Consider the following 55,909-nt stretch of genomic DNA (forward strand, 5'->3'; position numbering starts at 1 on the left):
CGGTGATCGCCGAACCGACGCTGGAATCGCTGGTGGAGCGGTCGGCCCACCATCCGGACTGGCGGCAAAAGCTGGCCCGCCGTCCCGCCCTGCCCCGCCGGCTGGCGCTGCGGCTGGCCGATTTCGTCGATCTGGCGGTGGTGGAGACTCTGAGGCGGCGTCCCGATTTCGACGACGCCACGGTGGCGGAGATCGCCGCCACCACCCGCCGCCGCATCGACTGGGCCGAAGCCCCCGACTCGGCCGAGTCGCCGGAACGCCGCGCCGTCCGTCTGCACCGGCTGGGCAAGCTGGACGAGACGGCGCTGGGCGACGCGATGTCGTGGAACGAGGCCGGATTCGTGCGGGCTGCGCTGACCTTGCGCGCCCGCGTGGCGCCGGAGGTGGTGGACCTGATCCTGGACGCCCACGACCCGCAGGCGGTCACCGCGCTGGTCTGGCGCGCCGGCCTGTCGATGCGCTGCGCCATGCAGATCCAGGCCCGCGCGGCCGGCATCCACCCGCGCGCCATGCTGAACGCCCGGCAGGGCAGCGGCTTCCCGCTGTCCTCCGCCGAGATGGCCCGACACCTGGAACGCTACGGCATCGGGCCGTAAGGGAACCGATCAGTAAGGCTGCTGCTGCATGCCCCCGCGCGGCATCGGCTGGCGCGGCGTGGCGCGGCCGGTGTGCGGCACCGGGGTGTCGGGCGAGACCTCCTTGTAATAGGGGCCGCGGTCGGTCGGGCTTTCCATCGCCTCGGCCGGGGTGACGATCTGCTCGCCGGTGCCGGCGTCGAAGGCGATCAGCGGCAGCTGGCGCACCTTCAGGCAGGCTTCGCGCTTGGCGGCCAGTTCCGCCGACTGCGAGCCGTCCAGCGTCACCAGCGGCAGCACCCAGTTCGCCCGCTGGTCGGCGGGGATCGAGGTGTAGACGTAGTTGGTCAGCGGCCGGCAATAGGCGATGCTGCCCTCGGCCACCGCGTCGGTGATCGGGGCGGCGGTGATGGCGGCGGTATAGTCGCCGACCGTCTGGGCCTGGGCCGTTGAGGCACCGGCGATGCCGGCGGCAAGCGCCAGCGACATGGTCAGACCGGGAATGATACGGGCCACGAGCTTGGCCATCTGCGCTCTCCTTCGACCATCTTCGAACAAGGTAAGGACCGGACGCGAACCATACGTATAAAGCCGAACGGTCCAGGCGTTGGAAAGGATCATCGGGGGTGCGACGCAAAGCTGCAATGCCTCGCTAGCGGTCAGGCTTGCCCTCCGCGACAAAACGCGCTACCTACGCTTCCGAAATCTCGGGGCGCTGGATCCCTAAGACGTTAGAATGACCAACGGTTCTAGTCTCCCGCTGAATGGGGGACGCTCAAACGTTTTAGGGAACGCTCCATGGCTCGCAAGAAGATTGCGCTCGTCGGTGCCGGCCAGATCGGCGGCACGCTGGCTCTGCTCGCTGCTCAGAAGGAACTGGGCGACGTCGTCCTGTTCGACATCGCCGAAGGCATGCCGGCCGGCAAGGCGCTGGATCTCGCCGAAACCTCCCCGGTCGAGGGCTTCAACGCCAGCCTGACCGGCGGCAACGACTATTCGGTCATCGAGGGTGCCGACGTCGTGATCGTCACCGCCGGCATCCCGCGCAAGCCGGGCATGAGCCGCGACGACCTGATCGGCATCAACAGCGGCGTCTGCAAGACCGTCGGCGAGGCCATCGGCAAGTATGCCCCGAACGCCTTCGTCATCGTCATCACCAACCCGCTCGACGTGATGGTGTGGGTGCTGCAGCAGGCGTCCGGCCTGCCGCCGGAGCGCGTGGTCGGCATGGCCGGCGTGCTCGACTCGGCCCGCTTCCGCTACTTCCTGGCCGAAGAGTTCAACGTCTCGGTCGAGGACGTCACCGCCTTCGTGCTGGGCGGCCACGGCGACACGATGGTCCCGCTGGTGCGCTACTCCACCGTCGCCGGCATCCCGCTGCCCGATCTGGTCAAGATGGGCTGGACCACGCAGGAGAAGCTGGACGCCATCGTTCAGCGCACCCGTGACGGCGGCGCCGAGATCGTCAAGCTGCTGAAGACCGGTTCGGCCTTCTACGCTCCGGCCGCTTCCGCCATCCAGATGGCCGAGTCCTACCTGAAGGACCAGAAGCGCGTCCTGCCGGTCGCCGCCCACCTGAGCGGCCAGTATGGCCAGGACGACCTCTACGTCGGCGTCCCGACGATCATCGGCGCCGGCGGCGTCGAGAAGATCATCGAGATCGAGCTGAACGACGAAGAGAAGGCGATGTTCCAGAACTCCGTCGACGCGGTGAAGACCCTGGTCGACGTCGTCAAGAAGCTGGACGCCGAGAAGGCCGCTTCCTAAAGAACGGAGTGCGCGGTCTCCGGCGCCGTCCCGGCCCAATTTCCGGGTCCGGGACGGCGCCGGTGGTGCGCCCGTCTTGTCCTTCAGTCGACCCGTTCTCGTCAGCCGAACCAAAAAACAGATGGACGCCCGATGAACATCCATGAGTACCAGGCGAAAAGCCTGCTGAAGAAGTACGGCGTCGCGGTTCCCCGCGGCGGCGTTGCCTACACCCCGCAGGAGGCCGAGACGGTCGCCCGTGAACTCGGCGGTCCGGTCTGGGTGGTGAAGTCCCAGATCCACGCCGGTGGCCGCGGCGCCGGCCGCTTCAAGGACAACCCCGAGGGCAAGGGCGGCGTCCGCGTCGTCAAGTCGATCGAGGAAGTCGGCAAGAACGCCGCCGAGATGCTGAACCACGTTCTCGTGACCAAGCAGACCGGCGCGGAAGGCCGCGAGGTCAAGCGCCTCTACATCGAGGAAGGCGCCGACATCAAGCGCGAGTTGTACCTCGGCATGCTGATCGACCGCGCCACCGGCCGCGTGACGATCATGGCCTCGACCGAAGGCGGTATGGAGATCGAAGAGGTCGCCCATAACACGCCGGAGAAGATCATCAAGGTCGCCATCGACCCGGCCACCGGCATCCAGGGCTACCACACCCGCAAGGTCGCCTTCGCGCTGGGCCTTGAGGGCAAGCAGGTCGGCGCCGCCGCCAAGTTCATCCAGGCCGCCTACAAGGCCTTTGTGGACCTGGACTGCGCCATCGTCGAGATCAACCCGCTGATCGTCACCGGTTCGGGCGACATCCTGGCGCTCGACGCCAAGATGAACTTCGACGACAACGCGCTGTTCCGTCACAAGGACGTGGAAGAGCTGCGCGACGAGGCCGAAGAGGATCCGGCGGAGATCGAGGCGGCCAAGCACAGCCTCAACTACGTCAAGCTCGACGGCAACATCGGCTGCATGGTGAACGGCGCCGGTCTGGCGATGGCCACCATGGACATCATCAAGCTGTATGGCGGCGAGCCGGCCAACTTCCTCGACGTCGGCGGCGGCGCCACGAAGGAGCGCGTCACCGCGGCCTTCAAGCTGATCCTGTCCGACAGCAACGTCGAAGGCATCCTGGTCAACATCTTCGGCGGCATCATGCGCTGCGACGTGATCGCCGAGGGCGTCGTCGCCGCGGCGCGCGAAGTGCACCTGCACGTTCCGCTGGTGGTGCGCCTGGAAGGCACCAACGTCGATCTGGGCAAGAAGATCCTGGCCGAATCCGGCCTGCCGATCCTCTCGGCCGACAACCTCGCCGATGCCGCCGAGAAGGTGGTCAAGGCCGTGAAGGAGGCCGCGTAACATGGCTGTTCTCGTCGATAAGAACACGAAGGTGATCTGCCAGGGCTTCACCGGAGCCCAGGGCACCTTCCACTCCGAGCAGGCCATCGCCTACGGCACCAAGATGGTCGGCGGCGTGACCCCGGGTAAGGGCGGCGCCAAGCACCTCGACCTGCCGATCTTCGACACCGTGTCGGAAGCGGTGGAGAAGACCGGTGCGAACGCCTCCGTGATCTACGTGCCGCCGCCCTTCGCGGCCGACGCGATCCTGGAAGCCATCGACGCCGAGATCCCGCTGGTGGTCTGCATCACCGAAGGCATCCCGGTGCTGGACATGGTCCGCGTCAAGCGCGCCCTGGACGGCTCCAAGACCCGCCTGATCGGCCCGAACTGCCCCGGCATCATCACGCCGGACGAGTGCAAGATCGGCATCATGCCGGGCCACATCCACAAGCGCGGCAAGATCGGCATCGTCTCGCGCTCCGGCACGCTGACCTATGAGGCGGTGGCGCAGACCACGGCGGCCGGTCTCGGCCAGACCACCTGCATCGGCATCGGCGGCGACCCGGTCAACGGCACCAACTTCGTCGACAGCCTGGAGCTGTTCGTGAAGGACCCGGAGACCGAGGGCATCATCATGATCGGCGAGATCGGCGGCGACGCCGAAGTCCGCGGCGCCGAGTTCATCAAGGCCTCGGGCACCAAGAAGCCGGTCGTCGGCTTCATCGCCGGCCGCACGGCTCCTCCGGGCCGCCGCATGGGCCATGCCGGCGCGGTGATCTCCGGCGGCAACGACACCGCCGACTTCAAGATCGACTTCATGAAGTCGGTCGGCATCGCCGTCGCCGACAGCCCCGCCAGCCTGGGCTCCACCATGCTGAAGGTGTTCAAGGGCTGATGGTCCGCGGGCGTCGCCTCAAGGGTGACGCCCATGGCCTCCCGCCTTTGAAAAGGGACGGACTCGGAAGAGGATGGCGGGCGGGACGCTGTGGTGCCCCGCCCGCCGCCCCTCCGGGGTCTCCTCTTGGACGGATGGTCCTGGGAACCCATATGCAAGCGTCGGCGGTGCTTCTCGCATTCCAGCCCGCACCCCACCGGCTGTTTTCGCCGGTTCTCGCATATGGGTATCCAACGATCCCCCGCCTCCTTCATCACTCGCGATCATCTCCCACAGGGAATCGGGCTTACGGCCCGAGGTGAAACCATGTCGGCAAATCTGGAACAGACCTCGTTCCTCTTCGGCTCGAACGCCGGTTACGTCGCCGAACTCTACGCCAGCTACCTGTCCAACCCGGCCGCCGTCGACCCCAGCTGGAACAGCTTCTTCCAGGATCTGGACGAGGATTCGCGCGCCGTCCTGGACGAGCTGCGCGGCGCGTCCTGGACCGTGTCCGATCTGGAGGACCCCAAGGCCAAGCGCGACCCGGTCGCCGAGAGCTTCATCGTCGGTCTCCCCAACGGCGCCGCTCCCAATGGCGCCGCCGCCGCGATGAACGGCCCGGCCAACGGCGCCATGCTGGCCCACACCCAGCAGGTCTACGGCGGCATCAGCCCGCAGCAGCTGCGCGCCGCCACGCTGGACAGCATCCGCGCCCTGATGCTGATCCGCGTCTTCCGCGTCCGCGGCCACATGAACGCGCATTTCGACCCGCTGGGCCTGGAAAAGCGCGAGCCGCACCCGGAACTGGATCCGGCGACCTACGGCTTCGGCCCGGACGACCTCGACCGTCCGATCTTCCTGAACTACTCGCTCGGCCTGGAAACGGCGTCGCTGCGCCAGATCCTCGAGATCCTGCACAAGACCTATTGCGGGACGATCGGCGTCGAGTTCATGCACATCCAGGACCCGGAAGAGAAGGCCTGGATCCAGGAGCGCATCGAGGGCGGCCGCAACCACACCGACTTCACGGTGAACGGCAAGCGCGCCATCCTGGAGCGCCTGACCGCGGCCGAGGGCTTCGAGAAGTTCCTGCAGCTGAAATACACCGGCACCAAGCGCTTCGGCCTTGAGGGCGGCGAGTCGATGATCCCCGCGCTGGAGCAGATCCTGAAGCGCGGCGGCCAGCTCGGCCTGAAAGAGGTCGTCGTCGGCATGGCCCACCGTGGCCGCCTGAACGTGCTGACCAACTTCATGGGCAAGCCCTTCTCCGCCGTCTTCTCGGAGTTCCAGGGCAACCCGTCGAGCCCGCAGGACGTCCAGGGTTCGGGCGACGTGAAGTACCATCTCGGCACCTCGTCGGACCGTGACTTCAACGGCAACATCGTCCACCTCTCGCTGACCGCCAACCCGTCCCACCTGGAATGGGTCAACCCGGTCGTGTTGGGCAAGGTGCGCGCCAAGCAGCAGCAGCGCCGCGATCTCGAGCGCGAGCAGGTGATGGGCGTGCTGATCCACGGCGACGCCGCCTTCGCCGGCCAGGGCATCGTGGCCGAGACGCTGGGCCTGTCGGAGCTGCGCGGCTACCGCACCGGCGGCACCATGCACTTCATCATCAACAACCAGATCGGCTTCACCACCAACCCGACCTATTCGCGGTCGGGCGTGTACTGCTCCGACATGGCCAAGATGGTGCAGGCACCGATCTTCCACGTGAACGGCGACGATCCCGAAGCCGTCGTCCATGTCAGCCGCATCGCCATAGAGTTCCGCCAGAAGTTCAAGCGGGACGTCGTGATCGACATGGTCTGCTACCGCCGCCACGGCCACAACGAGGGCGACGAGCCGGGCTTCACCCAGCCGCTGATGTACAAGAAGATCCGCGCCCACGCGACCACGCGCGAGCTGTACGCCAAGCAGCTGGTCGACGAGAACGTGATCACCCAGGCCGAAGGCGACCAGATCACCCAGGACTTCATGAAGAAGCTGGAGGGTGAGTTCGAGGCGTCCAGCACCTACAAGCCGAACAAGGCCGACTGGCTGGAAGGCAAGTGGGCCGGCCTGCAGGCGCAGGGCGCCAACTCCGCCCACCGCGGCGAGACCGGTGTGGACATCGACAAGCTGAAGCAGATCGGCTTCAAGCTCTGCGAGTACCCGAAGAACTTCGCGATCAACTCCAAGATCGCGCGCCAGCTGGAAGCCAAGAAGAAGACGCTCGAGTCTGGCGAAGGCATCGACTGGGCGACCGCCGAGGCGCTGGCCTACGCCACGCTGGTGGCTGAGGGCACCGGCGTCCGCCTGTCGGGCCAGGATTCCGGCCGCGGCACCTTCTCGCACCGCCATGCGGTGATGTACGACCAGAACACCGAAGAGAAGTACGTCCCGCTCTGCCACGTCAGCCCGGATCAGGCGACCTTCGAGGTCCATGACAGCCCGCTGTCGGAAGCCGCCGTCGTCGGTTACGAATACGGCTATTCGCTGGCCGAGCCGCACAATCTGGTTCTGTGGGAGGCGCAGTTCGGCGACTTCGCCAACACCGCGCAGACCATCATCGACCAGTTCATCTCGTCGGGCGAGTCCAAGTGGCTGCGCATGTCCGGCCTGGTGATGCTGCTGCCGCACGGCTACGAGGGCCAGGGTCCGGAACACTCGTCCGCCCGTCCGGAACGCTTCCTGCAGATGTGCGCCGAGGACAACTGGCAGATCTGCAACGTGACGACGCCGGCCAACCTGTTCCACGTCTTCCGCCGCCAGATCCGCCGCAGCTTCCGCAAGCCGCTGGTCCTGTTCACGCCGAAGTCGCTGCTGCGCCACAAGCTGTGCATCTCCGACCTGTCGGAGATGGGTCCGGGCAGCACGTTCCACCGCGTGCTGGGCGAGACCGCCAACGATCTGGCCGCCAACGACAAGATCCGCCGCATCGTGGTGTGCTCCGGCAAGGTCTATTACGACCTGCTGCAGGAGCGCATGAGCCGCGGCATCAAGGACGTGGTCATCCTGCGCCTGGAACAGCTCTACCCGTTCCCGAAGGACGCTCTGGCGGCCGAGTTCGCCAAGTATCCGAACGCCGAGCTGGTCTGGTGCCAGGAAGAGCCGGAGAACCAGGGCGCCTGGTTCTTCGCCGACCGCCGCCTGGAAGCCGTGCTGAAGGACGTCGGCCACAAGGCCGGCCGCCCGTCCTACGTCGGCCGCCCGGCCACCGCCTCGCCGGCGACCGGCCTGCTGAAGCGTCACAACCAGGAGCAGGCCAAGCTCCTGGACGAAGCCCTGACGGTCCGCTGACCATCACCCAAGCGAACAAGAAGACGAACGAGGATAAAGAATGGCTACCGACATCAAGGTCCCCACGCTGGGTGAGTCCGTCTCCGAGGCGACGGTCGCCCGCTGGCTGAAGAAGGCCGGCGAGGCCGTCGCCATGGACGAGGCGCTGGTCGAGCTGGAGACCGACAAGGTCACGCTTGAGGTGAATGCGTCGGCCGCCGGCGTGCTGGCCGAGATCGTCGCTCCGGAAGGCGCGAACGTCGAGGTCGGCGCCCTGCTGGGCGTCATCAACGAGGGCGCCAGCGCCGGCGCCGCTCCGGCTGCCGCCGCCCCCGCCGCGGCACCGGCTCCGGCCGCTGCCGCGCCGGCCCCCGCTGCTGCCGCGCCGGCCGCCTCCGCTCCGGGCAACCTGGCCGCTTCCGGCCCGGCCGCCCGCAAGCTGGCGGACGAGAAGGGCATCGACGGCTCGTCCATCGCCGGTTCGGGCAAGGATGGCCGTGTGACCAAGGGCGACGTGCTGGCCGCCCCGGCCGCCAAGCCGGCCGCTCCGGCCGCGGCTCCGGCGCCGAAGATGGTGTGGGCCGCCGGCACCCAGGGCGACCGTCCGCGCGCCGCGCAGGAAGAGCGCGTCCGCATGACCCGCCTGCGCCAGCGCATCGCCGAGCGTCTGAAGGAGGCCCAGAACAGCGCCGCCATGCTGACCACCTTCAACGAGGTGGACATGTCGGCGGCGATCGCTCTGCGCGCCGAGTACAAGGACTATTTCGAAAAGCGCCACAAGGTGCGGCTCGGCTTCATGTCCTTCTTCGTCAAGGCCGCCGTCCAGGCCCTGAAGGAGATCCCGGCCGTCAACGCCGAGATCGACGGCACCGACATCGTCTACAAGAACTACTATGACATCGGCGTCGCCGTCGGCACGCCGCAGGGTCTGGTGGTTCCGGTCGTCCGCGATGCCGACAAGCTGGACTTCGCCGGCGTCGAGGGCACCATCGCCGCCCTCGGCAAGAAGGGCCGCGACGGCAAGCTGTCGATGGACGAGCTGACCGGCGGCACCTTCACCATCTCCAACGGTGGCGTCTACGGCTCGCTGATGTCGACCCCGATCATCAACCCGCCGCAGTCGGCCATCCTCGGCATGCACAAGACGATGGACCGCGCGGTCGTCGTCGGCGGCAAGATCGAGGTCCGCCCGATGATGTATCTGGCGCTGTCCTACGATCACCGCATCATCGACGGCAAGGAGGCGGTCACCTTCCTCGTCCGCATCAAGGAGCTGATCGAGGATCCGCGCCGCCTGCTGCTGGACGTCTGATCCGGAAGAACGGGTTCAATGACGCAAGGAAGGGCGCCGCGAGGCGCCCTTTTCTTTTGCCGATGCGACCGGAACTGCACTTACAACCAAAACAAAATCACAAATGCCGATAACAATCGCTCCGGTTCGTTGACAGCCCCTGCGTGCCGGTATTGTCTCGGCTTCCCGTTTACGACGAAGGGCGCCATCATGCCGGTCAATATCCTCGATCTGGCCGTTGCCGCGAACACCGTCTACAATTTTCAGAAGGGCCGCGGCAACGACGCCGCCGCCTTCAACAAGGCGGACGGGGCACGGCGGTCTCCGCCCGGCTTCCAGGTGATCTTTACCCATGAAGATATCGACGTCGGCTTCTTTGGCGCCGTCTATCAGGAAAAGCACTCCGACCAGTACATCATCGCCTATCGCGGCACGGCGGTCGGCAGCAGCACGTCGGGCCAGATGGCCGGCACCAAGAACCTGAAGACGGACATCGCGCTCTACACCATCGAAAGCCTGCCCGCCGGCATCCGTGCCGCCCATCTTCTGCTGGAACAGGCGAAGATGCTGCTGGGCGCCGCCCGTCCGATCCTGTGCGGCCATTCGCTGGGCGGCGCCATCGCCACCATCGTCGCGGTCGAGACCGCGCTGCCCTGCTGCGCCTTCAATGCGCCGACGGTGTCGAAGATGGTGCGCGGCGGCATCATCCACGGCCCCTATGTCCGGGTGCCCACCGAAGACCTGGCGTCCATCGAAAAGCAGATCATCAACTTCAACCTGCAATGGGACCCGATCAGCAAATCGTCGAAGGCGGTCGGCAAGGTGATCAAGCTGCCGGCGACCCTGTCCACCGGCGGCCATTCGCAGGACAAGGTGGTCGCCAACATCAAGTCCAGCAAATACGCGTCGATGCCCTTCTTCAGTCTGGTCGGGTGATCCGGTCAGGCGAAGGAAATGCTCTGCACGACGAATTCCTGAACCCGGTAATCGATGGTCGACCCGTCCCGCTTCACGAAATGGCGGTACCGGTCGACCAGCCCGGTGAACAGGTCGGCGGCGCTGCCGCTCGATGCCCTGAACTCGCCGAAATTGGGATCGAAGAAATACAGGTGCGATCCCAAACCGAAGGCCTTGCCGCCGGACTTGTAACAGCAGGTCGCATGCGCCGCCCCCCGCTGTTCGAAATTCATGCTGACGATGTGATAGGTGTGGGGGCTGGCGGTGGCGATCGAGATCGCCTTCATCACCTCCTTGACGCTGTCTGAGTCGGTCGCGTCCATCCACTCCGTCCTGGTCGATCCGATCTTCAATCCGGCATGGCTCATGGCCTGATTGCGGGCGCCCAACTGGCCCGACGACAGGTCGAGATCGAAAAACAACTCGGCGCCATAGAGGCGCTGCTTGATGCTGGCATGCAGGATCGTGCTGTCCTGGTCGATGAAGGCGATGCGCTTCTGCGGCGTCTCGCCCTTGTTGGCCCGGTGGCGCCGGATCCATTCCAAGGTAAGGCCGAAGCAAATCCCGCCATTCACCTCGTGATCGTCCGGGAACAGCCGCTCGATCGGCAGGCGCTGCTTGAAAGGCGCCACGCAATAGCTGTCGAAAGCGGCCATTTCCAATCCTTCTGTTGGCGGCGGAACGACGATCTTCGCCGCCCGGCGGGCTCCGTCGCCGGGATCCTATGCCGATAACTGTAGGTGCACAATCGATTGCGCCACCGCCGGCGTGCTGTCGATTCCGGATTCCGGGCCCCCCTCTCGGAGTGGCTGTCTGTTCGCCACAAGGACAGTTTGCCTCGCGCTCAAATTCTCTTGCATGGTCGATGGTATCTGGTATACCGTATCGATAATGTCAGTGCGGCACGCTTTACGGGCCACCGCCGCACCGGCTCCCCCGGCGCCCAATCCAAGAGGGGGCGAGCGCCAAGGAGATCGACATGGAACAGACAGCAGCAGCGGGTTCGCCCGCGGTTGTGGATTGCGAACAGTTGGTGGCGGTGATCGGCGACGCCGTCATCGTGTCCGACCCGACCGGCGCCATCATCCTGTGGAATGCGGCGGCGGAACGGATGTTCGGCTTCACCGCCGACGAGGCGATGGGCAAGTCGCTCGACATCATCATTCCCGAACGCCAGCGCCAGCGTCATTGGGACGGCTACGAAAAGACCATGGCCACCGGCGAGACCCGCTACGGCCATGACCTGCTGCGGGTTCCGGCGGTCCACAAGGACGGGCACAGCCTGTCGATCGCCTTCACCGTCGCGCTTTTGCGCGGGACCGACGGAGGGGTGTCCGGGATCGTCGCCGTGGTGCGGGACGAAACCGCCCGCTGGACCGAAGAACGGAAACTGCGCCGCCGCCTCACCGAACTCGAAGCGGCGGCCGGCTGACGGCGCCCTGCGGCGATCATCGAATTCCGGCCGGCGGCGACCTCGACGCCCCCCGATCTCCGGGCGTGGGCCGGCCGGGCAGAAGAGCAAGTCCAAGAGACAATCTGAAACTACGTGAAAAAAGGGAGTGTTGCAGTCATGACCAAGCCGCTTGAAGGCATTAAGATCATCGACTTCACCCATGTGCAGGCCGGCCCCGCCTGCACCCAGCTTCTGGCCTGGTACGGCGCGGACGTGATCAAGGTCGAACGTCCGGGCGCCGGCGACGTCACCCGCAACCAGTTGCGTGACATCCCGGACGCCGACGCGCTCTATTTCACGATGCTCAACAGCAACAAGCGCTCCCTGACGCTGGACACCAAGACCGCCGAAGGCAAGGAAGTCCTGACCCGTCTGATCCGCGAATCCGACGTGCTGGTGGAGAATTTCGGCCCCGGCGCGCTCGACCGCATGGGCTTCAGCTGGGACAAGATCCGCGAACTGAACCCCGGCATGATCGTCGCCTCGGTCAAGGGCTTCAGCGACGGCCACCATTACCAGGACCTGAAGGTCTATGAGAACGTCGCCCAGTGCGCCGGCGGCGCCGCGTCGACCACCGGCTTCTGGGATGGCCCGCCGACCGTGTCCGCCGCCGCTCTCGGCGACAGCAACACCGGCATGCACCTCGCCATCGGCATCCTGACCGCCCTGATGGCCCGCACCAAGACCGGCAAGGGCCAGAAGGTCGCCGTGTCGATGCAGGACAGCGTGCTGAACCTCTGCCGCGTCAAGCTGCGCGACCAGCAGCGCCTCGACCGCGTCGGCTATCTGGAGGAATACCCGCAGTACCCGCACGGCAAGTTCACCGACGTGGTTCCGCGCGGCGGCAATGCCGGCGGCGGCGGCCAGCCGGGCTGGGTGCTGAAGTGCAAGGGCTGGGAGACCGATCCCAACGCCTACATCTACTTCACCATCCAGGGCCATGCCTGGGCGCCGATCTGCAAGGCTCTCGGCCGCGAGGAGTGGATCGACGACCCGGCCTACAACACCGCCGAGGCGCGCCAGGACAAGATCTTCGACATCTTCGCGGTGATCGAGGATTGGCTGAAGGACAAGACCAAGTTCGAGGCCGTCGACATCCTGCGCAAGTTCGACATCCCGTGCTCGCCGGTGCTGTCGATGAAGGAGATCGCCAACGACCCGTCGCTGCGCGCCAGCGGCACGGTCGTCGAGGTCGACCACAAGGTGCGCGGCAAGTACCTGACCGTCGGCAGCCCGATCAAGTTCTCCGACATGAAGGTCGAGGTCACCGGCTCCCCGCTGCTCGGCGAGCACACCGACGAGGTCCTGGCCCAGCTCGGCTACAACAAGGACCAGATCGCCGCCATGCACGAAGCCAAGGTGGTCTGAGGCAGGTCGCACTTGCCCCCACCCTAACCCTCCCCCGCTCCGCAGGGGAGGGAACTCCGCCGCCTCCCCAATCAGCACTTAACCCCCTCCCCCGCCCAGCGGGGGAGGGTCGGGGTGGGGGCAACTCAGCAACCACCTCGCACAAACAACAACGGCGCCCCACCCGGGCGCCGTTTTCTTTCGCATCCCCCCAGCCCTCTACGCCTTCCCGCCGCGCTCCAGATCGTCCAGGATTTCCCCGGCGCGGCTGGTCAGGGTGTGGGCCAGCCGGTCGTAATGGCCGTTGCCGGTCATGCGGGCGCGCCGGGCGGCCTCCGCGCCCAACTGGGCCAGCTCAAGGGCCATCTTCCGATAGTCCGGAACTGCGCTCCACTCCGCGTCGGCCGCGATGCGAGCCTTCGGATGATCTTTCGAAGCCACAAACCACCCCATCCGTCGATGCCGGTGAAGGGCGCAATCCTGGCACGGCAGCGCTCCGGAACCAACTGACGCTTATGGCAGCAGCGTCACAGCCTTTGGATGTGCAAGGGACCAGCCGAACCGTATAGGACCCGCCCGGACGCCGCCGCACCCCGCTCAGTCGATCAGCAGGTCCAGCGTCGAGCGGACCACCTGCACGATCTCCCCGCCATAGGGCGAGCTGGCCTGACCGCGGGCGTTGACGATGATCGACAGCTCATGCTCCGTCGTCGGGGCGAAGCGGGCGATCTCCTGCACCAGATCGTCGGCCAGGATGGCGTCGCGCGTCACCCCGGCCTGGGTGGCGGCCTTGTCGCGCCAGCCGTTCAGCGCGGCGGCGATGGCCGCCTCGATCTGCTGCGACTCCTCCTTGCGGCGGAGGTCGGTGAACAGCACCAGCACCCGCCACGCGCCGTCGGCATAGGCGGTCTCGATGCGCTGGACCTCGACCGTCCGCAGGAAGGCGGACAGCTGCACCTGCGCCTCTTCGGCGGCGGCGTCGGGAATGGTGAAGGTGCGGATCTCGGTGCTCATCGCCCAACCTTGCTGAAAGGCTTCCCTGGATGGAGGAAGCCTACACAGAAACGGCGCGTTCGGCAAACCGGGACCCTGCCACGGGGGTGTTCCGGGGCCTTGGGGATACCCCCAATTTCCACCGGCCGAATCTGCTCCCCCGTGCGTTGTGGGAGGAGACGACGCGCACCGGCGCCCGGCCGATTCCCCTCGCCCGTCCCACGCCTCCACCGCTTGGAGACCCCAGATGACCCATCCCGAACCGCAGGAGCCGCAATCCGCCCATCCCGTCCACGAGGAGTCCGCTCCCGACTCCGCCGCGACACCGCGCCGCGGCGGGCGGCGCTGGTGGATGCTGGGGACCGGGCTGCTGCTGGCGCCGCTGGCGCTGGGCGGGCTGGCGGTTCTGGCGGTCCTGTGGGTCGGCTCGATGCTCTACGACCAGCCCTTCGCCTGGTACAACCTGAACCGCATCGACGCGATGGCCGACCGGGTGGCGCGCAATCCCGATTCGGTGATGGTGGTGGCGCTCGGCGACACCGCGCTGCGCGACGCCACGCTGGACGAGCGCGGCATGGCGAAGGTCGCCGCCGAGCGTGGCGTGCCCGACCTGGAATTCCTGCGCATCGTCCACCGGCAGGCCCAGTTCGCCGATTTCGAGCCGCTGCTCGACCGGCTGATCGCCGTCAAGCCGACGCTGATCCTGCTCGACCGCAACCTGCTGACCGCCAGCCGCGGCCCGTTCGACGAGCTGGAGCGCTACGGCCACGGCCTGATGCGGCTCTATCGCGGGCAGGCCTACGTGCAGGATCAGGTGGCGCTGCAATACCGGCGCGGCTGCGGCCCGACGCCGTCGGCCTGGCTGACCGGCGGGTCGCCCGGCGCCGTCGACGGCTCCACCGCCACCGCGCGGCAGGTGCGCGCCTTCATCGACCGCGCCTGGGCCGCCGGCATCCGCGTCGCCCTGATCGAGGTGCACAGCCGCCCCGCCACCCCGCGCTCCACCGGCCTGATCGCCACCGCGTCCGCCGCCGAGCCGTCCGCCGCTCCCTCTGCCATCAACCTGCCGCTGTGGAACTACGATGACGAGGACGCCGTCCCCGCCACGGCCTGCGGCCAAGCCAGCACCGACGGGCGCAGCGCCTTCTCCGCCTGGCTGACCGGCGGCATCGCCGGAGCGGTGGCCGGTGCCCAGCCCGACCGCATGCCCGGCCGCGCCGTGGTGACCGAAGCCGCGGCGCTGCCCTGATGACCTTGCCGTAATTGCCGCACTGCAACCGTCCCCGTTCTTTCCGCCTTCCGGTTAAACCACTTTTTGTTTATGGTTTTCCCGTCGGGCGAGTCGCAACAGGAGACGGATGCATGGCTTCCATCATGATCAAGAAGGCCGGCGAAGGGCTGGTCTCGCAGGCTCACCGCAACGCCGACGTCGGCCCGACCAGCGGCAGCTCGGTCGTTTATGAAATCCAGAATGTGCCGGGGGATGTCAGCGTCGACGACGTGATCGCCGCCTTCAAGACCTACAAGCCGGCCGACAAGGTGTACGAGATCGACTGGTCCGCCCTGTCAAAGTAACCGGGGGAGGGGGCCGCCAACGCCCCCTTCCTTACGTCCTCATCACGCCTGCAAAGCCGGATAGCGCTTGGCCCAAACCTCCAGCTGGGCGACATGCTCGGCCTCTTCGGCGGCGAACTCCTCGGCCATCATGCGGACTTCCGAATCGGTGGTGGTCTTCGCCACCTCGGCGTAGAAGGCCTGCCCGCGCTTTTCGCTCTCCAGCGCCAGTTCCAGCGCGTATTCCACCGTCATCAGATAGTGCGAGCCTTCCATCGAGGCCGCTTCCGGGCTGTCGCCGTCCGGCCATTGGAAGTCTTCCGGCGCAAGGTCCGGGATCTTGCGGAAGCCAGACCGTTCCCGCGCCTCGGCCAGATGCATGCGCGAGAATTTCGCCATCTGGCCGAAGAAGGCCGCGACCTCCTGGTTGCCATAGGTCTTCATCGCTTCCGACAGGTCGGCGAAGCGGTTGGCGGCGTCCTCCTCCAGCGCGCAGGCGTGGGCGAGGAACAGGGCGGCGTCGTGGATTTCGGTCATGGATCCCTTTGATAAGCGAATAAGCCCGACGACCCCAAAACCATACATTTTTTACGGACATCGGTCGCGGCCCCTGTCCCCGTCCCCCGCCCCTGCGACCTTTTGGCGCGCGCCGTGCCCGCCGTCCCCCGAAAAGCATTGCCTTTCCCGCCGGTTCGCGGCAGCAGACTCCCCCTCATGAGCAAGCCCGCCTTCCCCGCCCTGCCAATCGATCCCGTCCTGCCCGCCCTGCTGGAGGCGCTGGACAGCCGCGGCACCGCCGTGCTGCAGGCCCCGCCCGGCGCCGGCAAGACCACGCGGGTGCCGCTGGCCCTGCTGGAGGCCGGTTGGCTGAAGGGCCGCAAGATCCTGGTGCTGGAGCCGCGGCGCCTCGCCGCCCGTGCCGCCGCCCGCCGGATGGCGTCGATGCTGGGGGAGGCGGTGGGCGAGACCGTCGGCTACCGCGTCCGCCTCGACACCAAGGTCGGCCCGAAGACCCGCATCGAGGTGGTGACCGACGGCCTGTTCCTGCGCCAACTCCAAGAGGACCCGGAGCTTCCCGCCGTCGGCGCCGTCCTGTTCGACGAGTTCCACGAGCGCGGCATCGACAGCGACCTTGCCCTTGCCCTGGTGCAGGAGGCGCGCGGGGCGCTGCGCGACGACCTGCGCCTTGTCGTCATGTCGGCGACGCTCGACGCCGCCCCGGTCGCCACCCTGCTGGCAGACGCCGAAGGCCCCGCCCCAATGGTGACCAGCGAGGGCCGCGCCTACCCCGTCGAGACCCGCCACCTCGACGCCCCAGCGCAAGGCACCCGCATCGAGGACGCGGTCGCCGCCGCCGTCCGCCGCGCCCTGCGCGAGGAGCCCGGCAACGCCCTGGTCTTCCTGCCCGGCGTCGGCGAGATCCGCCGCGTCCAGTCCCTGCTCGACCAGTCCGACCTCGGCCCGAACACCATCATCGCCCCGCTCTATGGCGACCTGTCGGCCGAGGCGCAGGACCGCGCCATCTCCCCCACCCCGCCCGGCCAGCGCAAGATCGTGCTGGCGACCTCCATCGCCGAGACCAGCCTGACCATCGAGGGCATCCGCATCGTGGTCGACAGCGGCCTGATGCGGGTTCCGCGTTTCGACCCGCGCGGCGGCATGACCCGTCTGGCGACGGTGAAGGTCAGCCAGGCCTCTGCCGAGCAGCGCCGCGGCCGCGCCGGCCGTCTGGAGCCCGGCGTCTGTTACCGCCTGTGGCCGGAGGCGACGCACAAGGCGCTGGCCCCCTTCACCACGCCGGAGATCGCCGACGCCGACCTCGCCCCGCTGGCGCTGGAGCTTGCGGTGTGGGGAGTCTCCGACCCCGCCAGCCTGTCCTGGCTCGACCAGCCGCCCGCCGCGGCGATGGCCCAGGCGCGCGAGCTGCTGACCGGCCTCGGCGCGCTCGATAAATCAGGCGCCATCACCCCGCACGGCCGCCGCATGGCCGGTTTCGGCGTGCATCCGCGTCTGGCCCACATGATGCTGGCCGGCAAGGCGATGGGCCAGGGCGCGCTCGCCTGTCTGGTCGCGGCCCTGCTGGGCGAGCGCGACATTGTCCGGTCCCAGCCCGGTTTCCGCGACGCCGATTTGCGCCTGCGCGTCGATCTGCTGCGCGGCGAGGAGCGCGGCGGCCAGGGTGCGGCGCGCGGCCTCAGCGTTGACCGCGGCGGCGCCCAGCAGGCGGTGAAGCAGGCGCGGCAGTGGCGCCGCCAGCTTGGCGTGCGCGACGACGACGCGATGGACTCGCATGCCGTCGGCATTCTGGTGGCACTCGCCTATCCCGACCGCATCGGCCAGCGCCGCCCCGGAGGCCAGCCCGGCGGAGTTGCGGCGCAGTATCGCCTGTCGGGCGGGCGCGGCGCCTATTTCCAGGAGGCAGAGCCGCTGTCGGCCGAGGAGTGGCTCGCCATCGCCGACCTCGACGGCGCCGCCCGCGAATCGCGCATCTTCCTGGCCGCCCCGGTCACGCTGGCCGATCTGGAGGAGAGCTTCGCCGACGACATCCGCAGCGAGACCATCGTCGCCTGGGACGCGCGCGAGCAGATGGTGCTGGCGCGCCGCCGCCGCATGCTGTTCGCCCTGATCCTGAAGGACGAGAAGCTGGCCAAGCCGCCGGCGGACGCGATGACCGCCGCGATGATCGAGGGCATCCGCGCGCTGGGCCCCGCCTGCCTGCCCTGGACCGACGAGCTGCGCAAATGGCGCACCCGCGTGATGTTCCTGCGTGCCCGCGAGGGCGACGTGTGGCCCGACCTGTCCGACGCGGCCCTGATGGACGGTCTGGAGGAGTGGCTGGCCCCCTTCCTCGACGGCGTGTCGCGCCGCGCCCATCTGGAGCGCATCGACCTGTCGAGCGCCTTGCGCGCCCTGATGCCCTGGGAGTTGCGGACCCGCCTGGACGCCGAGGCCCCGACCCATGTCGAGGTGCCGAGCGGCTCCCGCATCCCCATCGATTATGACGGCGAGGAGCCGGTGCTGGCGGTTCGCCTGCAGGAGATGTTCGGCCTTGCCGAGACCCCGCGCATCGCCGGCGGCCGGGTTCCGCTTCTGCTGCACCTTCTGTCCCCCGCCCGCCGCCCGGTCCAGGTCACCCGCGACCTCGCGAGCTTCTGGGCCAACGCCTACAAGGCGGTGAAGGCGGATTTGAAGGGCCAGTACCCGAAACATTACTGGCCCGACAACCCGCTGGAAGCCGAGCCGACCGCCAGGGCGAAGCCGAGGGGTCGGTAACGGCCCGCCCCCGCCCCTCCCCTCCGCAAACTTTCCCTCTCCCCCCTGGGGAGAGGGTCAGGGTGAGGGGGCCGCAAAGGCGCCAGCCTTTGCCAGGGGATTGCGAAGGGGCAGCATGCCCCTTGGCGGCGCGCCAAAGCGCGCCCGACCACCCTCTCCCGCCCCGGGAGAGGGCGGGGACCCGCGCCGAAGGCGTGGGGAGGGTGAGGGGCACCCCAAGGCTTCTGAACCGCATGGCCGCTGTACGCCCAGCCAAAGCCGGGCGCAAATGTGGTAGCCGCATCCCCTCGCCAAGCGCATATTAGATGCGCCTCACCGACCACCACGCCGAAGACACCAGGGAGCCCGACCATGCGGACCTTGCATAATTTGCGCGACGAGATGCTGGCGGTCGCCCAGGGCACCCGCCCGGTTCCCCCGGTGCAGCCCGTGACGGATGGCGAGTCGGTTTCCGGCCTTCTCGGCTTGCTGACGCCGGCCAACCGGGCGTTGATGCACCTGATCGCCACCGAGCGCCCGGAGACGGTTTCCCGCCTCGCCCAACTCGCCAGCGACGTTCAATCTAAGACATAGAAAATCATAAAATAAAAGGCGTCAATATCATCGCGTCGCAGAGTTATTCTTTTAACGCTGAAAATTACTACTATGGAAACAGATAGACTTCAATAATTGACTTAGCAAATAATGCAAAATCCGCCGGATTTTATGGAAGTTTTTACATTACACACGCAGGCTTTCTTAACCTATGCACTCTCCATTGAATCCACTTACTTCCACCTGTTTCTATAGCGTCATATAGGCTCGACAATTTTCCCCTATCTTAGGCATATATTCCGATTTTTTGGTCGTTCTTGATCTGTTCAGCTTTACATCCCCGAGACTGGCAAGTACAAGAACCGCGATAAGATCAAATTCCTCTTACGCGAGGGGCAAAGCACCTAAATCGCATGCGATTTCGTTGTATTTTCTCATTGCTTAGCGTTCTGACTTAACCTACTCTGGTTAAGAAGAGAACCGCAGTACGATAAAAATAAGCCTTGGAAACGCGCCCACCCTCGGGGAGTCTCACATGCAGCTCACACCATTTGGGAAGGCCCTCAGAAAGCTACGGATTGACCGTAGCCTACTGCTCGCCAACATGGCTGAAGAGCTTGAAGTCTCTGCAGCTTTTTTGTCCGGAATTGAAACTGGCAAAAAGTCAATCCCTGGAAATCTAATCACAAAGTTGACAAGCATTTATAATTTGAGCGATGAGGAGGTGGAGGATTTGCAAGCATCTGCTGACGCATCAGCTCGAACAATCACGCTGCGTCCAAATTCTGCTGAGCAGTCACGTTTTATGACTACGCTGGCTCGCCGGTTCGATGAACTTGATGAAAAATCGTTTGCGCAACTCAGAGAGGCGATAGAGAAGGTGAAGAAATGAGCACACTTTCTTACATAGCAGCCCCATTAAGCCGCGCGAGGATCCGGCAGAATGCCTCTGACATAAGAGAGTTGTTTGGATTTTCAAAAACCCCACGCTTTCCACTACTTCATGTCATAGAAAATCTTTTACCCCAAGCATTCCCGGAGTCTACCTTTGAAGTGGTTGATCCAGCGGAAATGAAAGGCATGTACGCCGAGGCATTACCAGCCGCCGCTTCGATAAGGATACGCAATGACGTCTACATGAGGGCAGTTTCAGGGAGCCCAAGAGATAACTTCACTCTAGCTCACGAACTTGGACATCTTGTTTTACATATGGATCATAGGCTTCAGAGGCTTTCTGCACCGTTAAAGCTAAAGCCCTACCTTGATCCAGAATGGCAAGCAAACACTTTTGCAGGAGAGTTGCTTGTTCCTCTTGAACTCTACAAGAAACTAAAACACTCCAAAGATGCTTGCGACATCTTTGGAGTGTCGAAGAAAGCCCTCGATGTCCAGATAAAGGCGTGGAAAGACGAGGGCGTTCTATAAAGAATCCTTGTGTAAGCTTGCGAACTCACACAAGGCACCGGAACCGGCTCGCGACCACCGTTCCGGCTTGCGTCAACGTGTGCTACGGGGCGTAGTTTATATCTTGCCCACGCGGAAGACGCAAGGTTTTTGGCTCGCGCAAACTAAGGAGCTATCCATGAAGCGTAAGCTCGTGGCACCGCCTGGTAAGCGCTACGTTTTCCGCCCGTATAAGGATGATCCCCGCACCGGCCAACGACTGTGGGCTCGCCACTATGGGATCAAGGCGTGGCCGATCTTGGTAGATGAGTGACAGGCCATCTACCAGACACCCCACAATGCGGGAATGGATTTTACTGTTCCCGCATTTCCTCAAGCCGTTTCCCAATGAGGCGCCGCTATGAGATCTAATCGAATGCCAAGCCGATCCATCCACCCATCCGATGTTCCTGTCATCAAAAAGCGCATTTACGCAGGAGAGTTTTTGCATCGGATTGCGGCAGACTATGATGTCAATCCTGGGCGCATATCAGAAATTAAGACCGGAAGGAAATTTTCAGAAATTCCGCCAGAGCCTTGATAGAAGCGCCTAATAATTAGCGGAGATGCTTATTAACGTGTCTCCGCTAATTAAATTCTGGCACTTAGCCGATATCGTTAAAAATCAAGTTGGCTGGACTGACCCACGCTCGCCACATATATTCAGTGGCGGAGGTGCCCCCATGGCCGAACCCTCGACCGCTTTCGAACCGACCGATGACGATGCGCTGACACGCGCCGTTGCCGAGGCGCGGGCACAGGTTGCCGCCGGTCAGACGATTCCTCTACGCGACGTTGCCGACTGGCTCGACAGCTGGGGCACAGCGGACGAGCGTCCTGCGCCGTCGTGGAAATAACCTTCACTCCGGCCGCCATTGCCGATCTGATCGCGATTCGCAACTATATCGGCCATTTCAATCCCGCAGCCGCCCGGCACATGGCGCTCCGTCTCAGAAGTGCTGCGGAAAGCCTCGCCGAACTCCCTGACCGTGGCCGCCTTCGGCGAGACGGTGCGCGGGAACTGGTCGCGGTCCACCCCTAATGTCATCGTCTATGACGTGGCGCCGTCCTGCGTCACCATTTTGCGCGTCTGGCACGGGGCACAGAACAGCCCCTGACACGGCGCAGCGGCGAGCATCCACGCCTTTTCCACGCCCCCCTTACCGCCAACCGCCATCCGTGATAGGACTATAAGCCTCAACCGCCCGAGGAGTGTCTTGCATGCATCGCCACCGGTGCCACGCCCCCTTGCGCCTTTCCTCCCGCGCACCCGCCGGATGGAACAGTGAACAGCCCCGGAAAGCCGTTCCAACCTGTTCCAAACGTTCCATCCGACCGCCGCAGGCCGGGTCGGGCGTCCCGGATGGAACAGTGAACACTCCTCCGAAATCCGTTCCACGCTGTTCCACCCTCCCACCCCCGCCCCCAAACCGAAACGGCCCCCTTCCCTTGCGGGAAGAGGGCCGAAATCGTTTCAGCTACCCGAAGCGGCTCAGTCGCGCTTGACCGTGTCGCTGTTCAGCACGGCCCGAGCGGCGGCGAGGCGGGCGATCGGCACGCGATAGGGCGAGCAAGAGACACAGGTCAGCCCGATCTTCTCGCAGAAGGAGATCGAGGCCGGGTCGCCGACGCCGCTCAACGGCTTGCGGACAATAGGCTCCGCGCTATATCTCCATTGCGAGAAAATAGCCCAAAGCCTATATTTCCTCCGATGCACACCGTTTTCTTTCACACCGCGTTCGCGGCCGAATTCCGGGCTCTGCCGCAAGCTGTGCGGATCGACCTCGCCGCCGCGGCCAAGGTGCTTGGGGAGCGTGGCCCGGCGCTCGGCCGGCCCCATGTCGATACATTGAACGGTTCCCGGCATGCGAACATGAAGGAGTTGCGGTTCAAATCGAATGGCGGGGTGTGGCGCGTCGCCTTTGCCTTCGACCCGACGCGCAACGCCGTCGTGCTGGTTGCCGGCGACAAGAGCGGGGTTTCGGAAAAGCGGTTCTACGCCTCGCTGATCGCCACCGCCGACAGCCGCTATGACGACCATCTCTCCGACCCGAAAGGAGCAAAGCCATGACGGCGACGATCCCGTTCGACCAGATCCTCTCCGAGATGACCGACGACGAGCGCGCCGCGGTGGATGCACGGGCCGCCGGGATGCTGGCCGAGATCGACGGATTGGCGGAGCTGCGCCGGCTGGCGGAACTGACCCAGGGTCAGGTTGCCGAAACCCTGAACGTGAAGCAGCCGACCGTCCACCAGATCGAGAAGCGGACCGACCTGTATCTGTCCACCCTGCGGCGCTTCGTGGAAGCCGCGGGCGGGGAGTTGGAATTGCGGGTTTCCCTTCCGGGAAAAGGGGCGTTCAAGCTGACGGGCATCGGCGAGTTGACCTCCGGTTCCCAGCGCTGAGCCGTCTATGGTGTCCCGCCGGATGGAACAGTGAACAGTCCGCCGAACCCTGTTCCACGATGTTCCACCCGCCCAACCCCGCCCCCAAAACGAAACGGCCCCCTTCCCTTGCGGGAAGAGGGCCGAAGTCGTTTCAGCTATCCGAAGCGGATCAGTCGCGCTTGACGGTGTCGCTGTTCAGCGCGGCCTGGGCGGCGGCGAGGCGGGCGATCGGCACGCGGTAGGGCGAGCAGGAGACATAGGTCAGCCCGATCTTCTCGCAGAAGGAGATCGAGGCCGGGTCGCCGCCATGCTCGCCGCAGATGCCGAGCTTGATGTCCGGACGGACCTTGCGGCCACGCTCGGTGGCGATCTCCACCAGTTCGCCGACGCCGGTGACGTCCAGCGACTGGAACGGGTCCTGCTCCAAGATGCCCTGGCGCTGGTACTCCGGCAGGAAGCTGCCGGCGTCGTCGCGCGACAGGCCCAGGGTGGTCTGGGTCAGGTCGTTGGTGCCGTAGCTGAAGAACTCGGCCGACTCGGCGATCTCGCCGGCCTTCAGGGCCGCGCGCGGGATCTCGATCATCGTGCCGGTCAGGTACTCCACCGTCACGCCGGTCTCGGCCTTCACCTGCTCGGCGGCGCGGTCGATCACCGCCTTGAGGATGTCGAACTCCTTCTTCGTGATGATCAGCGGGATCATCACCTCGGGAATGACGGCCTCGCCGGTGGTCTTGGCGACCTCGGCGGCGGCGGCGAAGATGGCGCGGGCCTGCATCTCGTAGATCTCGGGGTACGAGATGCCCAGACGGCAGCCGCGATGGCCCAGCATCGGGTTCGCTTCATGCAGCTGGATGGTGCGGTGGCGCACCCGCAGCGGATCGGTGCCGGTGGCCTGGGCGACCTCTGCCATGTCCTCTTCGGTGTTCGGCAGGAACTCGTGCAGCGGCGGGTCGAGCAGGCGGATCGTCACCGGCAGGCCGGTCATGATCGTGAACAGCTCGACGAAGTCCTTCTTCTGGAAGGGCTCCAGCTTGGCGAGCGCCTTGCGGCGGCCGGCCTCGTCCTCCGCCAGGATCATCTCGCGGACGGCCAGGATGCGCTCCGGGTCGAAGAACATGTGCTCGGTGCGCGACAGGCCGATGCCCTCGGCGCCGAACTTCCGCGCGGTGCGGGCGTCCAGCGGGGTTTCGGCATTGGCGCGGATCTTCATCCGACGGATGCCGTCGGCCCAGCCCATCAGGGTGGCGAAGTCGCCCGACAGCTCCGGCTGGATCGTCGGCACCTCGCCCAGCATCACCTCGCCGGTGGAGCCGTCGATGGTGACGATGTCGCCTTCCTTCACGGTGACGCCGCGGACGGCCATCTGCTTGGTCTTGTAGTCGATGCGCAGGTCGCCGGCGCCCGACACGCAGGCACGGCCCATGCCGCGGGCAACCACCGCCGCGTGGCTGGTCATGCCGCCGCGGCTGGTCAGGATGCCGCGGGCGGCGTGCATGCCGTGGATGTCCTCGGGCGAGGTCTCGATGCGGCAGAGGATCACCGACTCGCCCTTGCCGGCCATCTGCTCGGCCTCGTCGGCGGTGAAGACCACCTTGCCCGACGCGGCGCCGGGGGAGGCGGGCAGGCCCTTGGCGATGACCTTGCGGTCGGCCTTGGGGTCCAGCGTCGGGTGGAGGAGCTGGTCGAGCGAGGCCGGATCGATGCGGCGGACCGCCTCGTTCTGGTCGATGACGCCCTCGTTCGCCAGATCGACGGCGATCTTCAGCGCCGCCGGGGCGGTGCGCTTGCCGTTGCGGGTCTGCAGCATGAACAGCTTGTTCTGCTGGACCGTGAACTCGATGTCCTGCATGTCGCGGTAGTGCTTTTCCAGCTTGAGGCGGACCTCGTTCAGCTGGTTGAACACCTCCGGCATCACCTCTTCCATGGCGGGGAGGTCGGACTTGTTGGCGATCTTGCCGGCGATGGTCAGGTGCTGCGGCGTGCGGATGCCGGCGACGACGTCCTCACCCTGGGCGTTGACCAGATACTCGCCGTAGAAGGCATTCTCGCCGGTCGACGGGTTGCGGGTGAAGGCCACGCCGGTGGCGCAGTCGTTGCCCATGTTGCCGAAGACCATGCACTGCACGTTGACCGCGGTGCCCCAGTCGGCCGGGATGTCGTGCAGCTTGCGGTAGGTGATGGCGCGGGCGTTCATCCAGGAGCCGAAGACGGCGCCGATGGCGCCCCACAGCTGCTCCTGCACATCCTGCGGGAAGGGCCGGCCCAGCTCTCGCTCGACCGCCTTCTTGTAGTCCTCGATCACCGCCTGCCAATCCTCGGCCGACAGGTCGGTGTCGAGGTTGTAGGACTTGTCGCGCTTGTGGTTGTCGAGGATGTCCTCGAAATGGTGATGCTCAACGTCGAGCACGACGTTGGAATACATCTGGATGAAGCGGCGGTAGCTGTCGTAGGCGAAGCGGCCGTCGCCCGACCGCTTGGCGAGGCCGGCCGCGGTCGCGTCGTTCAGGCCCAGGTTCAGGACGGTGTCCATCATGCCGGGCATCGACGCGCGGGCGCCGGAGCGAACCGACACCAGCAGCGGGTTGACCGGATCGCCGAACTTGGCGTCCATCGCCTGTTCCAGCCGCGCGATGGCGGCGTTCACCTGCGCCGTCAGCTCCGGCGGATAGGAGCGGCCGTTGGCGTAGAAATAGGTGCACAGCTCGGTGGTGATCGTGAAGCCCGGCGGAACGGGCAGGCCAAGATTGGCCATCTCGGCCAGATTGGCGCCCTTGCCGCCCAGCAGGTTCTTCATATCGGCCCGTCCTTCGGTGGCACCGGCCCCGAAGCTGTAGACCCACTTGGATTCACCCTGGCTCGCCATCGCGGAATTCCTCTCGCCCCATGGTCGTCCGGCATGCGGGTGCTCCCCTTGTGCTCCACGGGCGATCCACCGGGCGGTTGTTTTCCGCTCAGCGAAACGCCGTGGTCAGTTTGCTTGACCGCACATGCCGCTGAGTGGACCTTCTATCGCCCCAAACGTTGGGACACAAGACAGTCGCGTGGTCTAGAACGGGATGACCTGCGCTTTGCCGGCAAAGGAGCGTTGCGACTATATCGTATTGCCGGATCCCCATTACTCCGGCGGAACCGCATAAGCACCGATTCGAATGGTGAAATGCGGTCGAAGTACCCCGTAAATCCAAAGAAAAACGGGACCATTTCCACTGCAAATGTTTCAGATGCTGAAGCAGGCGTCGGCTGGACATTCGACCCAGTGCTTGCCCTCCCCCCTCAGCCAGTCAGCCAGCGCCGCCGCCGGCATCGGCCGGGCGAAGCGGTATCCCTGGCCGATGGCGCAGCCTTCCGCCTCCAGCATGAGGTGCTGGGCCTCGCGCTCCACCCCCTCCGCGACGACGGTCAGGCCCAGCGCCTCGCCGATCTGGATGATGGCGCGCACCAGCGGCCGGTTGGCGGCGTCGATGTCCAGTTCCTTGACGAAGCTGCGGTCGATCTTCAGTTCGCCGACGGGGAAGCGCTTCAGGTAGCTCAAGGACGAGTAGCCGGTGCCGAAATCGTCGATCGACAGGGTGACGCCCAGCGCATGCAGGGCATCCAGCGCGTCATGGACGCCGACCTCCTCCGTCATCATCAGCCGCTCGGTGATCTCCAGCGTCAGGTCGTTGGCCGGGATGCCGTTGGCGGCCAGCGCGGCACGGACCTGATCCGGCAGGTCGCCGCGGGCGAAGCGGACGGCGGAGACGTTCACCGCCAGCCCCGGCACCGGCACCCCCGCCGCGCGCCAGCGGCCGAGCTGCGCCACCGAAGTCTGCAACACCCAGCTGTCCAGCCGGTCGATCAGCCCGCATTCCTCGGCCAGCGGCACGAACTCCACCGGCGACACCGCGCCCCAGCGTGGGTGGGTCCAGCGGATCAGCGCCTCCACCCGATGCAGGCAATGCGGCTTCAGCCGGACCTGGGGCTGGTAATGCAGCTCGAACGGTGCCTCGTCATCCGGGCATCCGGCCTCCTGGCGGTCCAGCGCCTCGCGCAGCGCCGCCTCCATCTCCAGCCGGCGCACCGCCTGTTCGTTCATGTCGCGGCGGAAGAAATGACAGCGGTTGCGGCCGGCCTGCTTGGCCCGGTACATCGCCGCGTCGGCTTGGCGCAGCAGCGTGTCGAAATCCATGCCGTCGTCGGGATGCACGGCGATGCCGATGCTGGCGGTCGGGGTCAGCGTCAGATCGGCGACCGTCAGCGGCACCGACAGGGTGGCCAGCACCCGTTCGGCCAGCAGGGACGCATGGGCGGCGTCGCAGCCCGGCAGCAATGCTACGAACTCGTCCCCGCCCAGCCTGGCCAGAGTGTCGCCCTCGATGAACAGTCGCTCCAGCCGGGTCGCCACCTCCACCAGCAGACGGTCGCCGACCGCATGGCCCAGCGAATCGTTGACGGTCTTGAAGCGGTCGATGTCCAGGAACATCAGCGTCACCGGCTGCCGCGTGCGTCCGGCCAGCGCCAGCGCCGCAGTGGCGCGGTCGGCCAGGAGCTGGCGGTTGGGCAGCCCGGTCAGCGTGTCGAAATAGGCCAGCCGGTTGATCTCCGCCCGCGCCCGGTCATGTTCGATGGCGAGCGCACACAGATGCACGCAGGCCTCCACCAACCGGCGGTGAAAGGGGGCTGCAGGGCGGCGCTCGCGGTAATAGAGCGCGAAGCTGCCCAGCATGCGGGCGTCCCGCCCCTTGATCGGGTTGGACCAGCAGGCGGCCAGCCCATGGGCCAGCGGCACCTCGCGATAAGGTGCCCAGCGCGGGTCTTCGGCGATGTCGACGGACATCACCGCCTCGCCCCGGCTCATCGCGCTGCCGCAGCAGCCGACGTCGGGACCGATGGCCAGCCCGTCGATGGCATTGGCATAGACGACGGGCAGCGATGGGGCGGCGGCGACCCGCATGCGGTTCTCGTCGTCACGCAGCATCACCGAACAGGCGACCTCCGGCGCGCAGGCCTCCACCTGCCGGCAGAGGAAATCCAAGACCTGCTTCAGCGACCGGCCGGCAGCCACCAGTTCCAGGACATTCTGTTGCAGGCGTGCCACCGCCTCCGCCCGTTCGCGCTCGTCGAAATCGCGCATCTCGCACAGAAGCAGGACGTCGTCGCCGTCGGTCAGATGCTGCCAGTGCAGATCGACCGGAACCGGATCGCGGCGAGGAACGCGCAAGGCAGCGGTGCCGGGCGGTGGATGGTCGTTTTCCTGCGCCCTATCCCACACCGCCTGCCAGTCACGGCCACCGAAATCGAGCAGGCCGGGCAGCGGACGGCCGATCAGCGCATCCAGAGGGGCGCCGGCCAGCCGGGCGAAACCGGGATTGGCGCCGACGATGGTGCCGTCGGCCGATGTCCAGACCAAGGCCGCGCTCCATTGCGCAGCAGTCACCCGCAACAGGCGATCGGACGGCAGGCGGTCGTCCAGCGCGGTCCCGGCCGAATCCATGACCCCTGATCCCTCCGGACATGCTTCGGGAACGCCGCACCGGCGCCCCGGGGGAGTCAGCTAACATGAACACACGCGGCGCGGTCAAGGCCCCTCATCATCCGGCCATCCTGTTGCATCCACACGAGAATGGTTCCAAACAGCGCGCGGCGATTTTGTTCGTACACAAGCAAAAGGGAGGAAGCGGTTTCCCGCTCCCTCCCCTTCATCGTTCATCGTCCGGCTAGTCTCCCGGAGGAGCGCTCCCTGGAGGATCAGCTGCAGCCGGTGGTCGACCCGCAGCTGTCGCACTTCAGGCAGGTGCCGTTGCGGACCAGGGTCATGTTGCCGCATTCGCCGCAGGGATCGCCCTCGTAACCGCGGGCGCGGGCCTCGCGGATGCGGTCGAAGCGCTGGTCGCTGGTGCTGCCGCCATAGGCCGTGCCGGTGGCAGCGGTGGCAGCGACATGGCCCTGGGCGGTGGCGGCGGCGACCGCCGGGCTGGCCGCCATGGCAGCCTGGGCGGAAGCCTGGGTGCCGGCCGACGCGGTGACGCTCACGGCCGCCGTGTCGGTGCCGGTGGCGGCGAAGGCCGCCGCGGCGCTGGCGCGCTGGGTCTGGCCACCATGCAGGACGCGCAGGTTGTTGCGGACATAGCCGGTCGACGCGATGCGGCGGACGATGTCCGACGGCTGCACCTGGGTATCCGGCAGGTCGCCCTGCTTGTCGCCGCTGCCCACCGTGAAGGGCACCAGATCCTCCGGCGTGGCATGCGCCAGATCGGTGCGGTTCAGGTAGGAGATGGCGATCTCGCGGAAGATGTAGTCGATGACCGAGGTCGCCATCTTGATGGTGTCGTTGCCGGTCACCATGCCCGACGGCTCGAAGCGCGTGAAGGTGAAGGCCTCCACGAACTCCTCCAGCGGCACGCCATATTGCAGGCCGATCGACACCGCGATGGCGAAGTTGTTCATCAGCGACCGGAAGGCGGCGCCTTCCTTGTGCATGTCGATGAAGATCTCGCCCAGGCGGCCGTCCTCATACTCGCCGGTGCGCAGGTACACCTTGTGGCCGCCGACATTGGCCTTCTGGGTGTAGCCCTTGCGGCGGTGCGGCAGACGCTCACGCGAGCTGCTCTTCCGCTCCACCACCCGCTCGATCACCTTCTCGACGATCCGCTCGGTGACCATCTGGGCGCGGACGGCGGCCGGCGCCTCGATCATCGCCTCGACCGCCTCGCCATCCTCCTCGTCGTCGAGCAGGGCGGCCTGCAGCGGCTGGCTCAGCTTGGAGCCGTCGCGGTACAGCGCGTTCGCCTTCAGGCCCAGGCGCCAGGACATCAGGTAAGCGTCCTTGCACTCGTCGACCGTCGCCGTGTTCGGCATGTTGATGGTCTTGGAGATGGCGCCGGAGATGAAGGGCTGCGCCGCCGCCATCATCGTGATGTGCGATTCCCAGGACAGGAAGCGCTTGCCGATGCGGCCGCAGGGGTTGGCGCAGTCGAACACCGACAGATGCTCGTCCTTCAGGAAGGGGGCGCCTTCCAGCGTCATGGCGCCGCAGCAGAAGGTGTTGGCCGCCTCGATCTGCGCCTTGGTGAAGCCGATGTGGCTCAGCAGGTCGAAGCCCGGGGCGTCCAGCGTCTCGGCCGGAATGCCCAGCGTCTGGGTGCAGAAGTCGGCGCCGATGGTCCAGCGGTTGAAGACGAACTTGATGTCGAAGGCGGTGGCGAGGTTGCCTTCCAGACGCTCCAGCAGCTCGTCGGTGAAGCCCTTGGCCTTCAGCGCCTCGTGGTTCACGCCCGGGGCGTTCTTCAGCGTGCCGTGGCCGACGGCGTAGAGCGCGATCTCTTCGATCTGGTCCGGGGTATAGCCGAGCGTCTTCAGCGCCTCCGGCACCAGCCGGTTGACGATCTTGAAGTAGCCGCCGCCGGCCAGCTTCTTGAACTTGACCAGGGCGAAGTCGGGCTCGATGCCGGTGGTGTCGCAGTCCATCACCAGACCGATGGTGCCGGTCGGGGCGACCACGGTGGCCTGGGCGTTGCGGTAGCCGTGGGCCTCGCCCAGTTCCAGCGCCTCGTCCCACACGCGGACGGCGGCAAGAGCCAGCTCCTGGTCCGGGCAGAGGTCGGCGACGAAGGGCACCGGCTCGACCGCCAGCCCCTCATAACCGTTCATCTCGCCGTTGGCGGCGCGGCGATGGTTGCGGATGACCCGCAGCATGTGGTCGCGGTTGGCCTCGAAACCCGGGAAGGTGCCCAGTTCCTGCGCCATCTCGGCCGAGGTGGCATAGGCGACACCGGTCATGACGGCGGAGATGCCAGCGCAGTAGGCGCGGCCCTCGTCCGAGTCGTAGGACAGGCCCGACGCCATCAGCAGGCCGCCGAGGTTGGCGAAGCCCAGACCCAGCGTGCGGAACTCGTAGGAGAGCTGGGCGATTTCCTTCGACGGGAACTGCGCCATCAGCACGGAGATTTCCAGCACGATGGTCCACAGCCGGCAGGCATGCTCGAACGCCTCGACGTCGAAGGAGCCGTCCTTCAGACGGAACGACATCAGGTTCAGCGACGCCAGATTGCAGGCGGTGTCATCGAGGAACATGTACTCCGAGCACGGGTTCGAGGCGTTGATGCGCCCCGAGGCCGGGCAGGTGTGCCACTCGTTGATGGTGCTGTCGAACTGCACGCCCGGATCGGCGCAGGCCCAGGCGGCATAGCCGACCTTGTCCCACAGGTCGCGGGCGCGGACGGTCTTCACCACCTTGCCGTTGGTGCGGCCGATCAGATTCCAGTCGGCATCGTCCAGAACCGCCTGCACGAACTCGTTGGAAACGCGCACCGAGTTGTTGGAGTTCTGGCCCGAAACCGTCAGGTAGGCTTCCGAATCCCAGTCGGTGTTGTAGGTCTTGAACTCGATCGAGGTGAAACCCTGGCCGGCGAACTGGATCACGCGCTGGATGTAGTTCTCAGACACCTGATCCTTGCGGGCGGCGAGGATCGCCTTCTTGAGTTCCTTGTTCTCCTTCGGGTCCAAGCCCGACTGGGCGGCGACCATCACCGCCGTCAGGTGCTTCTGGCAGATCTTGGAGCCGGTCACCAGCGCCGCGACCTTCTGCTCCTCGTTCACCTTCCAGTCGATGTAGCCTTCGATGTCCGGATGGTCCATGTCCACCGTGACCATCTTGGCCGCACGGCGGGTGGTGCCGCCCGACTTGATGGCGCCGGCCGCGCGGTCGCCGATCTTCAGGAAGCTCATCAGGCCCGACGACTTGCCGCCACCGGCCAGCTTCTCGCCCTCGCCGCGCAGCTTGGAGAAGTTGGAGCCGGTGCCCGAACCGTACTTGAACAGGCGGGCCTCACGCACCCACAGGTCCATGATGCCGCCCTCGTTGACGAGGTCGTCGGCGACGGACTGGATGAAGCAGGCGTGCGGCTGCGGGTGCTCGTAGGCCGAGGCGGAGGAGGTCAGCAGGCCGGTCTTGAAATCGACGTAGAAGTGGCCCTGGCTCGGGCCGTCGATGCCATAGGCCCAGTGCAGGCCGGTGTTGAACCACTGCGGGCTGTTCGGGGCCGCCATCTGGGCGGCCAGCATGAAGCGCATCTCGTCGAAGAAGGTGCGGGCGTCGGCTTCGGTGTCGAAATAGCCGCCCTTCCAGCCCCAATAGGTCCAGGTGCCGGCCAGACGGTCGAACACCTGCTTGGCCGAATGCTCACCGACGAAGCGCTTTTCCTTCGGCAGCGCGGCCAGCTTTTCCTGGTCGGCTTCCTTGCGCCACAGCCAGGACGGGACGGTGTTCTCTTCCACCGCACGCAGGGCGGCGGGGACGCCGGCCTTGCGGAAATACTTCTGGGCCAGGATGTCGCTGGCGACCTGCGAGAAGTTGTCCGGCACCTCGATGCCGGTCTGCTGGAAGACGATCGTTCCATCCGGGTTGCGGATCTCGCTGGTCGCCTGGCGGAAACCGAGGCTGGCGTAGGCGTCCTGACCTTCGTGCGTGAAACGACGCTCGATCCGCATGATGAGACTGTCCCCTGCTTGGAGCACGCCGCGGCGGGCTCGAATGGAAATATGGTGCGACCCGTCCCGATGAAAGCGGCCGGCGGTTCTATCCGCCGTCCGGCCCGGCAACGCAGATGGCGCCGTACAAACAGGGGCCTCTTGCCCGACTGTCCGCCGTCGCCGCTGTGCTGCCGGGACCGGGGCCGCCGCTTGAGGCCGGCCGGGTCACGTGGGCCGCATCCTAGCCAGCGCGACGGGGCCAAGCAAGCCCCACTCTGCTAGATATTGTGGTTGACATGACCGAACCCCTCAAAACCTTGATCTTGTGGTGTTCAACCCGTTACCGGGGATCCTGTTCCCGCCCGCCAAGCAAATTTTTGAGGAGGCGGCGGCTGGGCCGCATCGCGGCCGGAAGGCACCAACTGTCGGCACTCAAATGGCCGCCGGTGCTGGAGATGACCGCGGCACTCCCCGATTAGAGCGCAAAATGCGCCCGACCGCCAGAGCTTCCTTGCGGTGAAAATCAACATCTTGTTGCTAATATGCCGTTGTACCCACCACCGATTCGCCACGGGGCGACTCGGACCAAGCTGCCGGAATCCAAGGGGCGACTCGAAAAGGCCCGCCTTTCCCACCCCGAGTCGCTGCGGACTTGCCCGGGGTTCGGCACGGAAGAGGGGTAGTGGCAGCGCGCCCGCAACTATTTCATGCGATCCCGGTTGAGGCGCATGGAGCCAAGGTGGATCCCACGCGATCCTGGGGGAGGAGAGGCATCCATGCTGAAGATCACCCACAAGATGTGGTTTGCATTGCCTGCGCTGACACTGCTGGTCGGCATGGCGACTCCGCAAGGGGCCGTTGGACAGACGGTCATCATCGACGGCTCGACTCCGGCCGTCGGCGCCGCGGTGGAACGCAAGACCGGCCCCAGCGTCGACCAGTTGATGAACCGCAACGTCGTCGGTGCCGACGGGTCGAAGATCGGCACCGTCACCGACGTGATCCTCGACGACAAGGGCGAGGCCCAATACATCGTCATCCACTCGGGCGGCATTCTGGGCTTCGGCGGCAAGGACATCGCGGCCGACCTGACCCTGGCCGACCTGCGCACCGGCAGCGAGGCGATCCGTCTGCGCGAGGTGACCGCCGCCAGTGTCCGCGACATGCCGGAATTCCGCTACGACGACAGCATCACCTCGCTGACCCGCAGCCCGGAGCCGCGGCGGTAGGCGGCGGGTGCTTGGCAGCCGGGTGATAAACACCCTCTCCCGCCCCGGGAGAGGGAGGGGACCCACAACAAAAAAGGCCGCGCCCCAAGCGGGACGCGGCCTTTCTCTTACACTTCCGGGAGATCGCGAGCCCCCTCCCCTCCTCTCGGCGGACCGAAGGTCCGTCCGATCGCCGAAGAGGAGGATGGCCTCAGGCGATCACTCGTCGTTCTGCTGCTTGCGCTTCAGAGCGGCGCCCAGGATGTCGCCCAGCGAGGCGCCCGAGTCGGACGAACCGAACTCGGCCATCGCCTGCTTCTCTTCCTCCATCTCGCGGGCCTTGATGGACAGCGAGATGCGGCGGGAAGCGCGGTCGATCTGGGTGACCTTGGCATCGACCTTCTCGCCGACGGCGAAACGGTCCGGGCGCTGTTCGGAACGGTCGCGGGACAGGTCCGACTTGCGGATGAAGCCGGTGTAGCCCTCGCCGACGGTCACTTCGATGCCGCCGTCCGTCACCTGCGTCACGGTGCAGGTCACGACCTCGTTCTTCTTCAGGCCGGCGGTGGCCGACTCGAACGGATCGCTGGCCAGCTGCTTGATGCCGAGGCTGATGCGCTCCTTCTCGACGTCGACGTCGAGAACCTTGACCTTGACGCGGTCGCCCTTCTTGTACTCGGCGATCGCCTCTTCACCCGACTTGTTCCAGTCGAGATCGGACATGTGGACCATGCCGTCGATGTCGCCCGGGAGGCCGACGAACAGACCGAACTCGGTGATGTTCTTGACTTCGCCTTCCAGCTCGGTGCCAGGACCGAACTTGTCGGTGAAGGTCTCCCACGGGTTGTCCAGGCACTGCTTCAGGCCGAGGCTGATGCGGCGCTTCTGCGGATCGACGTCCAGGACCATGACCTCGACTTCCTGCGAAGTCGACACGATCTTGCCCGGATGGACGTTCTTCTTGGTCCAGGACATTTCCGACACGTGGACCAGGCCCTCGATCCCCGGCTCCAGCTCCACGAAGGCGCCGTAGTCGGTGATGTTGGTGACGCGGCCCTTGAACTTCGCGCCGACCGGATACTTGGCCTCGACGCCTTCCCACGGGTCGGCTTCGAGCTGCTTCATGCCCAGGCTGATGCGCTGGGTTTCCGGGTTGAAGCGGATGACCTGGACCGTGACGGTCTGGCCGATCTGCAGGGCTTCCGACGGATGGTTGATGCGGCGCCACGCGATGTCGGTGACGTGCAGCAGGCCATCGACGCCGCCCAGGTCGACGAACGCACCGTAGTCGGTGATGTTCTTGACGACGCCCTGGAGGATCTGGCCTTCCTTGAGGTTGGCCACCAGTTCCGAACGGGCCTCGGCGCGGCTCTCTTCGAGCACGGCGCGGCGCGACACGACGATGTTGCCGCGCGAGCGGTCCATCTTCAGGATCTGGAACGGCTGCGGGGTGCCCAGCAGCGGGGAGATGTCGCGGACCGGACGGATGTCGACCTGGCTGCCCGGCAGGAAGGCGACGGCGCCCGACAGGTCGACCGTGAAGCCGCCCTTGACGCGGCCGAAGATGACGCCGGTGACGCGGGTCTGGTCGTTGAACGACTTCTCCAGCAGGGCCCAGGCCTCTTCGCGCTTCGCCTTCTCACGGCTCAGCATCGCCTCGCCGTTCTTGTCTTCCATCCGCTCGAGGTAGACCTCGACGGTGTCGCCCGCCTTCAGCTCGGGCGGCTGGCCGGCAACGGCGAATTCCTTCAGCGCGACGCGGCCTTCCGACTTCAGACCGACGTCGATGGTGACCATGTCGTTCTCGACGGCGACGACGCGTCCCTTGACGACCGTACCTTCGAGCGACTCGGCCGCGCCCAGCGACTCTTCGAGCAGAGACGCAAAGCTTTCCTTTTCGACCGTGCGGGCCAGTGACTGTGCCATTGAAACTCCTAAAGGTGGCGCGAAAGCGGCCCCGTTCCGGTCCCTCCCGCGGCAAAACGGGTGGGACCTCGACCGAACCGCCGCGCCGGGCACCACGCCCGGCGACTTGGTTGATGGTTTTCCATGGAGGGCGTCGGACCCGCCCGCGCCGCCACCGGCGGCCCGTCAACGGAAGTCGGAAGCGGCGGCTTTAGGCCGTGGGCTTCAGACCGGTTTTCGAACCGATGTGGGCGACCGCCATCGAGAACACCTGATCGGCATCGAGAGCGGACGTATCAAGCACAAAAGCGTCGACAGCCGGACGGAGCGGGGCCACCGCTCTCTGGCTGTCGCGCGCATCACGAGCCTTCATGTCCTCCAGGACATCGGAGGATATAGCCGGAATCCCCCGTCTCTGCAACTCCTTGAGTCGCCGTTCGGCCCGGACCTCCACCGAAGCGGTAACGAACAGTTTGGCCTGGGCATCGGGACAGACCACCGTTCCGATGTCGCGCCCGTCCAGAACCGCCCCCGGCGCGCCGCCCGGCGGGTGGGTGGCGAAGCGCCGCTGGAAGTCGAGCAGCGCGGCCCGCACCTCCGGCACCGCCGCCACCTTGCTGGCCGCCTGCGCCGCCTCGTCGGTGCGCAGGGCCACCTCCTGCAGGATCGGGTGCTCGGGGTGCAACTCATAGGCGGCGCGCGCCGCCGCGGCATTGTCGGCCGGATCGCCGCCGGCCCTGAGGACCGACACGCCGACCGCGCGGTACAGCACGCCGGTGTCGAGATGGGCGAAGCCGAAGGCATCGGCGATGCGCTGCGACAGGGTGCCCTTGCCGCTGGCGGCCGGGCCGTCGATGGCGACGACGACCGCCCTGGCCGGGGTCTCCTGATTGGAAAGCGGCTGCGTCATCGCCTCACGCCTCACTGATCTTCGCGCCGAGCCCGTTCATCAGATCGACGAAGTCGGGGAAGCTGGTGTCGATGAAGGCGCCGTCGTCGACCGAAATCGGCTCTTCCGACGCCATGCCCAGCACCAGGAAGCTCATGGCGATGCGGTGGTCCATGGCGGTAGCGACGGTGGCGCCGCCCTTCGGCGGCTTGCCGGTGCCGTGAACCGTCAGGCTGTCGTCGGCACCGACCTCGACCGACACGCCGCAGCGGGTCAGGCCTTCCGCCACCATGGCGAGGCGGTCGCTCTCCTTCACCCGCAGTTCCTTCAGGCCCAGCATCACCGTGGTGCCCTCGGCACAGGCGGCGGCGGCGGCCAGGACCGGGTATTCGTCGATCATGCTCGGCGCGCGGTCGGCCGGCACCACGATGCCCTTCAGGGCGCTATGCCTCACCCGCAGATCGGCCACCGGCTCGCCCGCCTCGTCGCGGCGGTTCTCGAAGGCGATATCGGCGCCCATCTCCACCAGCGTGTCGTAGAGGCCGGTGCGGCGTGGGTTCATGCCGACGTCGTTCAGCAGCAGCTCCGAGCCCGGCCGCAGCAGGGCGGCGACCGCCGGGAAGGCGGCGCTGCTGGGATCGGCCGGCACATGGATGGTGCGGCCGGTCAGTTCCGGCTGGCCGATGACGGTGACGGCCAGCGCGCCGTCCTCCAGCCGCTCGGTCGTCACGGTTGCGCCGAAATGGCGCAGCATCAGTTCGGTATGGTCGCGGGTCGGCTCCGCCTCGATCACCGTGGTGGCGCCGGCGGTGTTGAGGCCGGCCAGCAGGATCGCCGACTTGACCTGGGCGGAGGCCACCGGCAGACGATAGGTGATCGGGACCAGATCGCCGCTGCCGACCACGGTCAGCGGCAGCCGCCCGCCGGAGCGGCCGACGAAGCGGGCGCCCATCTCCTCCAGCGGCTTGGTGACGCGGGCCATCGGCCGCTTGTTCAGCGAGGCGTCGCCGGTGAAGACGCAGGTGATCGGATGGCCGGCGACCAGCCCCATCAGCAGGCGGGCGGCGGTGCCGCTGTTGCCCATGTCCAGAACCTGCGCCGGTTCCTGCAACGCTCCCAGCCCGACGCCGCGCACGCGCCAGACCCCGGCCCCCTGGCCGTTGTCTTCACGCTCCGCCTGAGCCCCCAGCAGGCGCATGGCCGCCGCGGTGTGCAGGACGTCCTCCCCTTCCAGCAGACCATGGATCACCGTCTCGCCCACGGCGATGGCGCCCAGCATCAGCGACCGATGCGAGATCGATTTGTCGCCGGGCACACGGATGCTGCCCCGGATCGCGCCGGTGGTGGTGGAGCGCAGCGGCCTTGCGTGCGTCATGGGACGGGTCCTTCGGATCGGAACGGGAAGCGGTTATGGCCGCCGTTCCTATCACAGCCCCCGCCCCGATGCGAGAGGATGGGCCCCTTTCCGTCCCCCCAGAGCTTGTGCGGCGCACAAATGAAAAGAGGCCGCCCGAAGGCGGCCCCGAGTTCAAGGAGGAAACCAAATGGAGGAGTTGCACACTGTGCAGGTCGGTTCTAGCGAGTTATGGTTAACGCCCTGTAAAGGCAACCCCTGCCCGGGCGGGATACCTCTTTCCCGCTACCGCTGCGGCGCGGCGATCACCCGGCCGCTTCATCTTTTTTTTGACAAGCGTCTCAGGGCATGGCAAAGGGCGCCTCTTGAGAACCCCCTGATTTTTGTGACGGAGGACGTGGCGTGGCCAAACCCGAATGGGGCGTCAAGCGCATCTGCCCGAGCTGTGGCGCTCGTTACTATGATATGCGCAAGGACCCGCCGGTCTGCCCGAGCTGTGGCGCGCAGTTCGATCCCGAGGCTCTGCTGAAGTCCCGCAAGGCCCGTCCGGCCCCGGCCGACGACACCAAGAAGGTGGTGGCCGTGGCGGAGGACGAGGAAGAGGCCGAGGCTGAGACCGAGACCACCGAGCTGGAGGACGTCGAGGACGACATGTCCGTCGACGACATCGAGGAAGCCGACGACACCACCGAGGATGAGGACGACGTCCTGATCGAGGACACGTCGGAACTGGGTGAGGACGACATGGACGAGGTCGTCGATGTCGAAGGCGAGGACGAGGAGGAGCGCTGACCGGCGCCCTTTCCGGTGACTGCTTTCCGGTGAGTGCGGGAGGTCCGGCGGGGTGGTGAAAAAAAGCGCGAAAGGACGAATTTTCCGCTTGCATCACTCCACCGCCTGACTATTATCCCGCTCCACCAAGGCCGGACGGAAACGACCGGCCCCCAGAGTTAAAGGGGCCATAGCTCAGCTGGGAGAGCGCTACAATGGCATTGTAGAGGTCAGGAGTTCGATCCTCCTTGGCTCCACCAAATCGATCAAGGGCTCGGCGAGCAATCGCCGGGCCCTTGATGCTTTTGCGCCACGTTCCCGGCTGAACCGCCGGCTTTGCCCGTACTTGCGAATGCTGTCCGACCGGACGGGAATGCCGCCGCGCCTGCGGACGGCGGGACGGCCTTCCCAAGCGTCCGCTACTTCAGCCAGCGGTCGAACACCGCCTGATACTGGCCGGTGGCGACGGCCTGGTGCAGCCACTGGTCGACCCACAGCTTCAGCACGATGTCGCGCGGCAGCAGGAAGGCCTTTTCCGAAAAGTCGAAGGGCTTGTCCGGATGGACGGCGCACAGCTCCGGATGCAGCTTCTGCTGAAGCCGGGTCTCCACCGCATCGGTGATCATCAGGTCGGCCTTGCCGGCGACGATCTGGTCGAAGATGGTGACGTTGTCCGGATGCACCTCGATCTGGGCAGTGTGGATGTTGGCGCGGGCGAATTTCTCGTTGGTGCCGCCGGGGTTGACGATCAGGCGGACGCCGGGCTTGTCGATGTCGGCGACGGTCTGGAAGCGGTCCTTGTTCTCGCAGCGGGTGATCGGCGTCTTGCCGTCGCGCATCAGCGCATCGGAGAACAGCGCCTTCTTCTGCCGCTCCAGCGTCACGGAGACACCGCCGACGGCAATGTCATACTTGTCCGCCAGCAGGTCGGGCAGCAGGTTGCCCCACGTCGTCTTCACGAACTCAACCTTGACGCCCAGCGCCTTGCCCATGGCTTCGGCGAGGTCGATGTCCATGCCCTCGAACTTCTGGGTCTGCGGGTTCAGGTAGGTGAAGGGCTTGTAGTCGCCGGTGGTGCCGACGCGCAGCGTGCCCGCCGAGATCACCGCATCCAGCCGCGACTCCTGAGCGGTCGCTTGGGCGGCCGCTTGGGCGGAGGGAGCGGTCTGCGCTACGGCTCCGGTGGACGACAGGGCGGCGACGGCACAGACCAGAACCGCGCCGACCGCGGCGGCAAGGCTCCGGCCGCTGCGGCGCAGGGTATGGACGGGCATGAAGATCCTCCCAATGCTTTGTTTGCCGACCGGATGGTACGGCGCAGGGAAGGATCTGGCGAGAGTCCGCGATCCGGATGTGCAGAGTTCAGCTATGCAACAATCGAAAAGCCGCGGAAGCCCGAAAATGGAGAAGGCCGCGAACCCGTTCCGGTGCGCGCCCTTCAGAATGGTGGGCGGTACTGGGATTGAACCAGTGACCCCTACGATGTCAACGTAGTGCTCTCCCGCTGAGCTAACCGCCCACTGTAGCGGCCGGTGGCGGAGCGTTTGGCGTCGTTCCGTCCGGCGTGGGCGGGTGTATACCGACCTCCTTGCCGACACGCAAGCCCTTTCATGGCCCCACCCGCTTTTTTTATCCGCCGGCGATAGAGCGGCGGCCGATCCCGTGACAGAGGTTCCGTGACACGGCGGCTGGTGTCCATTACATCATTCGACCATGGACGCCTCCTTCGACGCGCAGCGCGACGCCGGCGCCGGCCCCGATCCGGACGCCGACGCTCAGCCGCCCAACGCCCCGGCCTTCGAAATCCTGGCCCCGCAGAGCCAGAGGCTGCCGCTCGTGCTGGCGTCGCCGCACAGCGGGAACGCTTATTCCGCCGCGTTTCTCGCCTCATCCCGCCTGGATGCCCGCGCGCTGCGCAAGTCGGAGGACTGCTTCGTCGACGAGATCTTCGCCTTCGCTCCCGGCTTGGGCGTGCCGCTGATCCGCGCCCTGTTTCCGCGCGCCTATCTGGACGTGAACCGCGAGGCCTACGAGCTGGACCCGGAGATGTTCGCCGATCCGCTGCCGGCCTATGTCAACACCCGTTCGCCCCGGGTGGCGGCGGGGTTGGGCACCATCGCCCGTGTGGTCGCCAACGGCGAGGACATCTACAAGGGCAAGCTGCGCTTCGCCGAGGCGCTGGACCGGGTCAGCCGCTGCTACACCCCCTATCACAACGCCCTGCGCCAGTTGGTGGACGCAACCCGCGACGCCTTCGGCCACGTGCTGCTGATCGACTGCCATTCCATGCCGTCCGCCAGCGCCGCCACCGATGGACGGCGGGGCAACGGACGGGGCGGCGGACGGGGCGGCGGGCGCGGCGCCAGCCATCCCGACATCGTGCTGGGCGACTGTTTCGGCAACGCCTGCGCCCCGGCGGTGATCGACGCGGCGGAGGAGTATCTGTGCGGGCTGGGCTATGCCGTCAGCCGCAACAATCCCTATGCCGGCGGCTACACCACCCGTCATTACGGCCGGCCGCGCCAGGGCATCCACACGCTTCAGATCGAAATCGCCCGCGACCTCTACATGGACGAGGCGGCGCTGACACGCCTGCCCTACCTGGACGTTCTCGCCCGCCACATGACGGAACTGGTCGACACGCTGGGCCTGCTGCCGCCCCACGGGCTGGGTCCGCGCTGATCCGCGGATGAGACGCCCTTAAGGGACCATTGCCCCGTCTCTGCCACAGTTTCGCCCTATCACGGCAGGGCCAAGCTTCGGCTTGGCACCGCTGCGACCTCTTCCGGGGCGGCGCGCTGTCGCGTCGGCTCCGGGTGCCTTTGGCACAAAAAAAGGGCCGCGGGCGGACCCGCGGCCTCAGTCTAGGGAGGAAACGCCCAAGAAGTGCGTTACGCCAACGTCCACGCCGAGGCGCGACCGTTGCCGCACTGCACAATATGAACGTGCCGCCGCCCGGCTTCAAGCCCAAAAAAGAATTTCTTATTCATTACATTGCGTTAACCGGAGTTGGAGGTATCGCGAACCGGATAGCGCCTCAGCAAGTCATGCTGCGCCGCACCATAACCCTTCGTGGAGTGATCTGACCCAAAGGACAGGGAGCGCCGGACCTTCGGACCAGCGTCTTGAGCTTGACGGCCGGCGCTCGGAACCAAGCCCGCCCATCGTCGTTTCGTAGTGGACCCGTAAAGGGTGTCCACAAGGACAGCCGGACTTCGCGGACTGCGGAACGCCCTGCCGGCGGCCAATAAGGAGAAGAACATCGTGAGCAGGCTCGTCGTCGTATCCAACCGGGTGGCCCTGATGGAAGAGGGCAAACAGGCGGCCGGTGGTCTCGCCGTCGCCATCCTGGCGGCCTTGAAGAAGACCGGCGGCATCTGGTTCGGGTGGAGCGGAAAGGTCGTCGACGGCGAGTCCCAGGCGGAACCGACACGAACGGAGGCCGGCAAGCTGACCTATGCCACGCTGGATCTGGGCCGCCGCGACCACGAGGAATATTACAACGGCTTCGCCAACCAGACCTTATGGCCGCTGTTCCATTACCGGCTGGGGCTGATTTCGGTAAACCGGCGCACGCGCGAAGGATACGAGCGGGTCAACGCCTATTTCGCCGACAAGCTGGAGCCGCTGCTGCGCCCGGACGACATGATCTGGGTCCACGACTATCACCTCATCCCCTTCGGCGACGAACTGCGCCGCCGCGGCTGTTCGCAGCGCATGGGCTTCTTCCTGCACACGCCCTTCCCGCCGCCGGAACTGCTGACCGCCCTGCCCAACCACCGCGACCTGATCCGCGAACTGTGCGCCTACGATCTGGTCGGCTTCCACACCGCAACGGACATGCGCGGGTTCTGCGATTACATCCGCACCGAGACCGACGGCACGGTGGAGCAGCGCGGCGCCTATGGCACGGCGATGATCCGCGCCTTCGGCCGCACCCTGCTGGCGAAGGTCTTTCCCATCAGCATCGACACCCCGGCGCTGGAAAGCCTGGCCCGCACCGCCGGCCGCTCGCGGCAGGCCGAACGGCTGCGCGAAAGTCTGGTCGGCCGCCGCCTGATCATCGGCGTCGACCGGCTCGACTATTCGAAGGGCCTGCCGCAGCGCTTCGCCGCCTTCGAACAGCTTCTGGAAAGCTATCCGGAGCATTGCAACCGCGTCTCCTTCCTGCAGGTCGCCCCGCCCAGCCGAGAGGACGTGCCGGAATACATCGCCATCCGCCGCGAACTGTCGGAGATGGCCGGCCGCATCAACGGCCGATTCGCCGAGTTCGATTGGCAGCCGATCCGCTACCTGAACCGCAGCTTCGGCCAGCGCGTGCTGGCGGGCTTCTACCGGCTGGCCAATGTCGGGCTGGTGACGCCGCTGCGCGACGGCATGAATCTGGTCGCCAAGGAATATGTCGCCTGCCAGGACGCGGACAATCCGGGCGTGCTGGTGCTGTCACAGTTCGCCGGCGCCGCCCACGAGATGGGCGAAGCGCTGATCGTCAACCCCTTCGACATCGAGGGCGTCGGCGACGCGCTGCAGCGGGCGCTGACCATGCCGCTGGGCGAGCGCAAGGAACGCCACGCCGCCCTGATGCAGACCCTGCGCCGGCACGACATCAGCTGGTGGCGTGAAAGCTATGTGGACGCGCTGACCCGGGCACCGTATGACTTTCCGGTCAACTGAGCATCCGCTCGGTCCATCAAACGAGCATCCGCTCGGCCCACCAACAACGCAGACCCGGATCCATGGCCGCCGATCTCTCCTCCACCCCGGCTCCCATCCTTGTCGCCGACATCGGCGGCACCAATGCCCGCTTCGGCCTGATCGACGGCCGGATCGTGCGCGACACCCGCGTGCTGCGCTGCGCCGATTACGCCTCGATCGAGGATGCGACGAACGCCTATCTGTCGGCGGTCGGTCTGGCGGCAGTCGGCACTCCCGGCCGGCCGCGGCGCGGCGCCTTCGCGGTGGCCGGGCCGGTCACCGGCGACCACATCGCCATGACCAATCTGGTCTGGCAGTTCTCCGTCAACCGGGTGCGCGACGCCCTGGGGCTGGACGGGCTGGTCGTCATCAACGACTTCACCGCCGTCGCCCTGTCGGTGCCGCGTCTGGCTGACGAGGACCGGCGCCAGATCGGCGACGGCGCGCCGCAGCCGGGGGCCGTGGTCGGGGTGCTGGGGCCGGGCAGCGGGCTGGGCGTGTCCGGTCTGGTGCCGGGCGCCAACGGCCGCTGGACCGCGCTGTCGGGTGAAGGCGGCCATGTCAGCATGGCGCCGATCAGCGACCGCGAGAGCGCCGTGCTGGGCCAGCTGCGCAAGAGCTTCGACCATGTCTCGGCCGAGCGGGTGCTGTCCGGGCCGGGCCTCGTCAACCTCTATGGCGCGCTGTCGATCCTGGATGGGCGGGAACCGGCCGCCCTCACCCCCGCCCAGGTGGCCGACAACGCCCTGACCGGCAGCGAACCCCATTGCGTGGAGACGGTGGAGATGTTCTGCGCCATGCTGGGCACCGTCGCCGGCAACCTCGCTTTGACGCTGGGCGCGCGCGGCGGCGTCTATATCGCCGGCGGCATCGTGCCGAAGCTGGGCACGCTGTTCACCCACTCCCGCTTCCGCAAGCGCTTCACGGAAAAGGGCCGCATGCGCGACTTCCTGGCCCCGATCCCCACCTATGTCATCACTCACGACCTGCCCGCCTTCCTGGGCCTCGCCGAGGCCGCCGGGGCGGAGTAAGGATCGCGGGGTAAGGTGCGCAGGACAAAGGTTCGCCCCACTTGCCGCTTGAACCGGTGGGGCGGACCCCACATGGTTGTTCCTATCCCTTTCGGATTCGCAACGGAACACCATGCCCGCCGACCTTCGTGTCCGCTTCCTGCACCCGTCGGGCGCCATCGGCCCCGGCAAGATCGCCCTGCTGGAGGCCATCGACCGCACCGGCTCGATCTCCGCCGCCGCGCGCTCGCTGGACATGACCTTCCGCCGCGCCTGGTTCCTGGTGGAGACGATGAACACCGCCTTCCGCGAGCCGGTGATCCGCACCAGCGTCGGCGGGCGGGAAGGCGGCGGCGCCGGCCTGACCCCGCTGGGCCAGGAGGTGGTCGCCCGCTACCGCCAGACCCAGGAAGAGGCGCGCAAGGCCGCCGAGCCGCACCTGCGCTGGCTGGACGAGGTGCTGAAGGAGGAAGCTCCCGAAGAAAAGCCCGGCACAGGTCCGGCCGGAACGGGCTAACGCCTCCGGAGGGTTTCACCCTGTCCGGGGGCGGTCGAATTGGGCACTGGCGCACCGCGACCGTCGCGCCTAAAAGATGCCTTGTGCACCGCAACGGCAGCGACGAAGGGCGGACCATTCATGATGAAGCGTCTTTACGACTGGACCATGGCCAAGGCCGCGTCGAAGGATTCGACCGCCTGGCTGGCCGGGGTATCCTTTGCCGAAAGCTCCTTCTTCCCGCTGCCGCCGGACCTGCTGCTGGTGCCGATGGTCATGGCCAACCGCAAGGCGGCGTGGAAGCTGGCGACGATCTGCACGCTGGCCTCCGTCGTCGGCGGCATCGCCGGCTACATGATCGGCTATTTCCTGTACGAGACCATCGGCCGCTGGGTGATCGATTTCTATCACCTGACCGACAAGTTCGAGCAGCTGCGCCACACCTTCGTCGAGTACGGGGCCGAGATCCTCATCATCAAGGGCATGACGCCCATCCCCTACAAGCTGCTGACCATCACCGCCGGCGTCGCGCATCTGCCGCTGTGGGTGTTCATCGGCGCCTCGATCATCTCGCGGTCGATCCGCTTCTATCTGGTGGCGGCGCTGCTGTACTTCTTCGGTCCGCCGATCCGCGCCTTCATCGAAAAGCGACTGACCCTGGTCACCAGCGTGTTCGCGGTGGCGCTGGTCGGCGGCTTTCTGGTGGTGAAGCTGCTGTAGGCCGCCACCTCTTCCCAGACAGACAGGACCTCCATGCCTCCGCGCGGGCGCCCGCCCCAACCCAGCCGCGCCCGTTCCCGGACCGCCGCCCATCCCTCCCCCTCCGTCCCGGCACCCGACGGCGTCGACCAGCGCAAGCTGTTCCGCGTCGCCGGGCTGGCAGCCGTCTCAGCCCTGTTCACCCATGAGCCGGAGCGGGTGGAGCGCCTGTTCTTCGACGAGCGGCTGAAACCGGCGGTGGGCGCCTACTGCAAGGCGATGGCGGCGGCCCGCAAGCCCTACCGCATGGTGGAGGCGGACGAACTGGCGAAGGTCGCCGGCACCGTGCTGCATGGCGGGGTGGTGGCGCTGATGGCGCCGCGGACGCTGCCGCTGTTCGATACGGAGGCCGCGCGCCGGGCGGCGGAGCCGCTGCTGATCCTCGACGGCGTCGGCAACCCGCACAATCTGGGCGCCATCCTGCGCACCGCCGCCTTCTTCGGCCTGCCCCGCGTCCTGGTCTCCGACCATCCCGGCCAGGCCCTGCCGTCGGAAGCCGCCTATCGCGTGGCGGAGGGCGGGTTCGAGTGGGTGACGCTGGAGCGAGCCCCCGCCCTGCCGGCCGTGCTGAAGCGGCTGCGCGCCAGCCACCGGGTGTTCGGAACGGCGCTGGACCAGACCCGGCCGACGGTCGATGCCGGCGCGCTGACCGGCTGGCGCGGCAAACAGAGTGTGAAGCCGCCGGCCGTCGTGCTGGGCAACGAGGAGGACGGCATCCCGCCGGCCACGCTGGCAGCCTGCGAAGCGGTGCTGACCATCCCCGGCAGCGGGCGCGTCCAGTCGCTGAACGTCGCCGCCACCGCCGCCATCCTCATCCACGCGCTGGCCGCCGGGTAAGCCGGCTTAACCGAGCGCCGCGATCAGCACCACCGCAACCACGGCCATGGAAGCCAGCGGCAACAGTTCCACGCCGTCACGCTTCCAGGTCGGCGCATTGCCGTGATGGCCGCCGGCATGGCCGTCCGCGATGTCGTCGGCCCAGCCATGGCGCGACGGAACCGCACCCGGAGCCGACACCGCCGGGGCCGCCGGGCTCGCCATATCCACCACGCCGTCGCCGCGGTGATAGTCGCCGCGCTGGCGCGCCAATGCCGGATTGGGGCGGCCGCGCATCAGGCGGGAATCGTCCAGTTCGACCTCGACTCCGGCAGCCTCCACCCGCTCGATCACCGCGGCGGTTTCCTCCGGGGTCATGGTATCGACAGGCAGGATCTCGCCCAGCGCTTCGGCGCTCAGGCGGTTGCCGTTGCGGCGGCCACGATCGATCAGCGACTGGATGAGACGGTCGTCTGTGCTGCTGGCCATGATGGCTCTCCTTGTTCAAGATCCTCGCGGGTCCTCTGGTCAAACGCATGGAAACGCCCGAAGGTTCACGACATCCCCCTTCCCGCCTTCCGCCCCCTGCGCCACCTTGCCGCGGTCGGCCCGCCACCCGACATAAGTGGTCCCTCCAACGGATCGTCATCGATCCACAGGATCGTCATTGATGGGAGACTCGACCATGCTGGGGCATTTTCTGCGCAAGCCGGCGACGCTGCCGACGCCGGAGGAGGCGCTGCCCGGCCGCAGCCAACCCGTTCCGGTTCCCGAACAGCATCACGTCAACGGCCATCGCCTGACCGGACCCTATCCGCCGGGGCTGGAGGTCATCGACCTCGGGCTCGGCTGCTTCTGGGGGGCGGAGCGCAAGTTCTGGCAGCTTCCCGGCGTCTGGGTGACCGCCGTCGGCTATCAGGGCGGCCACACCCCGAATCCGACCTATGAAGAGGTCTGTTCCGGCCGCACCGGCCATACCGAGGCGGTGCGCGTCGTCTACGACCCGGCGATGGTGAAGGTCGAGGATCTGCTGCGCGTCTTCTGGGAATCGCACGACCCGACCCAGGGCATGCGCCAGGGCAACGATGTCGGCACTCAATACCGCTCCGCCGTCTACACCCACAGCCCCGCCCAGCAGGCGGCGGCGGAGTCGACTCTGGCCGCCTATCAGGAGCGGCTGGCCCAGGCCGGCTACGGCCCGATCACCACCGAGATCCGCGAGGCCCCACCCTTCTACTTCGCCGAAGGCTACCACCAGCAGTATCTCGCCAAGAATCCCAACGGCTATTGCGGGCTGGGCGGCACCGGCGTCACCTGCGCGGCGTGATTGGCGCGGCCTGATGATGCGCGGGTAAACACAGGGGTGCGGCGCCCCTGCCGGGCTTAGCCCTTGCGGTTGCGCCACACCGGCCCTTGCGGGTATGGTTCGGGCGGCTCTTGAAAGCTCCGGCGGCGTTACCCCGCGGGAGCGCCGCCCGTCCAGCTGCGATTGTCATGACCAAGGAAAGAACCGAGCTGGCGACGCCGTATCTCAGCGGCCTGCTCGAATTCTGGCTCACCAAATCCGTCGCCGGCCGTCCGCCGGTCCCCAGCAGCATCGCCCCGGCCGATTTGCGGCCGTGGAAGGACAACATCGCCGTGTTCGAGGTGATCGGGGAGGAATCCGGCACCTTCGTCTATTCCTATTACGGCAAGGCGCTGGCCGCCGCATTCGGCCAGTCGCGCCTGGGCGCCACGCTGGACGATCTGCCGCCCGAACAGCGGGCATTGCTGCAGCCGGAATACGAGACGGTGCGCCGCGAACGGCTGCCCGTCGCCCGTGTCCACACCGCCGTCTTCAGCGGGCGCACCCGCAGCTTCGAACGGCTGGTGCTGCCGATGTCCAGCGACGGGGTCAGCATCGACAAGCTGCTGGTCGCCGCCTACGAGATGACGCCGCGCGAGCTGGCGGCGCGCCCACCCCTGCCGGGCGGCTCCTCCTCCGGTCCAGTCCCCCTCACCGTTCAGAAGCCGGGAGCCTCGGCATGACCCCGCGTATGCCGCATCTCGCCGCCCCGCCCACCCAGGCGGGCGTGGTGACCGCCGACGAGTTCAATCTGTGGTGCGCGCTGAACGGCCGCCCCTTCAACCTCGCCCCCAACCCGCGCCCCGACGGCCGCGTGATGTGGGATGTGGAGGTTCTGCCCGGCACGCCGCGCGCCGGCACCGTCTATTCCACCAACCTGTCGGACGAGGCGCTGGCGGTGGTCGCCGGCTTCGCCTTCCTGTCCGGCGTCGAATGGGCCTATGAGGCGCGCGACCCGGCGGAGGCCGAAGCGCCCGCCGCCGCCCCGTGCGAGGCCGCCCCGGCTGCCGCAGCCCCCGTTCCGGCCCCCATGCCGGCGGCGGTGGCACCCTGCGCGCCTGCCGCTCCGGCGGAGCCGGTGGAGTATCCCGCCGTCTACTCGCTGCCCGCCGTCTCGCTGCTGCAGAACCCGCCGCCGCGCCCGGTCCAGCAGCATGACGAATCGGTGCTGGCCCGCAACGCGCGGATGCTGGAAACCGTCCTGAAGAACTTCCGCGTCCGCGGCGAGATCATGGACGTGCGCCCCGGCCCGGTGGTGACGCTGTACGAGTTCGAGCCGGCGCCCGGCACCAAGTCGGCCACCGTCATCAACCTGACCGACGACATCGCCCGTTCGATGAGCGTGGTCACCGCCCGCATCGCCATCGTCCCCGGCCGCAGCGTCATCGGCGTCGAGCTGCCGAACCCGGTGCGCGAGATGGTCTATTTGCGCGAAAGCTTCGACCACGACGCCTTCCGCAACACCACGGCGCAGCTCGCCATCGCTCTGGGCAAGGACATCAGCGGCGAGCCGGTGGTGGCCGACCTCGCCCGCATGCCGCACCTGCTGGTCGCCGGCACCACCGGCTCGGGCAAGTCGGTGGCGATCAACACCATGATCCTGTCACTGCTCTACCGGCTGCCGCCGGAGCGCTGCCGCTTCATCATGGTCGATCCCAAGATGCTGGAGCTGTCGGTCTATGACGGCATCCCGCACCTGCTGACCCCCGTCGTCACCGATCCCAAGAAGGCGGTGGTCGCCCTGCGCTGGGCCGTGCGCGAGATGGAAAGCCGCTACGAGGCGATGTCCAAGCTCGGCGTGCGCAACATCGAGGGCTACAACGCCCGCATGACGGAGATGATCGCCGCCGGCGAGAAGATGCCGCGCCGCGCCCCGGCGCCGGGCGAGCCGGAGAACGTCTTCGACCTGACGCCGTCGGAACCGACGCCGCTGCCCTATATCGTCGTGATCGTCGACGAGATGGCCGACCTGATGCTGGTCGCCGGCAAGGAGATCGAGGCGGCGATCCAGCGTCTCGCCCAGATGGCGCGCGCCGCCGGCATCCACCTGATCATGGCGACTCAGCGTCCCTCGGTCGACGTCATCACCGGCACCATCAAGGCCAACTTCCCGACCCGCATCAGCTTCCAGGTCACCAGCAAGATCGACAGCCGCACCATCCTGGGCGAAGCCGGGGCGGAGCAGCTTCTGGGCCAGGGCGACATGCTGTACATGCAGGGCGGCGGCCGCATCACCCGCGTTCACGGTCCCTTCGTCTCCGATTCGGAGGTCGAGGAGATCGTCCAGTACGTCAAGGCCCAGGGCGCCCCCAACTACGTCACCGCCATCACCGAGGAGGAGGAGGAAACCGCCGCGGTGGAGGACGAGGAGGGCGGTTCGGCCGCGACCGGCGACGACCTCTACATGCAGGCCGTCAACCTCGTGGTCCGCGAGGGCAAGGTGTCGGTCAGCTTCATCCAGCGCCAGCTGCAGATCGGCTACAACCGCGCCGCCCGTCTGGTCGAGCGGATGGAGACCGAGCGTGTGGTCGGCCCCGCCAACCACCAGGGTAAGCGCGAAGTCCTGCTGTCCCACGCCGGCCTGTCGGCCAAGCGCGCGGGGGTTTGATCCTCTCTCCCCCGTAAGAGGCTTCTCATGGACCCCAAGCCCCATTTCGAGACCCTCGCCCGCTACAACCGCTGGTCCAACCGCCGCCTGTACGAGGTGGCGGCCCAGCTGTCCGACGCCCAGTTTCGCGAGGATCGCGGCGCCTTCTTCGGCTCGCTCCGCGGCACGCTGAACCACATCCTGGTCGCCGACCGGGTGTGGCTGGAGCGGATCGAGGGCAGCGGGCCGAAGCCGTCGTCGCTCGACGAAATCCTTTATGATGACTTCGCCGGCCTGCGCGCCGCCCGCGAGGCGGAGGACGAGCGCATCCTGCGCGTTGTCGCCGCGACTCCGGCCGAGCGGTTCGAGTCGGTCCTCTCCTACCGCAGCATGGCCGGCACGCCTTATGAGCTGCCTTTCGCTCAGATCGTCACCCATATCTTCAATCACCAAACCCACCATCGTGGGCAGGCGCACACACTGCTGAGCCAGTTCGGGCTGGACGCGCCGTCGATCGACTTCGTCTATTTCCTGCTGGAGTCGAAATGAGCCGCCTCATCACCGATCTCGCCGCCCTTGAAGCCCTCTATGGCGAGCCGGCCGGCCCTTCCATCGCCAAGGAGGTGCCGGCGCTGACCCCCGGCTATCGCGCGCTGATCGAGGCGTCGCCCTTCCTCATCCTCGCCACCAGCGGACCGGGCGGGCTGGACGCCTCGCCGCGCGGCGATGGGCCGGGCTTCGTCCGGGTGGCCGACGACCGCACGTTGCTGATCCCCGACCGCCGCGGCAACAACCGCATCGACAGCCTGCGCAACATCCTCGCCGATCCGCGGGTCGGGCTGCTGTTCCTGGTGCCGGGCCTGAACGAGACGCTGCGAGTCAACGGTCGCGCCATGATCGACGCCGATCCGGTGCTGTGCGACAGCTTCGCCGTCGACGGCAAGGCGCCGAAGTCGGTGCTGGTGGTCACCATCGAGACGGTGTTCTTCCAGTGCGCCCGCGCCCTGCTGCGTTCCCGTCTGTGGGATCCGGCGGCCCAGGTGCCGCGGAGCGACCTGCCCTCGACCGGCGCATTGCTGGCGGAGGCCAGTGCCGGGCGCGAGGGCGGCGACGCCTATGACCGCTCGCTGGCGGAGCGTATTCCAAAGTCGCTTTACTGAACCGCCGCCGCTATTGCGCGGCGAGCCTGCCGGGAACCGGCAATTGAGCGCCGCCGTCCGGCAGCCTGATGGTGAAGACTGAGCCCTCGTCGCGCACGCTCTCCACCGTCAGGGTTCCGCCATGGGCGGCGACGATCTTCTGCGTCATGTAGAGCCCCAGCCCCGACCCCTTGGTCCCACGCGAGGACGAGGCGCGGAAATAGATCGAACCGATGCGCTCCACCTCGTCGGGGCTCATGCCGCTGCCCTGGTCGGCGACGCGGATGACGATGCCGCCCCCATCATCGCCGGCGCTCACCCGGACCGGCGTGTCCGGAGGCGAGTAGCGCAGCGCGTTCTGTACCAGATTGCCGATCGCCACCCCCAGGAACGGCGCGTCGGCCAGAAGCGCGCGGTCGGGGGCCTCCACCGACAACTCCAGACGCTCTTCCGCCTCCGTCCCCGTCAGTCCGGCCCGAACCTCCTCCAACAGCTGGCCCAGCACCACCGGCTCCGGCTTCAGGGCAAGCGCGCCCTGGTCCAGCGCGTCGGCGGACAGGAACAGTTCCACCAGATCCGCCATCTTGCGGGTGGTGTTGCGGATGCGCTGCAGCCGGGTCAGCGCCGACGGCGCCTCCACCGCACCCGACAGTTCGATCATCTGCGCGGCGCTGTCGATGGAGGCCAGCGGGGTGCGGAATTCGTGCGACAGCATGGCGACGAAGCTGCGCTGTTCCTCCGCCCGCTTGGTGGCGAAGGCCGACTCCTCGCGGGCGCGCAGCCGCTCCGTCTGCAACCGGCCGATGCGCAGGGCCAGACCGGTGCCCAGCACCAGCACCGCCAGCATCGAGGAAATCTGGTAAGGATCGGCGACGGCGAAATCGGCCGGCAGGACGCCGCGCAGCGACATCTGCGTCAGCAGGAGACCGCACAGCGAGATCAGCGTACTGGCAAGATAGAAGCGCGGGGTCGGGTCATCGCGGTTCAGCCAGGCCATCCGCGCGGTCAGCACCAACGCGACCACCACCACGATCAGCGCCGACACCGTCACGATCGGGTTGGTCAGGGTATAGAGCGGAGAGACCGTCGACGGCAGCATCAGCAGGGCCAGCAGCGCCAGCCCCTGGTAACAGCGGCGCAGCCAGGGTGCGCGGGTCCGCAGATCGAGGATGTACACCCACATGATCAACGCCGCGGCGAAGCCCAGAAAACCGCTGCTGCCCACCATCATGTTCATGAACCAGCCCGGCAGGTCCGGCAGCAGGGTGGCGGCGATGCCGTTGGCGAACAGGTAGTAACAGAAGACGGTGGCGACATAGCCGGTGTAGGCCAGAAGCGCCCCGTCGCGCAGAAGCAGGCCCAGCGCGACATAGCCCAGGACCAGAATGCCCAGCACCCCCAGGAAAAGCCCCTGGAACAGCAGATCGGTCGTCTGGTGGCCGATATAGGCGGCGGGCGCCCACACCCGCGCCGACAGACGGATGGCGCTGACCGAATCGGCACGCAGATAAAGCGAGACCGGCTTTCCCTCCGGCAGGGTCAGAGGCAGGGCGTGCAGCCGGGTCTTCATCGGCCGTTGGCTGAAGGGAACGAAATCGCCCAGCCGGACCAGCCGATAGGCGGCGGGCTCCTGCGGCCGTCCTGCTGCTGCCGTCGCCTTTGGCCCCATGGCCTTTGGAATGAACAGGTCGAGATGGTCGATATAGGCTTCGCCCATCTCCAGCAGCCAGTCCGCCGGGGCGCCGGGTGCCCGCATCAGGTCGAAGCGGTACCAATGGATATCGCGGGTCTGGCCGGCGCCGCGGAAATCCTCCCGCGGCTCCATCCCGCCGTCGGCATCGGCTTTCAGAACCTCGGCGAAGTCCAGCTTGCGGTCGGGATCGACCAGCCGGGCGAAATGGCCGGCCAGAGTCGCGCTGGTGGTGGTGGGGCCAAGCAGCAATGGCTCCATGGCCGCTCCCGCCGCATGCGCCGCACCGGCGAACCACGGCAGGGCCGCCCAGAGCAGGACGAACAGCCTTGCGATCCGGCGAAGACGAACGGACATCGAAGCCGCGGGAGCCGCGTCGCGTGTGCCGCCGACGGTCCGCCGGGCCGGCAAACAGCCTTTCCCGCTTCCGTCCTCACGGCCGTTGTTCAAGTCCGTCGTCATCGTAAGGCATCGATAAAGCTAAAGTTTTAGGAAAAGATTAAGCTGGTATGCATTTTGTCTTCCTGAATTTCCGTGCTTTTTTTAGACCGGCTCAGATGCGCGAGGGGGACAGCCTGAACTCGACGACGGCGTCGGTCGAGGCGAGGGCGCCGACCAGCGCCATCGGATCGGGGTCGCCCTTTCCCTGCAGCACCAGCTGGCATTCGAACTGGCCGCTGCCGCTGGCGAGGTGAAAGGCCCAGTCGATCACCTCGAACCCGTGCGCCTTGGCCTGCGCCCGCAACGCCTCGGGCGGCGGCGCCTTGTCGCGGGGGAAAACCAGCATCAGATGGACCACCGACTGGTGGGGCAGCAGGCGCTCGATCGGCCGCAGCAGGCTCATCACCAGGATGGACAGCACCGCTCCGGCGACGGCCGCCGCATAGAAGCCGAGCCCGATGATGATGCCGATGGCCGAGGTCGCCCAGATCGACGCGGCGGTGGACAGGCCGCGGATCGACAGCCCTTCGCGCATGATGACCCCGGCGCCGAGGAAGCCGATGCCGGTGACGATGCCCTGGATCACCCGCGTCGGATCCCCGGCCAGCGCCGCCCCCTGCGCCGCCCCCTGCGTCCCGATGCCGCCATACCACATCGACGGGTAGGCGTTGACCACCGTCAGCGCGGCCGACGCCAGGCAGACCAGCCCATAGGTCCGCATCCCGGCCGCCCGGCCGTGATAGCTGCGCTCGTACCCCAGCAGCAGCCCGACCGCCAAAGCCCCTAAAAGATGAAGGAGAATCAAGCCGTTGGTCACCAGTTCGGCCGACGACCAGTAGGAGCGCAGCAAATCCATGGTCCATCCTATCGCAAACCGGAGCCTCCGGTTCATGCCCTCGCCGCCAGTCTAGCGCAGCCGGGGCCGGAGCGCCCGCGCGGCGCAAGGCGCCATTCCGTCACAGGGCGTGTACGGCTCCGCTTGACCTGTATCAATTCCAGTCCACCGGAAAGTACCGATACTCAGGGCCGAAAACCGGTACCTAAGGACCAACCAGAAGGACTGGTTGCCGCGACCGGCTCAAACCGTTCCCGCTCCGACCGAGAGTGCCGCCATGAGGCCCATCCCCTCCCCCGTCCTGTCCCATCCGTCCGACCGGAAGGCGACCGACTCCGCGCCGGCTCCGACCCGCCGAGCCGAAGGGCTGATGTTCCTGTCGCTGGCATTCCTGGTCTGGCCGGTGATCGCCGTCGGCACCGTCTCCGCCTACGGCTTCTCGATCTGGATGTACCAGCTCCTCACCCACTGAGTCCCCGACATGCCCCGCGCCCCCGAAGTCCACATCTCCAGCCTCGTCATCCAGCACAGCCCCGACCGCACGGACGCGGTGCGCGAGGCGGCGGCCTCCGTCGCCGGGCTGGAGTGGTGCGCGGCGGAGAACGGCAAGGCGGTGGTGACCCTGGTCACCGCCAGCGCGGCCGAGGTCGTCGACCGCATCGCCGTGCTGAACGCCGTCCCCGGCGTGCACAGCACCACCATGGTCTACCACCACTATGAACCCGCGGACGCGATCGACGCCGCCTGACGGCACCGCCATCCGGGCGCGCCGCATCCGCTCTTCCGACCGAATTTCCTCCAAGACTGGAGTCTCCTTGCCATGTTCCTGTCCCGCCGCGAATACCTGAAGGCGCAAGCCGCCGCTGCCGCCGCCGCGGCGGCCGGAATCTCGCTGCCCGCATCCGCCGCCAACATCCTGACCGGTGAAGGCGCCAAGCTGAACTGGTCCAAGGCCCCCTGCCGCTTCTGCGGCACCGGCTGCAGCGTGATGGTCGGCGTCAAGGACGGCCGCGTGGTCGCCACCCACGGCGACGTGAAGGCCGAGGTGAACCGCGGCCTGAACTGCGTGAAGGGCTATTTCCTGTCGAAGATCATGTATGGCGAGGACCGGCTGAACCAGCCGCTGCTGCGCATGAAGGACGGCAAGTTCGACAAGGACGGCGAGTTCGAGCCGATCACGTGGGACGCCGCCTTCGACATCATGGCGCAGAAGTGGAAGGAGACCCTGAAGAAGAAGGGTCCGACCGCCGTCGGCATGTTCGGCTCCGGCCAGTGGACCATCTATGAGGGCTATGCCGCCTCCAAGCTGATGAAGGCCGGGCTGCGCTCCAACAACCTCGACCCGAACGCCCGCCACTGCATGGCGTCGGCGGTGGCCGGCTTCATGCGCACCTTCGGCATGGACGAGCCGATGGGCTGCTACGACGACATGGAGCAGGCCGACGCCTTCGTGCTGTGGGGCTCCAACATGGCGGAGATGCACCCCATCCTGTGGACG

51 protein-coding genes, 2 tRNA genes and 1 pseudogene (2 of these 54 running past the window's edge) are annotated in these 55,909 nt (G+C 66.8%); 37 read left to right on the forward strand and 17 right to left on the reverse strand.

All coding sequences use genetic code 11. The annotated features are described in order from the left end of the window. A protein-coding gene (locus tag ACCD06_RS15175) for a DUF2336 domain-containing protein (protein WP_413341581.1) crosses the window boundary here: on the forward strand, positions 1–596 show its 3' portion. It extends 580 nt beyond the left edge of the window; the window shows 596 of its 1,176 coding nt (coding positions 581–1,176); its start codon lies off the left edge, out of view; its stop codon occupies positions 594–596. A gap of 9 nt (positions 597–605) precedes the next feature. Here the strand turns inward: ACCD06_RS15175 and ACCD06_RS15180 are convergent, their stop codons facing one another. Continuing rightward, positions 606–1,103 carry a hypothetical protein gene (locus ACCD06_RS15180; protein WP_413341583.1) on the reverse strand — a complete coding sequence of 166 codons (498 nt, stop codon included), beginning with the start codon at positions 1,101–1,103 and terminating at the stop codon, positions 606–608. A 270-nt stretch (positions 1,104–1,373) separates the two neighbouring features. Between ACCD06_RS15180 and mdh the strand changes: the two genes are divergently transcribed. From mdh to ACCD06_RS15210, 6 genes are all read left to right on the forward strand, one after another. Continuing rightward, a complete protein-coding gene (mdh, locus tag ACCD06_RS15185) occupies positions 1,374–2,342 on the forward strand; it encodes a malate dehydrogenase (protein WP_042699729.1) in 969 nt (322 codons plus the stop codon). Positions 2,343–2,474: 132 nt separating this feature from the next. Continuing rightward, positions 2,475–3,671 carry an ADP-forming succinate--CoA ligase subunit beta gene (gene sucC, locus ACCD06_RS15190; protein WP_136704611.1) on the forward strand — a complete coding sequence of 399 codons (1,197 nt, stop codon included), beginning with the start codon at positions 2,475–2,477 and terminating at the stop codon, positions 3,669–3,671. 1 nt (position 3,672) lies between these two features. Next, on the forward strand, positions 3,673–4,548 hold the full coding sequence (sucD, locus tag ACCD06_RS15195; protein ID WP_014246680.1) for a succinate--CoA ligase subunit alpha: 876 nt from the start codon (positions 3,673–3,675) through the stop codon (positions 4,546–4,548). A 306-nt stretch (positions 4,549–4,854) separates the two neighbouring features. Next, positions 4,855–7,809 carry a 2-oxoglutarate dehydrogenase E1 component gene (locus ACCD06_RS15200; RefSeq protein ID WP_109073346.1) on the forward strand — a complete coding sequence of 985 codons (2,955 nt, stop codon included), beginning with the start codon at positions 4,855–4,857 and terminating at the stop codon, positions 7,807–7,809. Between the two features lie 40 nt (positions 7,810–7,849). Beyond that, the gene (gene odhB / locus ACCD06_RS15205; RefSeq protein WP_413341586.1) at positions 7,850–9,100 is read left to right on the forward strand and encodes a 2-oxoglutarate dehydrogenase complex dihydrolipoyllysine-residue succinyltransferase; all 1,251 of its coding nucleotides are present in this window, start codon (positions 7,850–7,852) and stop codon (positions 9,098–9,100) included. A gap of 189 nt (positions 9,101–9,289) precedes the next feature. After that, a complete protein-coding gene (locus tag ACCD06_RS15210; RefSeq protein WP_109073344.1) occupies positions 9,290–10,015 on the forward strand; it encodes a hypothetical protein in 726 nt (241 codons plus the stop codon). A gap of 5 nt (positions 10,016–10,020) precedes the next feature. Here the strand turns inward: ACCD06_RS15210 and ACCD06_RS15215 are convergent, their stop codons facing one another. Then, a complete protein-coding gene (locus ACCD06_RS15215) occupies positions 10,021–10,692 on the reverse strand; it encodes a YopT-type cysteine protease domain-containing protein (RefSeq protein ID WP_413341588.1) in 672 nt (223 codons plus the stop codon). Positions 10,693–11,015: 323 nt separating this feature from the next. On the opposite strand from ACCD06_RS15215, the gene ACCD06_RS15220 reads away from it, so the two are divergent. After that, positions 11,016–11,468, forward strand: a complete 453-nt coding sequence (locus ACCD06_RS15220; protein WP_109073342.1) for a PAS domain-containing protein — start codon at positions 11,016–11,018, stop codon at positions 11,466–11,468. A 138-nt stretch (positions 11,469–11,606) separates the two neighbouring features. Further along, entirely contained in the window at positions 11,607–12,857 is a 1,251-nt protein-coding gene (frc, locus tag ACCD06_RS15225) for a formyl-CoA transferase (RefSeq protein WP_109073341.1), read from the forward strand. A gap of 198 nt (positions 12,858–13,055) precedes the next feature. On the opposite strand, the gene ACCD06_RS15230 is transcribed toward frc, so the two are convergent. Together ACCD06_RS15230 and ACCD06_RS15235 are read right to left on the reverse strand one after the other, a co-directional pair. Further along, entirely contained in the window at positions 13,056–13,202 is a 147-nt protein-coding gene (locus ACCD06_RS15230; protein ID WP_247882832.1) for a hypothetical protein, read from the reverse strand. 231 nt (positions 13,203–13,433) lie between these two features. After that, positions 13,434–13,850: an HRDC domain-containing protein gene (locus ACCD06_RS15235; protein WP_109073339.1), complete on the reverse strand. Its 417-nt coding sequence runs from the start codon at positions 13,848–13,850 to the stop codon at positions 13,434–13,436. A gap of 226 nt (positions 13,851–14,076) precedes the next feature. Between ACCD06_RS15235 and ACCD06_RS15240 the strand changes: the two genes are divergently transcribed. Beyond that, a complete protein-coding gene (locus ACCD06_RS15240) occupies positions 14,077–15,078 on the forward strand; it encodes a hypothetical protein (RefSeq protein ID WP_413341592.1) in 1,002 nt (333 codons plus the stop codon). A 113-nt stretch (positions 15,079–15,191) separates the two neighbouring features. Then, a complete protein-coding gene (locus tag ACCD06_RS15245) occupies positions 15,192–15,404 on the forward strand; it encodes a hypothetical protein (protein WP_194911450.1) in 213 nt (70 codons plus the stop codon). A gap of 42 nt (positions 15,405–15,446) precedes the next feature. Here ACCD06_RS15245 and ACCD06_RS15250 read toward each other — a convergent pair whose 3' ends face one another. Next, the gene (locus ACCD06_RS15250; protein ID WP_149269909.1) at positions 15,447–15,920 is read right to left on the reverse strand and encodes a ferritin-like domain-containing protein; all 474 of its coding nucleotides are present in this window, start codon (positions 15,918–15,920) and stop codon (positions 15,447–15,449) included. Positions 15,921–16,097: 177 nt separating this feature from the next. On the opposite strand from ACCD06_RS15250, the gene hrpB reads away from it, so the two are divergent. From hrpB to ACCD06_RS15285, 7 genes and pseudogenes are all read left to right on the forward strand, one after another. Then, positions 16,098–18,656: an ATP-dependent helicase HrpB gene (gene hrpB / locus ACCD06_RS15255; RefSeq protein WP_413341594.1), complete on the forward strand. Its 2,559-nt coding sequence runs from the start codon at positions 16,098–16,100 to the stop codon at positions 18,654–18,656. Positions 18,657–19,007: 351 nt separating this feature from the next. Beyond that, the gene (locus tag ACCD06_RS15260) at positions 19,008–19,229 is read left to right on the forward strand and encodes a hypothetical protein (RefSeq protein ID WP_413341596.1); all 222 of its coding nucleotides are present in this window, start codon (positions 19,008–19,010) and stop codon (positions 19,227–19,229) included. A gap of 496 nt (positions 19,230–19,725) precedes the next feature. Then, positions 19,726–20,082 carry a helix-turn-helix domain-containing protein gene (locus ACCD06_RS15265; RefSeq protein WP_413341598.1) on the forward strand — a complete coding sequence of 119 codons (357 nt, stop codon included), beginning with the start codon at positions 19,726–19,728 and terminating at the stop codon, positions 20,080–20,082. Next, complete coding sequence (locus tag ACCD06_RS15270; protein ID WP_413341600.1) at positions 20,079–20,615, forward strand: ImmA/IrrE family metallo-endopeptidase; 537 nt, start codon at positions 20,079–20,081, stop codon at positions 20,613–20,615. Before ACCD06_RS15265 ends, ACCD06_RS15270 begins: the two co-directional genes overlap by 4 nt. 701 nt (positions 20,616–21,316) lie before the next feature. Continuing rightward, the gene (locus tag ACCD06_RS15275; RefSeq protein WP_413341602.1) at positions 21,317–21,490 is read left to right on the forward strand and encodes a hypothetical protein; all 174 of its coding nucleotides are present in this window, start codon (positions 21,317–21,319) and stop codon (positions 21,488–21,490) included. Further along, a pseudogene (locus tag ACCD06_RS15280) lies at positions 21,481–21,582 on the forward strand (type II toxin-antitoxin system RelE/ParE family toxin); the annotation flags it as partial. The gene ACCD06_RS15275 and the pseudogene ACCD06_RS15280, both read left to right, overlap by 10 nt. A gap of 7 nt (positions 21,583–21,589) precedes the next feature. Beyond that, positions 21,590–21,751: a hypothetical protein gene (locus tag ACCD06_RS15285; protein ID WP_413342529.1), complete on the forward strand. Its 162-nt coding sequence runs from the start codon at positions 21,590–21,592 to the stop codon at positions 21,749–21,751. Between the two features lie 374 nt (positions 21,752–22,125). Here ACCD06_RS15285 and ACCD06_RS15290 read toward each other — a convergent pair whose 3' ends face one another. Further along, positions 22,126–22,272 (reverse strand): hypothetical protein, encoded by a 147-nt coding sequence (locus ACCD06_RS15290; protein ID WP_413342531.1) that lies wholly within the window; start codon positions 22,270–22,272, stop codon positions 22,126–22,128. 72 nt (positions 22,273–22,344) lie between these two features. Here ACCD06_RS15290 and ACCD06_RS15295 point away from each other — a divergent pair, with 72 nt between their 5' ends. Together ACCD06_RS15295 and ACCD06_RS15300 are read left to right on the forward strand one after the other, a co-directional pair. Continuing rightward, on the forward strand, positions 22,345–22,704 hold the full coding sequence (locus ACCD06_RS15295) for a type II toxin-antitoxin system RelE/ParE family toxin (protein WP_413341604.1): 360 nt from the start codon (positions 22,345–22,347) through the stop codon (positions 22,702–22,704). Continuing rightward, the gene (locus ACCD06_RS15300; RefSeq protein WP_149197839.1) at positions 22,701–23,039 is read left to right on the forward strand and encodes an XRE family transcriptional regulator; all 339 of its coding nucleotides are present in this window, start codon (positions 22,701–22,703) and stop codon (positions 23,037–23,039) included. The genes ACCD06_RS15295 and ACCD06_RS15300 overlap by 4 nt, the downstream gene beginning before the upstream one ends. Positions 23,040–23,190: 151 nt before the next feature. Here ACCD06_RS15300 and ppdK read toward each other — a convergent pair whose 3' ends face one another. From ppdK to ACCD06_RS15315, 3 genes are all read right to left on the reverse strand, one after another. Further along, complete coding sequence (gene ppdK / locus ACCD06_RS15305; protein WP_413341606.1) at positions 23,191–25,884, reverse strand: pyruvate, phosphate dikinase; 2,694 nt, start codon at positions 25,882–25,884, stop codon at positions 23,191–23,193. Between the two features lie 354 nt (positions 25,885–26,238). Then, positions 26,239–28,494, reverse strand: a complete 2,256-nt coding sequence (locus ACCD06_RS15310; protein WP_413341608.1) for a putative bifunctional diguanylate cyclase/phosphodiesterase — start codon at positions 28,492–28,494, stop codon at positions 26,239–26,241. 254 nt (positions 28,495–28,748) lie between these two features. Further along, a complete protein-coding gene (locus ACCD06_RS15315; RefSeq protein ID WP_413341610.1) occupies positions 28,749–32,489 on the reverse strand; it encodes a vitamin B12-dependent ribonucleotide reductase in 3,741 nt (1,246 codons plus the stop codon). 758 nt (positions 32,490–33,247) lie between these two features. Between ACCD06_RS15315 and ACCD06_RS15320 the strand changes: the two genes are divergently transcribed. Then, entirely contained in the window at positions 33,248–33,700 is a 453-nt protein-coding gene (locus ACCD06_RS15320) for a PRC-barrel domain-containing protein (protein WP_109073331.1), read from the forward strand. A 198-nt stretch (positions 33,701–33,898) separates the two neighbouring features. Here the strand turns inward: ACCD06_RS15320 and rpsA are convergent, their stop codons facing one another. The 3 genes from rpsA to aroA form a co-directional block, all read right to left on the reverse strand. Further along, positions 33,899–35,605: a 30S ribosomal protein S1 gene (gene rpsA, locus ACCD06_RS15325; protein WP_042694362.1), complete on the reverse strand. Its 1,707-nt coding sequence runs from the start codon at positions 35,603–35,605 to the stop codon at positions 33,899–33,901. A 190-nt stretch (positions 35,606–35,795) separates the two neighbouring features. Then, positions 35,796–36,494, reverse strand: coding sequence for a (d)CMP kinase (gene cmk / locus ACCD06_RS15330; protein ID WP_413341613.1), 699 nt, complete (start codon positions 36,492–36,494; stop codon positions 35,796–35,798). Between the two features lie 4 nt (positions 36,495–36,498). After that, complete coding sequence (aroA, locus tag ACCD06_RS15335) at positions 36,499–37,848, reverse strand: 3-phosphoshikimate 1-carboxyvinyltransferase (protein ID WP_413341615.1); 1,350 nt, start codon at positions 37,846–37,848, stop codon at positions 36,499–36,501. Between the two features lie 381 nt (positions 37,849–38,229). Here aroA and ACCD06_RS15340 point away from each other — a divergent pair, with 381 nt between their 5' ends. Together ACCD06_RS15340 and ACCD06_RS15345 are read left to right on the forward strand one after the other, a co-directional pair. After that, on the forward strand, positions 38,230–38,619 hold the full coding sequence (locus ACCD06_RS15340) for a TIGR02300 family protein (protein ID WP_109073328.1): 390 nt from the start codon (positions 38,230–38,232) through the stop codon (positions 38,617–38,619). Between the two features lie 163 nt (positions 38,620–38,782). Beyond that, positions 38,783–38,858: transfer RNA gene (locus ACCD06_RS15345), tRNA-Ala, on the forward strand. A gap of 159 nt (positions 38,859–39,017) precedes the next feature. On the opposite strand, the gene ACCD06_RS15350 is transcribed toward ACCD06_RS15345, so the two are convergent. Then, the gene (locus tag ACCD06_RS15350; protein WP_413341617.1) at positions 39,018–39,872 is read right to left on the reverse strand and encodes a transporter substrate-binding domain-containing protein; all 855 of its coding nucleotides are present in this window, start codon (positions 39,870–39,872) and stop codon (positions 39,018–39,020) included. 170 nt (positions 39,873–40,042) lie between these two features. Further along, positions 40,043–40,117 (reverse strand) — tRNA-Val (locus tag ACCD06_RS15355). 194 nt (positions 40,118–40,311) lie between these two features. On the opposite strand from ACCD06_RS15355, the gene ACCD06_RS15360 reads away from it, so the two are divergent. The 6 genes from ACCD06_RS15360 (at position 40,312) to ACCD06_RS15385 (ending at position 46,395) form a co-directional block, all read left to right on the forward strand. Next, entirely contained in the window at positions 40,312–41,280 is a 969-nt protein-coding gene (locus ACCD06_RS15360) for an N-formylglutamate amidohydrolase (protein WP_136704631.1), read from the forward strand. Positions 41,281–41,862: 582 nt separating this feature from the next. Further along, the gene (gene otsA / locus ACCD06_RS15365; protein WP_109073325.1) at positions 41,863–43,272 is read left to right on the forward strand and encodes an alpha,alpha-trehalose-phosphate synthase (UDP-forming); all 1,410 of its coding nucleotides are present in this window, start codon (positions 41,863–41,865) and stop codon (positions 43,270–43,272) included. A gap of 62 nt (positions 43,273–43,334) precedes the next feature. Further along, positions 43,335–44,324 (forward strand): glucokinase, encoded by a 990-nt coding sequence (locus tag ACCD06_RS15370; protein ID WP_413341620.1) that lies wholly within the window; start codon positions 43,335–43,337, stop codon positions 44,322–44,324. Positions 44,325–44,436: 112 nt separating this feature from the next. Then, positions 44,437–44,820, forward strand: coding sequence for a winged helix-turn-helix domain-containing protein (locus ACCD06_RS15375; protein WP_136704632.1), 384 nt, complete (start codon positions 44,437–44,439; stop codon positions 44,818–44,820). A 120-nt stretch (positions 44,821–44,940) separates the two neighbouring features. Then, a complete protein-coding gene (locus tag ACCD06_RS15380) occupies positions 44,941–45,519 on the forward strand; it encodes a YqaA family protein (RefSeq protein ID WP_109073322.1) in 579 nt (192 codons plus the stop codon). 33 nt (positions 45,520–45,552) lie between these two features. Next, on the forward strand, positions 45,553–46,395 hold the full coding sequence (locus ACCD06_RS15385) for a TrmH family RNA methyltransferase (RefSeq protein ID WP_413341623.1): 843 nt from the start codon (positions 45,553–45,555) through the stop codon (positions 46,393–46,395). Positions 46,396–46,401: 6 nt separating this feature from the next. On the opposite strand, the gene ACCD06_RS15390 is transcribed toward ACCD06_RS15385, so the two are convergent. Next, positions 46,402–46,863: an RNA polymerase sigma factor region1.1 domain-containing protein gene (locus tag ACCD06_RS15390; protein ID WP_109073320.1), complete on the reverse strand. Its 462-nt coding sequence runs from the start codon at positions 46,861–46,863 to the stop codon at positions 46,402–46,404. Positions 46,864–47,059: 196 nt separating this feature from the next. Here ACCD06_RS15390 and msrA point away from each other — a divergent pair, with 196 nt between their 5' ends. The 5 genes from msrA (at position 47,060) to ACCD06_RS15415 (ending at position 51,466) form a co-directional block, all read left to right on the forward strand. Then, positions 47,060–47,701 carry a peptide-methionine (S)-S-oxide reductase MsrA gene (gene msrA / locus ACCD06_RS15395; RefSeq protein WP_109073319.1) on the forward strand — a complete coding sequence of 214 codons (642 nt, stop codon included), beginning with the start codon at positions 47,060–47,062 and terminating at the stop codon, positions 47,699–47,701. Positions 47,702–47,868: 167 nt separating this feature from the next. Continuing rightward, positions 47,869–48,402, forward strand: a complete 534-nt coding sequence (locus tag ACCD06_RS15400) for a PAS domain-containing protein (protein WP_109073318.1) — start codon at positions 47,869–47,871, stop codon at positions 48,400–48,402. Next, positions 48,399–50,327, forward strand: a complete 1,929-nt coding sequence (locus ACCD06_RS15405) for a DNA translocase FtsK (protein WP_413341626.1) — start codon at positions 48,399–48,401, stop codon at positions 50,325–50,327. The genes ACCD06_RS15400 and ACCD06_RS15405 overlap by 4 nt, the downstream gene beginning before the upstream one ends. Before the next feature lie 27 nt (positions 50,328–50,354). Next, positions 50,355–50,855 carry a DinB family protein gene (locus tag ACCD06_RS15410; protein ID WP_413341628.1) on the forward strand — a complete coding sequence of 167 codons (501 nt, stop codon included), beginning with the start codon at positions 50,355–50,357 and terminating at the stop codon, positions 50,853–50,855. Next, positions 50,852–51,466 carry a pyridoxamine 5'-phosphate oxidase family protein gene (locus tag ACCD06_RS15415; RefSeq protein ID WP_413341630.1) on the forward strand — a complete coding sequence of 205 codons (615 nt, stop codon included), beginning with the start codon at positions 50,852–50,854 and terminating at the stop codon, positions 51,464–51,466. Before ACCD06_RS15410 ends, ACCD06_RS15415 begins: the two co-directional genes overlap by 4 nt. Before the next feature lie 10 nt (positions 51,467–51,476). Here ACCD06_RS15415 and ACCD06_RS15420 read toward each other — a convergent pair whose 3' ends face one another. After that, positions 51,477–53,492, reverse strand: coding sequence for an ATP-binding protein (locus tag ACCD06_RS15420; protein WP_413341632.1), 2,016 nt, complete (start codon positions 53,490–53,492; stop codon positions 51,477–51,479). A gap of 196 nt (positions 53,493–53,688) precedes the next feature. Continuing rightward, the gene (locus tag ACCD06_RS15425) at positions 53,689–54,432 is read right to left on the reverse strand and encodes an MgtC/SapB family protein (protein ID WP_109075230.1); all 744 of its coding nucleotides are present in this window, start codon (positions 54,430–54,432) and stop codon (positions 53,689–53,691) included. 256 nt (positions 54,433–54,688) lie between these two features. On the opposite strand from ACCD06_RS15425, the gene ACCD06_RS15430 reads away from it, so the two are divergent. The 3 genes from ACCD06_RS15430 to napA all read left to right on the forward strand — a co-directional run. Further along, complete coding sequence (locus ACCD06_RS15430; RefSeq protein WP_109075229.1) at positions 54,689–54,883, forward strand: periplasmic nitrate reductase, NapE protein; 195 nt, start codon at positions 54,689–54,691, stop codon at positions 54,881–54,883. 9 nt (positions 54,884–54,892) lie between these two features. Next, positions 54,893–55,159: a chaperone NapD gene (locus ACCD06_RS15435; protein WP_109075228.1), complete on the forward strand. Its 267-nt coding sequence runs from the start codon at positions 54,893–54,895 to the stop codon at positions 55,157–55,159. Positions 55,160–55,231: 72 nt separating this feature from the next. After that, a protein-coding gene (napA, locus tag ACCD06_RS15440; RefSeq protein WP_413341635.1) for a nitrate reductase catalytic subunit NapA crosses the window boundary here: on the forward strand, positions 55,232–55,909 show its start. 1,824 nt of this gene lie beyond the right edge of the window; 678 of the gene's 2,502 nt are visible here — the first part of the coding sequence; the start codon lies at positions 55,232–55,234; its stop codon lies off the right edge, out of view.

Source organism: Azospirillum sp. CT11-132, assembly GCF_047302835.1.
Taxonomy (GTDB): Bacteria; Pseudomonadota; Alphaproteobacteria; order Azospirillales; family Azospirillaceae; genus Azospirillum.

Coding starts and splice junctions, on each gene's coding strand:
- ACCD06_RS15180 (WP_413341583.1), bottom strand. CDS start 1,103: ATGGCCAAGCTCGTGGCCCGTATCATTCCCGGTCTGACCATGTCGCTG.
- mdh (WP_042699729.1), top strand. CDS start 1,374: ATGGCTCGCAAGAAGATTGCGCTCGTCGGTGCCGGCCAGATCGGCGGC.
- sucC (WP_136704611.1), top strand. CDS start 2,475: ATGAACATCCATGAGTACCAGGCGAAAAGCCTGCTGAAGAAGTACGGC.
- sucD (WP_014246680.1), top strand. CDS start 3,673: ATGGCTGTTCTCGTCGATAAGAACACGAAGGTGATCTGCCAGGGCTTC.
- ACCD06_RS15200 (WP_109073346.1), top strand. CDS start 4,855: ATGTCGGCAAATCTGGAACAGACCTCGTTCCTCTTCGGCTCGAACGCC.
- odhB (WP_413341586.1), top strand. CDS start 7,850: ATGGCTACCGACATCAAGGTCCCCACGCTGGGTGAGTCCGTCTCCGAG.
- ACCD06_RS15210 (WP_109073344.1), top strand. CDS start 9,290: ATGCCGGTCAATATCCTCGATCTGGCCGTTGCCGCGAACACCGTCTAC.
- ACCD06_RS15215 (WP_413341588.1), bottom strand. CDS start 10,692: ATGGCCGCTTTCGACAGCTATTGCGTGGCGCCTTTCAAGCAGCGCCTG.
- ACCD06_RS15220 (WP_109073342.1), top strand. CDS start 11,016: ATGGAACAGACAGCAGCAGCGGGTTCGCCCGCGGTTGTGGATTGCGAA.
- frc (WP_109073341.1), top strand. CDS start 11,607: ATGACCAAGCCGCTTGAAGGCATTAAGATCATCGACTTCACCCATGTG.
- ACCD06_RS15230 (WP_247882832.1), bottom strand. CDS start 13,202: ATGGCCCTTGAGCTGGCCCAGTTGGGCGCGGAGGCCGCCCGGCGCGCC.
- ACCD06_RS15235 (WP_109073339.1), bottom strand. CDS start 13,850: ATGAGCACCGAGATCCGCACCTTCACCATTCCCGACGCCGCCGCCGAA.
- ACCD06_RS15240 (WP_413341592.1), top strand. CDS start 14,077: ATGACCCATCCCGAACCGCAGGAGCCGCAATCCGCCCATCCCGTCCAC.
- ACCD06_RS15245 (WP_194911450.1), top strand. CDS start 15,192: ATGGCTTCCATCATGATCAAGAAGGCCGGCGAAGGGCTGGTCTCGCAG.
- ACCD06_RS15250 (WP_149269909.1), bottom strand. CDS start 15,920: ATGACCGAAATCCACGACGCCGCCCTGTTCCTCGCCCACGCCTGCGCG.
- hrpB (WP_413341594.1), top strand. CDS start 16,098: ATGAGCAAGCCCGCCTTCCCCGCCCTGCCAATCGATCCCGTCCTGCCC.
- ACCD06_RS15260 (WP_413341596.1), top strand. CDS start 19,008: ATGCGGACCTTGCATAATTTGCGCGACGAGATGCTGGCGGTCGCCCAG.
- ACCD06_RS15265 (WP_413341598.1), top strand. CDS start 19,726: ATGCAGCTCACACCATTTGGGAAGGCCCTCAGAAAGCTACGGATTGAC.
- ACCD06_RS15270 (WP_413341600.1), top strand. CDS start 20,079: ATGAGCACACTTTCTTACATAGCAGCCCCATTAAGCCGCGCGAGGATC.
- ACCD06_RS15275 (WP_413341602.1), top strand. CDS start 21,317: ATGGCCGAACCCTCGACCGCTTTCGAACCGACCGATGACGATGCGCTG.
- ACCD06_RS15295 (WP_413341604.1), top strand. CDS start 22,345: ATGCACACCGTTTTCTTTCACACCGCGTTCGCGGCCGAATTCCGGGCT.
- ACCD06_RS15300 (WP_149197839.1), top strand. CDS start 22,701: ATGACGGCGACGATCCCGTTCGACCAGATCCTCTCCGAGATGACCGAC.
- ppdK (WP_413341606.1), bottom strand. CDS start 25,884: ATGGCGAGCCAGGGTGAATCCAAGTGGGTCTACAGCTTCGGGGCCGGT.
- ACCD06_RS15310 (WP_413341608.1), bottom strand. CDS start 28,494: ATGGATTCGGCCGGGACCGCGCTGGACGACCGCCTGCCGTCCGATCGC.
- ACCD06_RS15315 (WP_413341610.1), bottom strand. CDS start 32,489: ATGCGGATCGAGCGTCGTTTCACGCACGAAGGTCAGGACGCCTACGCC.
- ACCD06_RS15320 (WP_109073331.1), top strand. CDS start 33,248: ATGCTGAAGATCACCCACAAGATGTGGTTTGCATTGCCTGCGCTGACA.
- rpsA (WP_042694362.1), bottom strand. CDS start 35,605: ATGGCACAGTCACTGGCCCGCACGGTCGAAAAGGAAAGCTTTGCGTCT.
- cmk (WP_413341613.1), bottom strand. CDS start 36,494: ATGACGCAGCCGCTTTCCAATCAGGAGACCCCGGCCAGGGCGGTCGTC.
- aroA (WP_413341615.1), bottom strand. CDS start 37,848: ATGACGCACGCAAGGCCGCTGCGCTCCACCACCACCGGCGCGATCCGG.
- ACCD06_RS15350 (WP_413341617.1), bottom strand. CDS start 39,872: ATGCCCGTCCATACCCTGCGCCGCAGCGGCCGGAGCCTTGCCGCCGCG.
- ACCD06_RS15360 (WP_136704631.1), top strand. CDS start 40,312: ATGGACGCCTCCTTCGACGCGCAGCGCGACGCCGGCGCCGGCCCCGAT.
- ACCD06_RS15370 (WP_413341620.1), top strand. CDS start 43,335: ATGGCCGCCGATCTCTCCTCCACCCCGGCTCCCATCCTTGTCGCCGAC.
- ACCD06_RS15375 (WP_136704632.1), top strand. CDS start 44,437: ATGCCCGCCGACCTTCGTGTCCGCTTCCTGCACCCGTCGGGCGCCATC.
- ACCD06_RS15380 (WP_109073322.1), top strand. CDS start 44,941: ATGATGAAGCGTCTTTACGACTGGACCATGGCCAAGGCCGCGTCGAAG.
- ACCD06_RS15385 (WP_413341623.1), top strand. CDS start 45,553: ATGCCTCCGCGCGGGCGCCCGCCCCAACCCAGCCGCGCCCGTTCCCGG.
- ACCD06_RS15390 (WP_109073320.1), bottom strand. CDS start 46,863: ATGGCCAGCAGCACAGACGACCGTCTCATCCAGTCGCTGATCGATCGT.
- msrA (WP_109073319.1), top strand. CDS start 47,060: ATGCTGGGGCATTTTCTGCGCAAGCCGGCGACGCTGCCGACGCCGGAG.
- ACCD06_RS15400 (WP_109073318.1), top strand. CDS start 47,869: ATGACCAAGGAAAGAACCGAGCTGGCGACGCCGTATCTCAGCGGCCTG.
- ACCD06_RS15405 (WP_413341626.1), top strand. CDS start 48,399: ATGACCCCGCGTATGCCGCATCTCGCCGCCCCGCCCACCCAGGCGGGC.
- ACCD06_RS15410 (WP_413341628.1), top strand. CDS start 50,355: ATGGACCCCAAGCCCCATTTCGAGACCCTCGCCCGCTACAACCGCTGG.
- ACCD06_RS15415 (WP_413341630.1), top strand. CDS start 50,852: ATGAGCCGCCTCATCACCGATCTCGCCGCCCTTGAAGCCCTCTATGGC.
- ACCD06_RS15420 (WP_413341632.1), bottom strand. CDS start 53,492: ATGTCCGTTCGTCTTCGCCGGATCGCAAGGCTGTTCGTCCTGCTCTGG.
- ACCD06_RS15425 (WP_109075230.1), bottom strand. CDS start 54,432: ATGGATTTGCTGCGCTCCTACTGGTCGTCGGCCGAACTGGTGACCAAC.
- ACCD06_RS15430 (WP_109075229.1), top strand. CDS start 54,689: ATGAGGCCCATCCCCTCCCCCGTCCTGTCCCATCCGTCCGACCGGAAG.
- ACCD06_RS15435 (WP_109075228.1), top strand. CDS start 54,893: ATGCCCCGCGCCCCCGAAGTCCACATCTCCAGCCTCGTCATCCAGCAC.